Here is a 54,616-nt window from a genome sequence, read left to right as displayed (position 1 = left end):
CACAAATACTGACCCCAGGTGTTCAACTGAAAAGCTTCCCACCACCAGAAAGGCAATCAACAATCCGGAATAAGCGGCGACCACGGAAAGATCGTTGGATTTTGCCACCTCACCCTTTTGGCGGGCCTTCTGCAGCTTCTGCGGGGTCGGCTCAAATGACTTGTCGCTGTCATCATCCTGTCCGCTCATCAGTTCCCACCCAGCGGGTTATGGAGAAAAGCGAACAGCGCATCGGACCAAACTGATAGAATGAGGGGAGTGCCGGCAAAAAGAAGGAATAGGCCGGCAAAGGTAATGGCCGGGGCACCGACAAAAGCAACCATGAGCTGCGGCATGGCCCGGTTGATCACGCCCAGCGCCAGATTGTAGATCAGCGAGGCGATGACAAATGGCGTTGCCAGAGCGAAGGCCAGAACAAAACTCCGCGCGACCTGCAAGACGCCCCAATGCGATAGATCAGGTGCAGCAGGAACTGCGCCGACCGGGAAGAGGATGTAGCTGTTGACCAAGAACTGGGCTGCACGGATGTGCAGGCCCAACAGTGCGGCCAAGGCTAGCCCCGCCAGCGTCAGCAGATACCCCATTGCAGGAACAGGATCTGCTGCTGCCCCGCCCAGAAGCTGAGACAGAGATGTAGCTTGTGCCGCAATAGAACCCGCTGTCCGAAGCGCAAGAACGAACAGGCGCAGCCCCATTCCCAAGGCCAGGCCGATCAGAACTTCGGTGCCGACTAAACCGGCCATCGCGACAAGGTCCGGAGCGGCGGGCGGCGAGGGCGCAGCGGGGGTCACGATCAGGGTGAAGGCCACCGCGATGCCAAGTTTCACCCTTACCGGGATGCTGCGCTCACCAAAGGCGGGTAAGACTGAAACCAACACGGAAACCCGTAGGAAAACGGCGAAGACATGCCAAAGACTGGCCGCTAGCTGATCCAATAGTTCAGGCGGCAGAACAATCATGCAGGCACCGTTCCGACCAGCGCAGGCCTCGCCTCGAGCCCGATTTCCTCGAAAGACAGCACCGGATTAGACACTCCGCGCGCGTGCATGATCGTGCGCAGCAACCTGCGCCGTCGGGTTGAGGTCACAACAGCCGGGAACAAGCCGTGATTGGCTGATTGCGCGACGCTGTTGACGACGCCATCGGCCAGTTTGTTGAACAGGTTCGGCGGTAATGCGACATCGAGGCCGGCGTTGGGCGTGTCAATCTGGTAGGTGGAAAAGGTGTCCTCCCATTCCGGGGCCAGTTGGATCAATGGGATCGACCCGTCTTCGCGCTTCATTTCAGAAACCAGTTGAAAGCCCAACCTCTGACGTACCAGTTCACAGATACCTTCGGGCTGGGTCGTGGTCAGGCGCGCTTCGGCCACACCATCAAGGATCAGAGCCATGTTGCGGATCGAGACCCTCTCATCCAGCAGCAAGCGCAGCACGGCGTGCAACGTGTCGATTGGAACCTTGTCTGGGATCAATTCATCCAGCAACTTACGATTTGCCTCGGCCCGGACCGGATCGCTGAGGCGCGTCATCTCGGACAACAGACGCCGTAAGGATTTCAGCGTCAGCAGACGTGAGAAATTCTGCTTGATAATTTCCAGCAAATGCGTCGCCAGGATTTCGGGCGGTGTGACGATGGTGGCTCCGTTCAATGCGGCGGCCTCCTGATCCTTGGGCAGAATCCAGCGGGCGGGGGCGCCGTAAACGGGTTCGGTCACATCGTTGCCGTCGGGCAGCAAGTCATTACTGTCCTGCACCAGTGCAAGAACCAGATCGGCGCTTAGAACGCCGCGTGCCTGTTCGACGCCCTGAACCTTGATCACGTATGTGCCAGTGGGAAGGTCGGCGCGATCGGTCAGGCGAATCTCTGGCAGGATTAATCCAAAGCTCGACGCGACATAGGTGCGCATATTAGTGATCCGCGCGTCCAGACCTGTCCCGGGGTCCAGCACCATGCTGACCAGATCGGGGGAAAATTCCAGATGCACATCGTCCAGATCCAGAATGTCACCGATGGCCTGCGATACCGGTCCATCGGTTTCGTTTGCCGGAGCTTGTTCGGCCAGTTCTTGCGCCTTTTGGGTGCGGTAAACGCTGTAAGAGGCGTACCCCAAAACGGTCGCACCCAGAATGAAGGGCAAAAAGGGCAGGCCGGGTACCAAAGCGAACAGCACCATCAAAACAGCAACGGTGCCCAACGCCGCGGGATGTCGCCCAAGTTGCGAAAATATGGCGCTGTCCGTCGCGCCTTGCGTGCCTCCGCGTGCCAACAACAAGGCCGACGCAATCGAGATTATCACTGCGGGAATCTGCGAAACCAGTCCATCGCCTACAGTCAGAATCGCGTAGGTTTCAAATGCCGATGTGACAGGCATGCCGTGGACGATCACGCCCATGACAAGCCCCATAACAAGATTCAGCAAGGTGATTAGCAGCCCGGCAATGGCATCGCCTTTGACGAATTTTGACGTCCCGTCGAGTGAACCGAAAAAAGTGGTCTCCTGCTGCTCGCGCTCTCGGCGTTCCTTGGCTTGCTGGTGATCGATAGCCCCGGCGGACATGTCGCTGTCGATGGCCAGCTGTTTGCCGGGCATCCCATCCAGTGCAAATCGTGCGCCAACCTCGGCCATACGGGCCGCGCCTTTGGTGATTACCATGAAATTCACGATCAACAGCACGCCAAATACGACGAGACCCAGGAAAATGCTGCCCCCCATGACGAACTGGGCAAAACCTTCGATAACGTCGCCTGCTGCGTTGGTGCCCGTGTGCCCCTGGCCAATGATCAGCTTGGTCGAAGATACGTTCAGCGACAGGCGCAACATCAGCGAGGCCAGCAGGATCGTCGGGAACGAGGAAAAATCTAATGGCCTTTCAATGAACAAGGTCAACGTGAAGATCAGGATCGCCAGTGCGAACGAGGCCGCCAAGCCCACGTCCAGAACCCATGCGGGCATCGGCAGGATCATCATCACGATGACCGTCATAAGCGCGATGGCAAGCAGGACAGTCGGTGAGAAAAGGGTGCGGATGTCGATCCGGGGCACTGGCGGCTCCTAATTGAAGGCGATGAAAGCAGAACCAGATCCCGTCGCGGGAACCAGCGAGCCGAGCGAGCTTGGACGTGTTTCGGCGTGCCACAAGGGGATCAGGGGTGCCGCAGACCATTTGAATGGATCGTGCGCAACCTGAGCGGTTTGAGCCTGGGGCGCATCGTTCAACTGCGCCAGAACCGTTTGAAAACGTCCGGAATAAGCATTCGCCAGGTTTGGCGATCGGGAATGATAAGCTCCGGCTGCGGCGGCCCATGTGCCAAGTTCTGAGTGAAGCTGCTTTAGAAACCGGGCGGCATAACCTGCGTTCTCATCTGGATCGAACATGGAGTCGATCGAGCGGAACGCCTTGCCGTGCCAGCGGTAATTGATCTGGAAACAGCCCACATCGAAACTGCGCGTTCCGGATCTGAAAACGTCAAACACATGCGCCTTGGCCTCAGCCTCGGATTCGAACCAATACCCTTGGCCTGCGACATTGACAGCCCACGGCCAAGGTTCCAATTGACCCTTTTGCACGCGCCCGGTTTCCACGCGCGTGATTGCCCGGAGCACGTCCAACGGCACTTCTTCGGATTGTGCAGCGCGTCTGGCGGCCTGATCGCAGATGCTGACTGAATTGGGGGCAGGTTTGGCCAATACCTGCGGTAGCGCAATAAACTGCGCCAGCATAAGAAGCATCAAGGTCTTTGGGTTGGGCATTCTGCCGGTCCGGGATTTTGATCAATCCGGGACAAGCTAGCCAATCATCGGTTTACAGAGGGTTATCGTCGGCTCAGTTTCGGTCAATGCGGCGACCAAAGACCACGCTTGTGTTGGTGCGTAAAACGCCGGGTATCCGGGCAAGGTCATCCACCAGAATGTCCAAATCCTCGATGCGGGGCGCTTCGGCGGATAGCAGAAGGTCAAATTCACCGTTGATCGACAGGCACAGCTTGACCTCGGGGTAAGCCTCGAGCCGTTTGATTATGCGGGTGGTTTCCTTTTGCTGTACTTCCAGCAGAACAACGACCTGAACTCGGGGCGTGTCCTCGGTTTCGCCCAGCACGACGGAATACCCGGCGATCACCCCCCGTTCTTCCATCCGGCTGATACGTTCGTGAACGGTTGTGCGCGCGACGCCCAGCGTGGCGGCGATATGCGTGGTTGACGCTCGTGCGTTGTGTTGCAGGGCGACAATGATGCGGCGGTCAAGCGAGTCCATGAAGGCTCCGTTCCGGGCAGGATTTGCTACCGGTTAGAGCAGTTTGGTGAACCAGGCTCAAGGCTTGTGCGGGAACCGCGGGTGCAGATCGTCGATGACGATCGGGTGAGAGTGCGATCCGTCGCCCGCGATGTGCGGGTGATCACGTGGAAGTTCAGGGTGTTCATGTGCCACCGGGCCATGATCATTGCGCGGCCAGATGACAAGGGCCACAACCAGCCCCATGATCGAACATGTCGTCATCCATGCCAGCGCTGCTGTACTGCCGAGGCCGGTCATCAGCCCCCCGGCCAGAGGGTACAATACCAACCAGCATCCGTGAGACAAGGTGAACTGGGCGGCGAAGAGAGCGGGTCGGTCTTCGGGTTGCGACGATCGCGTCAGCAACCGGCCTGAAGGGGTCAGCGTCGCTGAATATCCGAACCCGGTACAGGCCCAGAACACTGTCAGAAGGCCAAGCGACAGCGGCGCAATAGCCGTCGATAATGCTGCGCTGGCCATTGTGGCCGTGCCCAACGCGGCTCCGGCGATCATGACTTTGCGATCCTCGAACCGGTCCAGCAGGGGCGGTAGCGCGAAGGCGGCGAGCATTGAACCCCCTCCAAACCCGGCCAGCGCGATGGCTACGGCGCTTTCGGACAGGCCCAGATCGCTGCGGACGATGACCACCGTGTTGACGATGACCATCGCACTGAGCGCGGCCGCACTCCAGCTAAGCGCAAGAAGTCCGCGCAGCCGGGGCGTTTTCAGGTAGATGCGTATGCCTCTTGTCGTCCGGTCGTAAATACCGCGACGCTTGCCCGGTTTGGGTGAAGGCAGCGCGACTGAAACGACAAGAACTGCCGAAGCAACAAACCCGAAGCTGGTGCCCCAGAACAAACTGTCGAAACTGACCAGCAACAGCAAAGCCGCCGCCAGCATCGGGCTAAGCAGGCTTTCCAGATCATAGGCCAGACGCGACAGGGACAGGGCTTTGGTATAATCCCGTTCGTCCGTCAGGACGTCGGGGATGGTGGCCTGAAAGGTGGGTGTGAATCCCGCTGATGCCGATTGCAGTACGAAAATCAGCACGTAAACCTGCCAGACCTCGGTGACGAAGGGCAGGCACAGGGCCACCGCGGCACGCACCAGATCCAGAGCCACCAACATCCTGCGGCGATCCAACTGTTCGGCAAAGGCAGCGGCGAGCGGAGCGATGGTAACATAAGCCACCATTTTGATGGTCAGCGCTGTGCCCAGCACCAGACCGGCGGCATCCCCTGCCAGATCATAGGCGAGTAGGCCGAGCGCGACAGTTGCCAGTCCGGTTCCGGTCAGCGCTACAACCTGCGCGGCCAGAAGGTGTCGATACACCCGGTTTTTGAGAACGCGGAACATTGGTCAGAGGTACTTTGTAATGGATTTGAAGTTCTCAATGCCTTCGCCCACGGAATCCGAGGTCAGGCAATGGTCAATGTGATCGTGAATCAGGACGCGTTTTGCATTGGTGATGGCTTTTTCCACCGCAAAAAGTTGCTGTGCGATATCTGCGCAGGGCGCGTGATCTTCCAGCATCGCGAGAACCTTGGCCAGGTGCCCGTGAGCCCGTTTCAGTCGTGCGGTGACCTGCGGGTGGGATTGATGAGTGTATTCAGCCATATATATCCCTATCCCCCCCTAGGGGTTATTGTCAAGATTACGGTACCTGCCTCTGTTCCTTGGCCGGACGGCGTTGAGTTTGATCGACAAACCTCCTATCTCGGGGGCGACAGTGCACAAAGGAAATTTCCGTGGCGAACCATTTGTACAAGAACGACCTGCCCGACGGGCTGGATCTGGGCCCAGTTGTGGCCATTGATTGTGAAACCATGGGGCTCAACCCGCACCGGGACCGCCTGTGCGTCATTCAGATGTCGGGCGGCGACGGCAACAGCCATATCGTTCAGGTGGAAAAGGGGCAGGCAGCGGCGCCCAACCTGTGTGCCATGCTGGAAAATCCCAACGTGCTGAAACTGTTCCACTTTGGCCGTTTCGACATCGCCGCCATGTACCATGCTTTCGGCGCTCTGGCGGCACCGGTTTATTGCACCAAGATCGCCAGCCGCCTAGTGCGCACCTACACCGACAGGCATGGGTTGAAGAACCTGTGTCAGGAACTGCTGGGCATCGATATCTCGAAGCAGCAGCAGATGAGCGATTGGGGGGCTGAAGCTCTGACTGAGGCGCAGCTGGACTATGCTGCGTCCGACGTCCTTTACCTGCACCGTCTGCGCGACGGGCTGAATGCCCGTCTCGACCGCGAAGGCCGTACCGAGATGGCACAGGCCTGTTTTGATTTCCTGCCGATGCGTGCGAAGCTTGACCTCGCCGGATGGCCAGAAACGGATATTTTTGCGCACTCATGACTGATACCGAAGCATTCCTGACGACCGCAAAGCAGGTCGTTACCGACGAAGCTCGAGCATTGGACGTTCTGGCCGAGAGTCTCGATGAGAATTTTGCCGAAGCTGTTCAATTGATCTTGCAGGCAACTGGCCGCATCATCATCAGCGGCATCGGCAAGTCCGGTCACATTGGGCACAAGATTGCAGCTACGCTGGCCAGTACGGGAACCCCGGCCTATTTCGTGCACCCGGCCGAAGCCAGCCATGGCGATTTGGGCATGGTCTCAAATGGCGATGTGGTGCTGGCCATCTCGAACTCGGGCGAGGCGCCGGAACTGGCCAATCTGCTGGCATTCACTCGTCGCTTCGGCATTCCATTGATCGGCCTGTCCAGCAAGCCCGAAAGTACGCTGATGAAGCAAGCAGATGTGCATCTGCTGATCCCTTCGATGGGCGAAGCTTGCGGTTTCGGCATGGTGCCTTCGATCTCGACCACACTGACATTGGCGATGGGCGACGCGTTGGCGATTGCGCTGATGAAATACCGCGGTTTCCAGCCTGAGGATTTTCGTGCCTTCCATCCCGGCGGCAAGCTGGGAGCGCGGTTGAGCACGGTGCGAGACCTGATGCACTCTGGTGCCGCACTGCCCCTGGTGGCAGCACATACGCCCATGAGCGATGCCCTGATCGAGATCAGCCAAAAAGGATTTGGCGTGGCGGGGGTCACGGATGCGCAGGGGAATTTGGTCGGAATCATCACCGATGGTGACTTGCGGCGTCACATGGATGGTTTGCTGGAAAAGACCACAGAACAGGTCATGACCGAGAATCCAACCACCATCCCCCCGGGTGCGCTGGCCGAAGAGGCTGTGGCGATCATGAATGATCGTAAGATCACGTCACTGTTCGTCGCCGATGCAGATGAATTGGGACGGGCGCAAGGCTTGTTGCACATTCACGACTGCTTGCGCGTCGGGTTGGGCTGAGGGGGCTGCCGTGGATCGCCATTCCAGATGGGTGCAATTCCTCAAGGTGGTGCTGCCGCTGACGGCGATCATTCTGCTGTCGACAGTTTTTCTTCTGTCGCGCAGCATCGAAACCAATGTATCGGTACCGTTTTCCCGCGAGGCGATCGACGAGAGGCTAGCCAATCAGGCGGTCACACGTCCCAATTACAAAGGGGTAACCAGCAAAGGCGAAGAGGTGCAGGTCGAGGCCCGCCGCGCCACACAAGGCAGTGAAGGTTCCGCGCCGACCGCTTCGGAATTTCGGGGGCGTTTCGGGTTGAGCAATGGTGGCGTCATCACACTGGACTCCAACTCGGGATTGATCCGCCCGGACAAAGGAACGGCGACATTCGTCGGAGATGTGGTGATAACCACAACCGATGGTATCCGCGTAACGACGGATTTGCTAAACACCTCGCTGGAGGAAATCCGTGGCGACACGCCCGGGCAGGTCGATGGAACCGGTCCGATCGGTGATTTCACTGCCGGGCGTATGGTTTTCGGAACACAAAAAGAAGGCGGGTCGGTCCATATTCTTTTTACAGACGGTGTGAAGCTGATATACGAGCCGCAGAAAGCTGAAAGATAACCTGTGTTTGATTTACGTGTAGCCTCAATTTGCATCGCTTTGGCAAGTGCAGCCGTTCCCGCATCGGCGCAGGAAGCGCAAGTAGCCTTCGGGGCGGTGAAGGCGGACCCCACATTACCCGTCGAGGTCACCTCCGAAACTCTGAACGTGAATCAAGAGGACGGAACGGCCGAGTTTCTGGGCAGCGTCATCGTTATTCAGGGAGAGATGCGTCTGACAGCCGAGCGGGTTATGGTCATCTACAATGAGGAACGCTCGGCCATCCAGCGGCTCGAGGCGACTGAGAATGTGGTTCTGGTCAACCCCCCTGACGCGGCAGAAGGCGACCGGGCGGAATATACTATTGATTCCGGTGTGATCAGGATGAATGGCAACGTTTTGCTGACGCAGGGCCCCAGCATTATCAGCGGCGATCAGATGGTTGCGAATCTGACCGACGGCACGGCTACAATGACGGGTCGGGTCAAAACTATTTTGCAACCGAGTGGCAATTGATGAATCGGCCGAACCTGTCCATTGCCGAGGGCTCTTCCGGTCTCAAGATCGAAAAGCTGCGCAAGTCCTATAAGAAAAAAACGGTCATTCGGGACGTATCCATGACGTTGGATCGATCCGAAGTCGTGGCTTTGCTGGGGCCGAACGGTTCGGGCAAAACGACGACTTTCTACTCGGTTGCGGGACTGGTCTTTCCTGAGGCGGGAACTGTCACGATTGACGGTCAGAATGTCACGACGCTGCCGATGTATCGCCGGGCTCGCCTTGGGATCGGGTATCTTCCGCAGGAAATGTCGATCTTCCGCGGCATGAGCGTAGAAGACAACATTGCAGCCGTTCTGGACATTACCGTCAAGCATGCTCATCGCCGCAAGGAACGGCTGGAAGAACTGTTGTCGGATTTCTCGATCGAGCATCTGCGCCGCGCGCCGGCACTCGCGTTGTCGGGAGGGGAACGCCGTCGGGTGGAAATTGCCCGCTGTCTGGCCGCTGACCCGAAATATCTGCTGCTGGACGAGCCATTTGCGGGCGTTGATCCAATCAGCGTGGGTGACATCCGTCATTTGGTTGCCGATTTGAAGAAGCGTGGAATCGGTGTACTGATCACGGACCATAACGTACGGGAAACGCTGGAAATTGTGGATCGCGCCTATATCCTGCACGATGGGCAGGTTCTGATGTCAGGTACCCCCGATGAAGTGGTCGAAAACGAAAACGTGCGGCGTGTTTATCTGGGCGAAAATTTCCGTATTTCATAGGCTTGCGCAGAATTGCGCCGAGCGCATGCCGGAAATCGCGTATATACACACCTGTTTTGATTGACTCTTCCCTCGGCTCTTGGCTCAATTGGTTTATGGCATTTCTTCGGTTCCAGTCTGGATCTCGATGTCCCTTCTTCGAAGGGCCGATTCGGAGACTACCGCAAATAATGTCGCTACCCCCCACCCGATAAAAAGAAGTCAGTCGCGTATCGCGGCGTCAGAATGGGTGTGAATTGTGAAGGAGATCACATGCGTTACCAAATCAGCGGAAAACAGATCGACATCGGCGCGGCGCTGCAGACTCACGTGCAGACCGAGTTGGGCGAAGCCGTTGGCAAATATGCCCAGCGACCAACGGATGCCAACGTCGTCTTTTCCCGTTCGGCGCATGAATATGTATGCGAAACCACCGTACATCTGTCGACAGGCCTAACCGCCCAGGCCAAAGCCCACGCAACCGAAATTTACGCGGCGTTTGAGGCATGCTGCGACAAAATGGAAACACAGTTGCGCCGTTACAAGCGTCGCTTGAAGGACCACCACAAGGATCGGTCCGAGCCTGTTGAACTCTTTGGCGCGTCCTCATATATCCTCGCCTCGGACGAATCTGAGACGGCAGCCGAACCCGACTCATTGCAGCCCATGATTGTGGCTGAGATGGAAACCAAGATCCCATCGCTGAGTGTTGGCGAAGCTGTTATGCAGATGGAGCTTGCGGGCGCCCCAGTGCTGGTGTTCCGGAATGAGAACAAGGATGGGTTGAATGTCGTATACCGTCGCGATGACGGCAATATCGGCTGGATCGATCCGTAACAGGCAAGGATAAGTGGCATGCCCTCGCCAATTGCGGGGGCTTAGCCCAGGAGCGTGACCATGGAGCTTTCGAGCATACTTAAGCCCGAAGCAGTGCGTGTATTGTCTGCTGCTTCTAGCAAGAAGCGACTGTTTCAGGAAATCGGCGACGTTGGCGCGGCGACCCTCGGGTTAAATGCGCAGACTATTGTTGACAGCCTGCTGGAACGCGAAAGCCTGGGCCCAACGGGTGTTGGCCATGGCGTGGCTCTGCCGCATGCGCGACTTTCTGAGTTGGAATCAGTTGCTGGTGTTTTTGTGCTTTTGGAGAAGCCGCTGGACTTCGGATCGGTAGACCGACAGCCGGTGGATCTGGCATTTTCGCTGTTTGCGCCAGAAGAGGCCGGTGTCGATCACCTCAAGGCGCTTGCGCTGGTGTCACGAACGCTCCGCGAACCTACGGTCTGCGCTAAGTTGAGGGCCAACCCTGACCCAGTCAAACTGTACGCGATTCTGACAGAAGCCCAATCCATGCAAGCGGCCTGACCGCCGAAGGAAAGGGTCCGAAAACAAAAAAGCCCCCGAGTTTCGGGGGCTTTGTCGTTCAACTGATCAGAATGATCAGCCGCCGGTGCCCATTTCGAGCGTCCACCAGATCTTGCCGCCACCTTCCTGATGCCAGGAAAACCCCATCTGTGTTGCCTTGGGGTCCAAAATGACAGCCCGAGGGCCTGGCTCCTGCATCCATGCCGCCAGCGTTTCGGTTTCCGTCTCATAGGTTTCCGAAATCGCTTCGCCCAGGAACGTCCCGAAATACCCCACACGGGTCGCCCGGTCCAACGGGGACGATCCGTCCGAGCCAAAGTGCCATGGGCGATTTTGCCGGGCCATGTCCTTTGAGTGCGTGGCAGCCGCCGCGTTCAACTGGGCATTCAACTGAACGGGCTGCAATCCCTGCGCTTGACGCAGTGCATTGACCGAATCAAGCATACGGAATTGGAGTTTTTCGGGGTTCCCGCGAATCTTGTAGACCGTAGGCAGAGGCCGACCGTCGGAGCCAAGGGAGGGCGCGCGCGAATCGGTACAGGCGGCCAAAGCGGCAAAACAAATCAAGAGTAAGGTAAAAATACGCGTCATGGTTGGCCTAATTTTTGTGTCGATACCGGGAATAGCCCGCCTGAGCGCTCGGAGCAAACGTGCAATGGGGCAACCTTGCATGATTCTGCCGGTTTGATTTGCGACTGAAGCATTCTGGCCATAAAATGACCCGGATTTAGTATCTGAACATAACAAAGGACCGTCCGTCATGGTCAAAAAGCGCATATTTTCACCAACGCGCCGCGGATTTATCGCGGCTGCTGCGGCTGGTCTGGCTTCGCCGGCTTTGGCGCAATACATTCCGGGTGATCCCTTGCGCCCTGCTCCGGAACCTGAGCCAGAGGTGCGCCGTAATGTCTCAGGATTCCGGGCGCTGAACTGGGAACCGTACTTTTCGAACACCAGAAACGGCGCGATTCTGGTCGATACGGTCTCAAGAGCGCTGCATTATTGGTCAGATGATCAGTCCGTCTACAAGCTGTACCCATCATCGGTACCGCTGACCGAGGAATTGACGCGTCGCGGACGGACCAGCGTAATCCGCAAAGTCGAGGGGCCAAGCTGGTCGCCGACTCCTTCGATGAAGAAAAGAAACCCGGAATGGCCGGACTACATTCCACCGGGACCGGATAACCCATTGGGAACGCACGCCTTATATCTGAGCTGGAAGTATTACCGCATCCACGGCACGCACGATACACGCAAAATCGGTCGCCGGTCGTCCAATGGCTGCATCGGGCTTTTCAACGATGATATCGCCGAGCTGTTCTCAATGACGAAGGTGGGCACGCAAGTGTTGCTTATTTGACGACACTTTCGCGCACGAAGCCGCCTGCGGCGCAAGTTGCAATTGCAATCCATGGGGATAGCTGATTAGAAAAACTCACGAGGTAAGTCTTAGATGTGCGGTTTCGCTATTGGGAATCGCGCAAATTCTGGAGGTTAATATGAAGAAACTCGTTCTCGCTGCTGCTCTGACAGCTGCTGCTTCGACCGCATATGCTGGCAACCTGGAAGAGCCGGTTGTTGAAGCACCTGTTGTTGTCGAAGAAACTCAGGGTTCGTCGCAGGGCATCGTCCTGCCGCTGATCCTGTTGGTCGTTGTTGCCGCAGCTGTTGCAGCAAGCTAAGTCGACGAGACTCATCGACAAAAAGGCGGTGGAGAAATCCACCGCCTTCTTTTATGTCTGATCGGAGAATAGGTTCAATCCATCCAACCTTTTAGGTTATCTTCGATCACTTTGCATAGTGCTGCGATATGCGCATCTTCGTCGTTCAGACATGGGATGTAGGTGAATGTTTCACCTCCGGCTTCTTCAAAGCTTTCTTTGATCTCTTCATTGATCTCTTCCAGCGTCTCGATGCAATCGGCTGAAAAGGCCGGGGCGATAACGGCAATGTTCTTCTTTCCTTGTCGCGCCAGTTCAGCCACGTGGTCTACCGTGTAAGGCTTCAGCCACTCTTCGGGGCCAAACCGCGATTGGAAAGTCGAGACAAGGTGATCATCCGTCCATCCAAGGCGTTCCTTCAACAAACGAGAGGTCTTCACGCATTGGCAATGATAGGGATCGCCTTGTTGCAAATAGCGCTCGGGCATCCCGTGGTAAGAACAGACCAGAATATCCGGTTTAGTGTCCATAGTAGCGTAAGCGTGCTCGACAGACTGCGCCAATGCGTCGATATAGGCTGGTTCGTCGAAATAGGCGGGCACTGTGCGGCTTGCGGGTTGCCAGGTCTCTTCCATCAGGGCGCGAAAGAACTGATCGTTGGCAGTGGCCGTCGTGGCGCCAGCGTACTGCGGATAAAGCGGGAAAAATAGGATACGGTCGCAGCCTTCGGCCACCATTTTCCGGACTTTGGATTTCGTCGATGGATTGCCATAGCGCATACAGAAATCCACCAAGACCCTATCTCCGTATCGTGTTTTCATACCTTGGCGCAGCTTGGCCGACTGATCCTTGGTGATGGTCATTAGCGGGCTTTCGCCCTTGTCATGGTTCCAGATCGATTTGTACGCCTCGCCCGAGCTGAAAGGCCGTTTGGTCAGGATGATGCCCTGCAGAATTGGTTGCCATTTCCACGCCGGGTAGTCGATCACACGGCGATCTGACAGAAATTCGTTCAGGTAGCGCCGCATTGGCCAATAGGAATAGTCATCCGGAGTCCCCAGATTGGCCAACAGAACGCCCACACGTCCCATTTTAACCTTGGGGTGTTCGGCGTGCGCGTTCGCGGGGCGGGTGGCGTCAGACATGTCGGGCTTCCTGGCTTTTCTGTTTCGGCCTGAGATAACGGGAATCGGCGGGTCGTCAATCGGGCAGTTTGCCCTCGTCTGTGCGCAAGGCATCAGCAAGGCGCATCTTGGCTGATCCCGGGCGTAACGGTTTGGGTTGGCTGGCATCGGGTGACCAACCGGTCAGGCAGATCAACTCGAACGTGGCCGTCAGACGGCCCGAAGGGGCTGTGAAATGCGACTCGTAAATCTGTTGTGCCGTTTCGAATACCGAATGCGCCGTAAATCGTTTTAGGCGCGCAGACAGAGTATTGGTTTCACCCATCGCGCGTAAGTCCCGCATCAAATGCCAAAGGTCACGGTATTCGGCTGTTAGTGGCACAGAATCCGCCACTGGCAAGGCCAGCCCGGCCCGTTGCAGCAGACCGCCCATATCGCGAAGTTCAGCCATGGGCGCGACGCGGGGGCTGAGACCGCCAGAAACCTCAATCTCGGCCTGCCCCAGAGCTGCGCGCAGTTCATGCAGGGTCTCGCCGCCCAGACAGACCACCAGCAGCAACCCGTCAGGCCGCAGGGCGCGGTGACACTGGATCAGCTGTCCAACGGGATCATTGGCGCAATGCAGAGCCATAGCATGGATCACCAGATCATGTGCCGCTGATGTCAGAGCCAGCACGTCGTCATCCGCAACAATTTTGGCGCCCGGCAGGACGTTGCTCCAAGCCTGCGGAAAGGGAGATACGATCGCAGGCTCTGTAAAGGTTTTGTTAACCAAGGAGAGTCGATCCTGCACTTCGTCCACGGCGGCGCGATGCAGGAACAGCGCGTTGTCCGTCGCTCGAGCGCGGTGCTGGACAAGGGCCCTGCGGTCAAACAGAGAGAGTGTATTGGAGACAGGCAATTTCATAGGCCGCAACTATCGCATGTGGCATCGGATTCAAACCGTTGTTCAGCTGATCTATCCGCCACGCTGTCTGGGATGCGAGGAACTGACAGAGTCGGATTTCGGGCTATGCGGCATGTGTTGGCGCGAAACTCCGTTTGTCGGTGGCGTTGTCTGCGAAAGCTGCGGGGTGCCATTGCCGGGTTTGGCTGATGGTCATCGGATCGAATGTGATGACTGCATGAGATCGCCGCGCCCATGGCAGAGCGGGCGTGCAGCGCTTCTTTATAGCGGGCGCGCACGGTCCTTGATCCTGGCTTTGAAGCACGGCGACCGACCGGAGCTGGCGCGCCCTGCCGCCCGTTGGATGGCGCAGGCCGGGCGGGATTTGTTCCGGGATGATATGTTGGTCGTTCCAGTTCCCTTGCATTGGTCTCGGTTGGTAAAGCGCCGATACAACCAATCCGCATTGCTGGCACAACGTCTGGGGCGCGAAACCGGAATCGAAACCTGCCCTGATCTTTTGATTCGCCGTGTTAAAACGCCTGTTCTGGACGGTAAAACCGCAATACAGCGTGCCGAAGTCCTGAAAGGCGCGATCGCGGTTCACCCAAAGCGGCAGGGCAGGCTTCAGGGGCGTGATGTGCTGCTGGTGGATGATGTGATGACGTCTGGCGCAACGCTGGCGGCCTGTGCGCGTGCCTGTCAGGCAGCGGGGGCAAATCATATTTTCGTGTTGGCACTGGCGCGCGTTGCCAAGGATGCCTAATTCGCGGAAGATTGCGCGAAACCCGAAGGGACGGAAAATGAAGTCGGTTGAAATCTATACCTCGCCGCTATGCGGCTTTTGCCACGCGGCCAAACGCTTGCTGAAACAGAAGGGTGTCGAGTTTTCGGAAGTCGACGTGCTGATGCATCCCAAACGCAAGCCGGAAATGATCCAACGCGCCGGAGGCAAACGCACCGTGCCGCAGATATTTATCGGCACAACGCATGTGGGCGGTTGTGACGATCTTTATGAGTTGGAGCGCCAAGGCAAGCTGGACAACCTGTTGGCGGCCTGATGAAAAGCGCGCTGCTGCAGATCACCTCGTCGGACGATCCGACCCGGAACCTGGAAATGGTGCGCGCCATGATGGCCGAGGCAGCCGGGCTGGGCGCACGCTTTATCCTGACGCCTGAGGTCACGAACTGCGTTTCGACCAGCACGACACGGCAGCGCGAAGTGTTACAGCATGAAGAGGATGATCTTACGCTGGCTGGCCTGCGCGAACAGGCGGCAGAGCTTGGTGTCTGGTTGGCGATCGGCTCGCTTGCGATCAAAACCCATGACGCGGACGGTCGCTTTGCCAACCGATCCTTCATGATCGACCGTCAGGGGCAGATCGTGGCCCGGTATGACAAGATCCACATGTTCGACGTTCAGGTCACCGAGGCCGAGTCGTTCCGCGAATCGAAAAACTACCGACCCGGTAGCAGGGCAGTCGTAGCTGAGACAGAATTCGGTAGGGTTGGACTGTCCATCTGCTATGATATTCGTTTTCCGCACCTTTATGCGGCTTTGGCGCAGGCTGGTGCGCGAATCCTGACAGTTCCGTCTGCGTTTTCGCCGGTCACGGGCGCGGCGCATTGGGAATCGCTGTTGCGGGCGCGGGCTATCGAAAATGGATGTTGGGTAATTGCCCCGGCCCAGACCGGGGAACACCCCAAGACCCGCGGAAAGACGCGTTATACCTATGGTCACGGCATGGTCGTGGCCCCGTGGGGAGAGGTGCTGATCGACGCAGGGACCGATCCGGGCATTCACATTTTCGATTTGGATGATAGTTCTGTGACAGAGGCGCGTCGGCGTATACCTTCGCTGACGCATACCCGTTCCTTTGACGGACCCTGATCCAGAACCGGACCATGACAGACGATACCAATGCCATTGCGGTCACGCTGTTCAGCGAGATCCTGACCGCCGATCAGTTATTGCGCAACCGGCTAAGCCGCGTGCTGCCCAAAGGTATGGAAATCTCGCATTTTTCAGTGCTGAATCATCTAGCCTTTGTGGGCAACGAACGTAGTCCGGCGCAATTGGCCAGCACGTTTCATGTCACCCGTGGTGCGATGACCAACACTTTGGCCAAGCTGGAATGGGCCGGATACATCCATATCCGCCCCGACTGGGACGACGCCCGCCGCAAGATGGTCGCGATCAGCCCCGCCGGTCGCCGCGCGCGGGATCAGGCGATCTCCTCCATCGCGCCGCTGATCAATCAGGTGGTCGGAGAGCTGGGGCTGGAGCGGGTCCGCAGCACCCTGCCCGTGCTGCGGGATTTGCGGTTGCAGCTTGAGGGGGAGTAGAGTTTCTTCCATTTGATTGATTTGATCAAGCTGGGGATCAACCATGGCGGGAAGAAGCTAATTGAGATTTTACATAGTCATATTCGCCGTCATGGCCGTTCTGTTGACAGGTTGCGCTAAAAGAGCGGACTGGCATCAGAAAATGGTGCTGTACTTTGATACGCCTGACGGTCCCGTGACCGCGTCGAGTGTTACCAGGGTAGATGTTAGAGCCCCGATTGATTGGCTTGGTGGCATGGATTTTGGCGATATTGGTATCACTGGTGAGGCCGTCGTGGCTGATCTGGGCGGGCGATATCTGTTCGCATTGCTTGACGAGGGAGCCGGTCGGTTGATTTGGCTGACCATGCGGAGCGAATCCAAGAACGTTCCCGGGTTCAAAGATGCCATTCGTGAAGTGGAGGGGCAGACTAAACCCCTCGATGTTCCTCCGAACTTATGGCCGCGAATGGTTACGTTCGAGAACATCGAAGACCCAACTTCTATTCAACTGGTAAACCCTGACGAACTTGCTGACAGATTTGATGCCGGCTATGAACTACGCAGGTTGACGATCCAAGCCACGAAGGAACCGTTGACGGGGGGGATAGAATCGGTTTTGCGATGGCTACCGACTTACAATGAGTGGCTTAAACCAATAGACGCTGATCTTGATCAACAATTGATCAGCCCGTTTGATTTCAAAACGGAACTACGAAAGTGAGTAAGCGTTGGACGGGTGCTTGCACCCATAGCGTCCGGCTTGTCGTCGTAATGATGGGTTAAAAACCCATCCTACCCCGGCTTCACACTCGCCGTCACATAATTCACGCTTAAATCCCGGTCCGAGATCGACCAGCTCCACAGGATCGGGTTGAACACAAATCCCTTGCGGTCTACCGGCTCCAGCCCGGCCTGGCGCAGCAGGTCGAATAGCTCATCTGGAGTGATGAACTTGTTCCATTCATGCGTGCCGCGCGGCAGCCAGCGCATGACGACCTCGGCCCCGAAGATGGCCATCGCATAGGATTTCGGGTTGCGGTTGATGGTGGAACAGATCAGCAAGCCGCCCGGTTTCAGCAATTGCTGCGACGCTGTCAGAAAACCCAACGGGTCGGCAACATGCTCGACCACTTCCATGTTCAGCACCACGTCGAATTGCTCGCCTGCGGCTGCCATGTCCTCGGCAGTGGTGTGACGGTAGTTGATGTCCAGACCGGACTGTTCCGCATGGATACGTGCCACTGGTAGGTTACCTTCGGCGGCGTCTGCCCCCACGACCTTAGCTCCCAGCCGGGCCATGGGTTCGCTCAGCAACCCGCCGCCGCAGCCGATATCCAGTAAACGCAGCCCTTCGAACGGTTTCGGAGCCTTCAAATCACGGTCAAATTCACCGGCGATTTGCTGTGTGATATAATCCAGGCGACAGGGATTCATCATGTGCAGGGGCTTGAATTTCCCATGCGGATCCCACCATTCGGCGGCCATCGCTTCGAATTTTGCGATCTCGGACGGGTCGACCGTGTTCGGATGCGCTTGCATTCCTGTCTCCGTGTGCTCTTTTACGCTTAAGGACTATATAGGCCCATAATGGACAAGTACCCGGACCAAAAGCGCGCAGTTCAATATCTTTACCCGCCGACCGACCCGTTCGATCAGCGAATGGTCGATATGGGCGACGGGCACCGTATCTATGTGGAACAATGCGGAAATCCTGATGGTATTCCTGTTGTCGTTCTGCACGGCGGCCCTGGTGGTGGATGCAGCCCGGCCATGCGGCGGTATTTCGACCCGCGTGTGTATCGGGTGATTCTGTTTGATCAGCGCGGGTGCGGAAGGTCACAACCGACCGCGTCGATTCAGGACAATACGACCTGGCACCTGGTTGCGGATATCGAACGGCTGCGCAACTTGTTCGATATTGAAGAATGGATTGCTTTTGGCGGTAGCTGGGGTGCAACGCTGGCCCTGATCTATGCTCAGACGCATCCGGACCGCGTCAGCCGTCTGGTGCTGCGCGGTGTGTTTCTGATGACGCAGGCCGAGCTGAATTGGTTCTACGGCGGCGGAGCAGGCAGGTTCTGGCCCGAGCAATGGGCGAAATTCACCTCGTTGCTGCCTGAGGCCGAATTGTCCGACACGATATCCGCCTATAACAAACGTCTGTTTTCCGGAGACCGCGCGACCGAGATTCTCTATGCCCGCGCGTGGTCGCATTGGGAAAACTCATTGGCTTCGATTCATACCAACGGGGCGATTGGGGAAAGTCCGGGCGAATACGCGCGCACTTTTGCGCGGCTTGAAAACCATTATTTCATCAATGGTGGATTTCTCGAACAGGATGGTCAGATTCTGGACCAAATGGACCGAATCGCGCATATCCCCGGGCATATCGTGCAGGGACGATATGACATGATCTGCCCACCGCAGGCCGCATGGAACTTGTCGGATCGCTGGCCGAATGCCGAGTTGAAATTGGTGCGCCATGCGGGGCACGCGTTGTCCGAACCGGGTATCAGTTCCGAATTGGTGCGTATCATGGATCGTGTGGCGGAGGGCGTAGCATGAACCGGATCGATCGTCGTGCCTTGTTCGCCTCGGGTGCCGCTGCCGCGTTGCTGGCGGCGACGGGCGCGTCCCTGGCCGATACGCCAAAACCGGGTGGTACGCTGCGTTTGGCCGTGCCACGGGATGATAGTCTGGAGCAGGTCGCACGGGGCGCGGTGTACGATACGCTGACCGAGATTGCGGCCGACGGAACTCTGCGTGGGGAACTGGCGACGAGCTGGGAAACTGACTCGGTGGCGCGCGTATGGAAATTTGGCCTACGGGACGACGTACTGTTTCACGATGGGGCGGCCTTGGATATCCGCGACGTTCTGGCTGTTCTGTCCGAGGTCGGGAAAGCCGAAGCCCTGTCATCCAATAGCGTGCGTCTGGAACTTGCCGAGGCGAATCCGGGTCTTCCGTTCCTGCTGGCTGACAACCGATTTGTTATCACCCGTACGGGGCAAGGCGTATCGCCTTTGTCCGAGGCGAATGGAACCGGCTGTTATCGGGTCGAACGGGCCGAGGACACGCGCCATTTCCTGGGGCGCAGGGTTGCGGGTCATTACAAGGATGGCCAGGCAGGATGGGTTGATGCGATCGAGGTAATCGTGATCCCAGATGCTCATGTTCGGGCCGAGGCGTTGCGGGACGGTTATGTGGACCTTGCCGCCTTTCCTGACGCAAGCGATCTGCGCGGAACGCGGGGGTTGCGGTATCACCCGTCCGAGGCGAATTTGGCGCTGGCCGTCGCATCCAATGTCGGCATGCCCCGCCAAATCGCAAAAGGCGCCGCGTTGGACGACGGACGCCTGGCCGAAAGATGGTGGCTTGTCTGAGGCAGGTGTTTGAAATTTGACAAGCAGGTGCGCTTCTCTACGCTGACCCTTTGAGGGGAGAATGTTCACATGTCCGATACAACTACGATCGAAGAACGTGAAAACGGCCCACTGATTGTCAAACACCTTCACTCGATGCGCGATGCCGCCGGAAGGGAAATCGAAGTCAAACAGGTTATGGCGCTGTGCCGCTGCGGGCATTCTGCAAACAAACCGTTTTGCGACGGAACACATGCGAAGGTTGACTTCGAAAGCCGCGGTGGGACTCCGGCGGGGCCAGATCGGATAATCGGGTATCGTGGCGACTCCGTAACCGTAAGTTTCAATCCATTGTTGTGCTCGCATGCGGCGGAATGCGGGCGGCTGGCCGCCAACATTTTTAACCCATCGCAAAAGCCCTGGGTTCAACCTGATCAAGGAACCATCGACGAGGTGCGCGAGGTCGTATCGGCCTGCCCGTCGGGTGCGTTGGCCTTGGGGGATGATGAATCCCGGGAACATCTGCATGCGGACCGTGCACAGATCGAGGTGCAGAAAGATGGCCCTTATTGGGTCCTGGGTGTCGAACCGCCCGCCGAACTGAAGGCGAAAGGGGCGTGTCAAAGTAAGTATGTCCTGTGTCGATGCGGCAAGTCGGGAAACAAGCCTTTCTGTGATGGGACGCATCGTGATGAAGGTTGGTCAGACGCAGAATAAGTGTCAGCGGCAACAATATCGGACATTCGTCTTGCAGATTCGGATCATCCTGCGTATATGCAGTTTCAACAGCGGCGTGTCGGGCTAAGGTCCGGGGCTCCACCGGAAAAGATCGACGGGCCGCGCGCCCGTTTTTTTGTGCCCGTTTGAAGGGTAGAGCACCAGATGACAAACGACCTGATAGCCAAAGCAGCCATCGACCGGAGACTGGCCGAGATCATCACCCCCGTGATTGAGGATCTGGGGTTTGAATTGGTCCGTATCCGCCTGATGAGCGGCAAGCAGACCACCATGCAGATCATGGCCGATAAGCCCGATGGCGGAATCGAAGTGGATGATTGCGCCGAAATCTCGAATGCGGTCAGCGCCACGCTGGATGTCGAGGACCCGATCCTCGACGCCTATACGCTGGAAGTGTCCAGCCCGGGTATCGACCGCCCTCTGACCCGTCTCAAGGATTTCGAGATGTTCGAAGGGTATGAGGCCAAGCTGGAAACCTCGGAACTGATCGACGGCCGCCGCCGCTTCAAGGGTGAGCTGGCGGGCATCGAAGGGGACGAGGTTCTGATCAACCTCCAAGAAGGGGACGAGACGATAACCATCGGTTTGCAATTCGACTGGCTGAGCGACGCCAAGCTGGTCCTGACCGATGATCTGATCAAAGAAATGCTGCGCCAGCGAAAAGATGCCGGTGCCTTGAACGAAAACGCTTTCGACGAGATTGAGACCGAAGGGTCCGAAGAGGAGACGAACTGATGGCAATCACCTCAGCCAACCAGCTGGAGCTGCTGCAGACCGCCGAGGCCGTGGCCCGCGAAAAGATGATCGACCCCGGTCTGGTTGTCGAAGCGATGGAAGAATCGCTCGCCCGTGCCGCCAAGAGCCGTTACGGAGCCGAGATGGACATCCGCGTGTCGATCGACCGCAAGACCGGCAAGGCGACGTTCACTCGCGTTCGTACCGTGGTCGAGGATGAAGAGCTTGAGAACTATCAGGCCGAGATGACCGTCGAGCAGGCCAAGCAGTATATGGAAACGCCCGAAGTCGGCGACGTTTTCGTTGAAGAAGTGCCGCCGGTCGAAATGGGCCGCATCGCCGCTCAGTCCGCCAAGCAGGTGATTCTGCAAAAGGTCCGTGAGGCCGAGCGCGATCGTCAGTACGAAGAATTCAAGGATCGTGCGGGCACCATCATCAACGGTGCAGTCAAACGCGAGGAATTCGGCAACGTCATCGTTGACCTGGGCGGTGCCGAGGCCGTTCTGCGCCGCAACGACAAGATCGGCCGCGAAAGCTATCGCCCCAATGACCGTGTGCGCGCGTATATCAAGGAAGTCCGCCGTGAGGTTCGCGGCCACCAGATCTTCCTGTCGCGTACCGCGCCGGAATTCATGGCCGAACTGTTCAAGATGGAAGTGCCGGAAATCTATGACGGCATCATCGAAGTCAAGGCCGTCGCCCGTGACCCCGGTTCGCGCGCCAAGATCGCCGTGATCTCTTACGATGGTTCGATTGACCCCGTCGGTGCCTGCGTTGGTATGCGCGGCAGCCGCGTGCAGGCCGTTGTGAATGAGCTGCAGGGTGAGAAAATCGACATCATCCCGTGGAACGAAGATCAGCCGACTTTCCTGGTGAACGCGCTGCAGCCCGCCGAGGTTTCCAAGGTTGTTCTGGACGAGGAAGCCGGCAAGATCGAAGTTGTGGTTCCCGAAGAGCAACTGAGCCTCGCCATCGGTCGCCGTGGTCAGAACGTGCGTCTCGCCAGCCAGCTGACCAATCTGGACATCGATATCATGACCGAAGCCGAAGAATCGGCTCGCCGTCAGAAAGAATTCGAAGCCCGCACCCAGCTGTTCATGGAGAGCCTTGATCTGGACGAATTCTTTGCCCAGCTGCTGGTTTCCGAAGGTTTCACCAACCTCGAAGAGGTTGCCTATGTGGAAATCGATGAACTGCTGGTGATTGACGGCGTCGACGAAGGCACCGCGCAAGAGCTACAGACCCGGGCGCGTGAATTCCTGGAAGCGCAAGCCAAAGCGGCGCTGGATGCCGCTCGTGCGCTGGGTGCCGAAGACAGTCTTATTGAATTCGAAGGCCTGACACCCCAAATGGTTGAGGCACTGGCCAAGGACGATGTGAAGACGCTGGAAGACTTCGCAACCTGCGCCGACTGGGAACTGGCAGGGGGCTGGACCACGGTCGATGGTGAGCGCATCAAGGATGATGGTGTTCTGGAACCTTTCGGTGTGACACTGGAAGAGGCTCAGGACATGGTGATGACCGCGCGGATCATGCTGGGTTGGGTTGATCCGGCCGAGTTGGAACAGGCCGAGGAAGAAACCGAAGGCGAAGCCGCTGAAGAGGAAGCCGAGGCCTGATCTCAGGTCTCGGGTGGCGCGAATGGGTCGCGGTGGCGTCCATAAGGATCGGTCCGAAGGACCTGAGCGGAAATGCATCGCCACGGGCGAAGTTCAGCCTAAATATGGGTTGATACGCTTTGTGACGGGGCCGGACGGTCAGGTCTACCCGGATGTCGCGGCGAAATTGCCGGGACGCGGGGTCTATGTGGCGGCGGATCGCGCTGCGCTGGATCTGGCCGTGGGCAAGAAACTGTTCGCGCGCGGGTTCAAGGCACAGGTCACTGTGCCCAAGGATCTGGCTGATGAGGTCGAGCGGCAGATCTCGCGCCGCGTGATCGAACTTCTGAGCCTGGCACGCAAGTCGGGCGATGCGGTTGCCGGCTACGAAAAGGTCAAGGCGTGGCTGGACCGGGAAGAGGCTCAGGTACTGATTCAGGCTACCGACGGATCGGGGCGCGGTAAGTCCAAACTGAGCACGCCGCACTTCGGCAAATACATCGGTTGGCTGACTTCGGACGAGTTAGGACAGGCATTTGGGCGCCAAACCGTGATTCATGCGGCGCTGGCCTCTGGCGGACTCGCCAAACGTGTTGTAGAGGAAGCGCAGCGCCTGCATGGCTTGCGCGAAACGGATGACGGCGGCAAGGGCCGCGCGGAAGGGTAAGAAGCTTTATGAGCGATAATGACGGCAAAAAGACATTGGGTCTTCGTGGCGGGGCACGCCCCGGAAATGTGAAACAGAGTTTCAGCCACGGACGTACCAAGAATGTCGTGGTGGAAACCAAACGCAAGCGCGTGGTGGTTCCCAAGCCGGGCGCCAGCAAGCCGGGAGGCGGTGCTGCGCCATCGGGTGATCCTTCGCGTCGTCCCGCAGGTATCTCTGATGCCGAAATGGCGCGCCGGATGAAGGCGCTTCAGGCTGCCAAGGCGCGCGAGGCTGAAGAGGCCGCAGCCCGTGAGGCACAGGAAAAGGCGCGCGAAGAAGAGCGCGCCCGCCGACGTGCCGAGCAAGAGGCCAAGGAACGCGAACAGCGCGAAGCTGAAGAACGTGCACGCCAGAAGGCCGAAGAGGAAGAACGCAAGCGCAAAGAGGCTGAAGAAGCGGCCAAACGCGCCGCAACCGCCCCGGCACCGGAAGAACCCAAGCCCGCCCGCAGCCCTGCCAGCAAACCGGCCCCGGCGGCCACTCCGCGTAAGCAGGATCGCGAACGCGATCAGCGGGGCTCGCGCAAGGGTCGCGATGACAACCGCCGGTCGGGTAAGCTGACACTTGGTCAGGCCACTGGTGGCGAAGGCAATCGCCAACGCTCGATGGCCGCGATGAAGCGTAAGCAGGAGCGTGCGCGTCAGAAGGCGATGGGCGGTACGGTCGAGCGGGAAAAGGTGATCCGCGACGTTCAGCTGCCCGAAGCGATCACGGTTTCGGAACTGGCCAACCGTATGGCCGAGCGCGTGGCCGATGTTGTCAAATCGCTGATGAACATGGGCATGATGGTCACACAGAACCAGACCATCGACGCCGATACTGCCGAACTGATCATCGAAGAATTCGGCCACAAGGTGACCCGCGTCTCTGATTCGGACGTCGAGGATGTCATCAAAGAGGTTGAAGACGACGACAAAGACTTGCAGCCGCGGCCGCCGGTCATCACCATCATGGGTCACGTTGACCACGGCAAAACCTCGCTGCTGGACGCGATTCGCGACGCGCGTGTTGTCGCGGGTGAGGCCGGTGGCATCACTCAGCATATCGGCGCCTATCAGGTTCAGACTGATGGCGGCGCAACGCTGACGTTCCTGGATACGCCTGGCCACGCGGCCTTTACCTCGATGCGCTCGCGTGGTGCTCAGGTGACGGATATCGTGGTTCTGGTTGTCGCCGCCGATGACGCGGTGATGCCGCAGACGATTGAGGCGATCAACCACGCCAAGGCCGCCGAAGTGCCGATGATCGTGGCGATCAACAAGATCGACAAACCCGATGCGAACCCGGACAAGGTACGCACCGACCTGCTGCAGCACGAAGTGATCGTCGAGAAGATGTCCGGTGAAGTTCAGGACGTCGAGGTTTCGGCCGTAACTGGCCAGGGCCTGGACGAGCTGCTGGAAGCCATTGCGCTGCAATCCGAGATTCTGGAGCTGAAAGCCAACCCGAATCGCGCTGCACAAGGTGCTGTGATCGAGGCGCAGCTGGATGTGGGCCGCGGTCCAGTGGCCACTGTTCTGGTTCAGAACGGGACCCTGCACCAGGGCGACATCTTCGTTGTGGGTGAGCAGTACGGTAAGGTCCGTGCGCTGATCAACGACAAGGGCGAGCGCGTTAAAGAAGCTGGCCCGTCGGTTCCTGTCGAGGTTCTGGGTCTCAACGGTACGCCCGAAGCGGGTGACGTTCTAAACGTGACCGAGACCGAAGCGCAGGCCCGCGAAATCGCCGCCTACCGTGAGCAAGCTGCCAAGGACAAACGCGCCGCCGCCGGTGCCGCGACAACCCTTGAGCAGTTGATGCAGAAAGCCAAGGAAGACGAAAACGTCACCGAGCTGCCGATTCTGATGAAAGCGGATGTGCAGGGTTCGGCCGAAGCCATCGTTCAGGCGATGGAGAAGATCGGCAACGACGAAGTACGCGTTCGCGTGCTGCACTCGGGCGTTGGTGCGATCACCGAGACAGACGTCGGTCTTGCCGAAGCCTCCGGTGCGCCGATCTTTGGCTTCAACGTTCGTGCCAATGCTTCGGCACGGAATACCGCGAACCAGAAGGGTGTCGAGATTCGCTACTACTCGGTGATTTACGATCTTGTGGACGACGTCAAAGCGGCCGCATCCGGCCTTCTGAGCGCCGAGATCCGCGAAAAGTTCATCGGTTACGCCGAAATTCGCGAAGTCTTCAAGGTCACTGGCGTTGGCAAGGTTGCTGGCTGTCTGGTTACCGAAGGCGTTGCCCGTCGTTCCGCAGGCGTCCGCCTGCTGCGCGACAACGTGGTGATCCACGAAGGCACGCTGAAGACGCTGAAGCGCTTCAAGGACGAAGTGGCTGAGGTCCAGTCGGGTCAGGAATGCGGTATGGCCTTCGAGAACTACGACGATATCCGTCAGGGCGACGTGATCGAGATATTCGAGCGTGAAGAAGTCACTCGCACGCTGGATTGATCCGGAAACGAATGAAGAAAACAGCGGTTCCTTGGAGCCGCTGTTTTCATATTGAGACCACGTGTTTACGCAGGCACAGTGGGCAGAAATGTACCGGGGTGCATGATGATGTCGAAATGATGCATCCCCTTTTGCAAGTCAAAACTGACTGAATGCCCGGCCTTGCGCAGCTGTTCTGCATAATCCCGACTTTGACGAATAAACTCTGGCGTGTCCCGTTCTGCCACTGTCACCCGGTATCGCGGACCGGGCGCAGGTAAATGCAGACTGGGTGAGAGATCATGCACCTCGACCGGGGTCAGTTGCAGCGGGTCGTTCACCGGGGTCTGGCTGATCGGTTCCAGATCGAATACACCGCTGATCAGGGTCACATCGCGAACACGAATCCCGGCGCGGGCCAGTGTGTCCGACGCGGTTGCCATGACCATGGCGGCCAGATGCCCGCCCGCGCTGTGTCCTGAAAGGCTGATCCGTGACGGATCGAATCCGAGCTCCTCGGCTTGCGAAGCCAGCCACAGCAACGCGTCGCGGCATTCCCCGATCATCTGGTCCAAACGCGCCTCGGGGGCGAGCGTATAGTTTAATGTTGCAAAGGCCTGTCCGCTTTCGACGAGGGCCGGGGCCATCATCGCAGATTCTCGCTGGCTGAGAGCCTGCCAATACCCGCCGTGAATGAAGACATGCAGCGGCGCATTGTCTGTGAGCGCAGGAAAGAAATCGAGCACATGCGCGGGGTTATCGCCATATGACAGGTACTCTTTAACCTCCATCTGCGCGCGGTACTGGGCGCTGAGCGCTGCGTAGCTGGCGATGTATGGGGTCAGATCACCGCCCACCATGGAACTGGGCGCGTATTCCTGATCCAGCTCTTCTTTGGTGAATCCCCGGTACAGCATGGTTCAATCCTGCTTCGTGTACATCAATTCGGTCCTCATGTCGTAGAGGTCGTGGAAGAACCGCAACTCCAGCGCTTTTCGCAGGAACGCGACCCCGCTGGAGCCACCTGTTCCGGGTTGCATGCCGATCACACGCTCCACTGCTGTGGCATGATCGAACCGCCAGCGTTGAAACAGAGATTCCACATCCATCAATTTTTCGGCCAAGGCATACAGATCCCAGTGTTCTTCCGTGTTGCGGAACACTTTGACCCAGATTTTCACCACACGCGGGTCGCCGGAGTAGGGCTGTGCAAAGTCCCGGTCCAGCAAATCGCGTGGCACGTCAAAGCCTTGCCGGGACAACATGCGCAACACTTCATCGTAGAGCGAAGGCTTGGTCAGCGCCGCATTCAGCATCTCCATGACTTCAGGGTCATGTTCATGCACTTTCAGGGTCGAGGCGTCCTTGTTGCCCAGAATGAACTCGATCTGACGATAGCCATAACTTTGAAAGCCCGAGGAATTGCCGAGGGCGTGCCGGAACGTCATATAGTCGGCGGGTGTCATGGTCAGTAACGTTTCCCAGGCGGCGATCAGCTGCCGCTGGATCGCTTTGATCCGGTCAAGGTTCTTCATTGCCGGACCGAAATCATCCTCTTGCAGGAAACGCCGGACTTCGACCAACTGATGATGCATCAGCTTCAGCCACAGCTCGCTGACCTGATGGATGATGATAAACAGCATCTCATCCGGTTGCGCCGGGTCTTGAAACGTCTTTTGCAGGTTCAGCAAGGTCTTGAGCTGCAAAAAATCGCCATAGCTTTTGCGATGTGTTTTAGCGAAATCGGTGACCAGAGTGTCCTCGATCCCCCGTTCCAGAATGCGATCATCCTTGTTGCTGTCGCCCATGTCACCCCTCCCGAATGCCGTTTTGCACCTGTGTAGGGACTAATTTTGCAACTTTCCAGCGCCTTAGGTCCAGTCCAGAACAACCTTACCGGAGAGTCCGGATTTCATGGCCTTAAAGCCCTTGGCAAAGTCATCGACTGAAAAGCGATGAGTGATGACCCGGCTGACATCCAGCCCGTTCTGCAGCATGGCGATCATCTTGTACCAGGTTTCGAACATCTCGCGGCCATAAACGCCCTTGATGGTGATGGCTTTGAACACGATACGGCTCCAATCGACCGGAGATTTGCCGGGTGGAATCCCTAGCAGGGCGATTTTGCCTCCCATGACCAAGGCCTCGACCATCTGATCCAGCGCGGCTTGCGAGCCGGACATTTCCAGACCCACGTCGAAACCTTCTCTCATCCCCAGCTCGGCGATCACGTCCTGCAACTCTTCGTCGGTTACATCTACTGCGCGCAGATTGGGGACAACGTGTTCCGCCAGTTTGAGGCGGTCCCGGTTGATGTCTGTGATAACGACGTGCCGTGCCCCCGCGTGGCGGGCAACTGCCGCGGCCATGATGCCAATAGGCCCGGCGCCGGTGATCAACACATCCTCACCCAGCAGATCAAAGCTGAGCGCGGTGTGGACGGCATTTCCCAGCGGATCAAGAATGGCGCCGATTTCATCTGGCACATCATCGGGCAGGGGAACCACGTTGAATGCGGGCAGTTTCAGGTATTGTGCAAAAGCACCCTGTTCGTTCACCCCGATGCCGCGCGTGCCGGGATCAAGGTGAAACTTTCCCGCCCGGCTCTGTCGACTGTCGGTGGTGATCAGATGTCCCTCACCTGAGCAACGCTGACCGATTTCCAGCCCGGCGACATTGCGCCCGATCTCGACAATTTCACCGGCAAATTCATGGCCGGTGATCATCGGAACCGGAACTGTCGCCGAAGCCCAGTCGTCCCAATTCCAGATATGGATGTCAGTGCCGCAAATGCCGGTTTTGTTTATGCGGATCAAAACCTCATCCGGATTGATCTCGGGGACTGGGGCCTGCACCATCCACAACCCTTCTTCGGGTTTGGATTTTTCAAGCGCCTTCATCGTGTTCGGTCGCATCAGATCACTCCCAACTCCTTGCCGACTTTGCCAAAGGCCGCTAGCGCACGGTCAAGTTCGCCCTTGGTCAGAGCCGCATTCATCTGTGTTCTGATTCGCGCCTGCCCGCGCGGGACGACCGGAAAGAAGAAGCCCGAGACATAGACGCCTTCATCAAACAACCGTGACGCCATTTCTTGCGCCAGTGTGGCTTCGCCCAGCATGACCGGGATGATCGGATGCTCGCCGGGCAGCAGGTCAAAGCCCAGCTTCTCCAAACTTGCGCGCCAGTATTTGGCGTTACCGAACAATTGCGCGCGCAGCATGTCGCCTTCTTCGACCAGTCGGATCGCCTCAAGTCCGGCGGCGACAATGGAGGGCGGCAGCGAATTTGAGAACAGATAGGGCCGCGCCCGCTGCCGCAGCAGGTCGATCACTGGCTGCGGCCCGGCGATATAGCCGCCGATTGCCCCCCCAAGTGCCTTGCCCAAGGTTCCCGTCAGAATATCCACGTCGATGCCGAAGTGATCCGGCGTACCCGCGCCGTTCGGTCCCATGAAACCGGTCGCGTGACAATCATCGACCATCACGATGGCGTCGTATTTGTCAGCCAACTCCCGGATCCTTGGCAGGTTGGCCAGATAGCCGTCCATCGAAAACACGCCATCAGTGGCGATCATGATATGACGCGCCCCGTCCTCGCGCGCCTGTTTCAGCCAGGCTTCGAGGTCGTTCATGTCGTTGTTCAGATAACGATAGCGTTTGGCCTTGCACAGCCGCACCCCGTCGATGATCGAGGCGTGGTTCAGACTGTCCGAAATAATGGCGTCATCAGGCCCTAACAAGGGCTCAAACAACCCGCCATTGGCATCGAAACAGGCGGCGAAAAGGATCGAATCATCCTTGTTCAGGAATTTGGCCAGTCGCTGTTCCAGCTCACGGTGAATGTCCTGCGTTCCACAGATGAAACGAACCGAGGCCATGCCGAACCCTTTGGGCTCCATCGCACCTTTGGCCGCGTCAATCAGCGCTGGGTGATCTGCAAGGCCCAGATAGTTGTTGGCGCACAGGTTGATCACCTGTTTGTCGCCCACAGTAATCTCACCGCCCTGAGGCGAGGTGATCATTCGTTCGCGTTTATAAAGCCCTTCAGCTTCGATCTGCGCGAGAGTGTCCGTGATGTGGGACAGGAATGCATCTGCCATGGCGATCTCCTTGCTTTGAGTCGCTTATCTAACATAACGGATACATTTCCCAAATAGGGGACATGCAAAATTACGGAAAAATTTCCGTGAAGGCGGAAATTCGCCGAAATCAGGCGTTTTTGACGATCAGGAAAACGCGGGCCGGGCCATCTTCTGAGGAAATCGAATGCAACACATCAGCTGCATAACGGGCCGTATCTCCTTGGTTCAGGTCCATGGCTGCTGATCCGGATGTCACCCGAACCGAACCCTCCAAGACTGTAAGCTGCTCCTGCGCGCCCCTTGTATGGGGTTGGCTGTTCAACGCGCCGTTCTGATCAAAACGAATGTCATAGACTTCGTGTCCGCCAGCTTCTTCCGGAGGGGATAGGATTCGAATTCGACAGTTCTGGCCCATATTGTCGATGCTGGGCACTTCGGATGTCCTGAGAACCTCAATCCGGTCGGTGCCGCTGCCTTCTTCCAAAAGGCCCGCAAAATCCACCTGCAATGCTCGGGTCAGGTTCCACAAGGTCGAGATTGTCGGGCTGCTTTCGCCGCGCTCGATCTGGCTGACCATGGACCGGGACACGCCGCTCAGATTGGCCACGGCTTCAAGAGACAGCCCCTTGGCGCGACGCGCCTCTTTCAGGCGGGCGGGCAGAAGTGTCAGGATATCGTCTGTGCTTTCCGTCATGACGGAATTTCATGCGCCTTTGGCGGTGCTTTGTCAATTCCGGTCGTGACGGAACGTCCTGCGCGACAGGCGGATGCTGCGGATGCATACTGTCACCAAATCCAAGAGGAGTGAGACATGACCGACATCGTAATACTGGACGGAGCCCGCACAGCGATTGGAACGTTTGGCGGCGCGCTTGCCTCGACTGCACCGATTGATTTGGCAACCGTCGTTACCAAGGCGGCGTTGGAGCGCTCGGGCGTCGAAGGTAGCCAAATCGGTCACGTGGTGTTCGGAAACGTGATCAGTACCGAGCCTCGGGATATGTATCTGTCACGTGTCGCGGCAATGCAGGCGGGCATACCGAACGAGACCCCAGCGATGAATGTGAACCGGTTGTGCGGCTCTGGCGCGCAAGCGGTTGTATCGGCGGTTCAGTCTCTAATGATGGGTGATGCGGATTTCGCCGTCGCTGGTGGTGCGGAAAGCATGTCGCGCAGTCCCTATATCGTGCCGCAGGCACGCTGGGGTGCCAAGATGGGGGATGTCGCCTCGTTGGACATGATGCTGGGCGCGCTGAACTGTCCGTTCGGCACAGGGCATATGGGGGTCACGGCGGAAAATGTGGCGGATGAGCATCAAATCAGCCGTGAGCAAATGGACGAGTTTGCTTTGACGAGCCAGTCCCGCGCGGCGGCAGCCATAGATGCCGGATATTTCGAAAGCCAGATCACTCCGGTGCAGGTGAAGGTCAAACGCGATATGGTGGACTTCGCTGTAGACGAGCATCCCAAGGCGACGACGGTTGAAGCATTGTCAGGGTTGCGTGCTGTTTTCAAAAAGGACGGACGTGTCACGGCAGGCAACGCATCGGGCATCAACGATGGTGCTGCGGCGATGGTATTGGCAACTACAGACGCAGCAGAGAAAGCCGGTTTAAAGCCCAAAGCGCGCATTCTGGGTTACGCACACGCTGGCGTTCGTCCCGAGGTGATGGGCATCGGCCCGGTACCGGCAGTTCAAAACCTGATGAAGAAAACCGGCTTGTCGGTAGAGGATTTCGACGTCATCGAAAGCAACGAAGCCTTTGCGTCGCAAGCTTTGGCCGTCAATCAGGAGCTGGGGCTTGATGCAGCCCGAGTGAACCCGAATGGTGGTGCTATTGCTTTGGGTCATCCGGTAGGAGCCACTGGGGCAATTATCACTTTGAAGGCTCTGTATGAATTGGAGCGCATCGGGGGTGCAAAGGGATTGGTCACCATGTGCATCGGTGGCGGGCAGGGCATTGCCATTGCAATCGAGCGGCTCTGACAAGTGAACGGGTAGGGGGCAGTCACCCCCCCCAACCTGACAGGCCGCAATTCAGCTAAAGGGCATTTGCCGCCTGCGGAAGCAGGCGGATCAAAACTAGCCGAGCGCCATTATTACCAAGACAATCGCTGCGCCTGCAACAGCGCCCAGCGCTGCGGGTAGAATCGCAGTTGCGAGGCCGGGTTTTGGTGGCTCGTCTTTATGTGTCTGCGCGATAAGGGCGTTTTCGACCAGCACAGGCAGGCGTGGGCCGAAACGGGCAAGGACCATTGCAGTCTTGCCAATATCCCGAAGGGCTGCGCGGGGGCCGATGGATTGCTTGATATAATCTTCGACCACGGGGCGGGCTACTTCCCAAATATTGGTATGCGGATCCAAAGACCGGGCAACACCTTCGACCACGACCATCGTTCGTTGCAACAGGATCAGTTCGGTCCGCGTTTCCATACCGAAGCGTTCGGTGACTTCGAACAGGTAGTTTAGTAGACGGCCCATCGAGATGTGCGTGGCGTCCATTCCAAAGATAGGCTCACCTACGGCACGCAGGGCGCGGGCGAATTCATCGACATCCTGATTGGCGGGCACATAACCGGCTTCGAAATGCACTTCGGCTACACGTTTGTAGTCGCGGCGAATGAAACCGAACAGGATCTCGGCATAGACCCGTCGGGTGTATTCATCGATATGGCCCATGATTCCGTAATCATAGGCAATGATATCGCCATTGGCCGCGACCTTCAGGTTACCCTGATGCATGTCGGCGTGGAAATAGCCGTCCCTCAGGGCATGAAGCAGGAACATCCGCAGGACACGCTCTGCCAGATCGCGGCGGTCATGATTTGCCGCATCCAGCGCGTCATTGTCCCCGAGTGCAATGCCGTCCGCCCAGCTGAGCGTCATAACGCGACGCGCAGACAGGGACCAAACAACAGGCGGCAGCCAAAACCCGGCATCGTCTTTGGTGTTGGCGGCGTATTCCGAAGCCGCAGAACTTTCCAGCCGCAGATCCAGCTCGCCGCGTACAACGCCGTCGAAATGCTCGATGACTTCCATCGGGCGTAACCGGCGCGCACCGGGGGCAAAAAGCTGAACGATACGGGCGGCAAAATAAAACGCGTCCACGTCCTTGCGAAACGCGCGTTCGATATTGGGGCGCAGAACTTTGACGGCGACGTCCTCGCCAGTGCTTGCCAGTTTGGCTTTGTGGACCTGCGCGATAGAAGCGGCGGCGATCGGTTCGCTGAACTCGCTGAACATCTCTGCGACGGGTTGCCCAAGCTCCTTTTCAACCTCTGCCATGGCCTCGGTTCGAGAGAACGGGGGCAATTTGTCCTGAAGAACGCGCAGCTGTTCCGCCAATTCCTCACCAACGACGTCCGGGCGGGTCGACAGAACCTGGCCGAACTTGATGTAAGCGGGGCCCAGTGCAGTTAGCGCGCGGGTGGCAGGCGGCATCTCGGGGTCGCCCTTGTAGCCCAGCCACTGAAACGGTTTACCCAAAGTATGGGCAAGGATGCGCACTGCGCGCGGGGCTTCGAACGCGTCCAGGACGACGTTCATAGCGCCTGTGCGCTCTAGCGTGGCGCCTGTGCGTATCAGGCGAATGATGTTGTGGGGTCCACGCATGTATCAGATCTTCCAACCGGAATGCAGCGCGGCGATACCCATGCTGAGATTGCGGAACTTGGCGTTTTCGAAACCGGCGGTGCGAATCATACCCAGGAACGTCTCTTGATCCGGAAACTTGCGGATGGATTCCACCAGATACTGATAGCTGTCGTAATCGTTGGCGATCAGCTTGCCCATGCGCGGGATGACATTGAAACTGTAGAGGTCATAGAGCTTTTGCAGCCCGTCGTTGGGCAACTGGCTGAATTCCAACACCATCAAACGACCACCGGGTTTGAGGACGCGGAACGCTTCGTTCAGGGCCTCTTGCGGGCGGGTCACGTTCCGAATGCCGAAGGAAATCGTGTAGACGTCGAAGGTGTTGTCCTCGAACGGCAGGGCCATCGCGTCGCCAACTACCCAATTCAGGCTGTCCACCATCTGCTCGGCTTCAGCGCGCTTGCGACCTTCGACCAGCATCGGTTCGGTCAGGTCCAGAACGGTCGCGTGGCCGTACCCCGCGCGTTTCAAGAACCGGAATGAGATGTCGCCGGTACCCCCTGCAACATCAATGAGGCGCTGGCCGGGCCGGGGCGCAAGCCAGTCCATCATCGCGTCTTTCCAGACGCGGTGGATACCCATCGACATGACATCGTTCATCACGTCGTATTTCGAGGCGACCGAGTTGAACACGCCCTGTACGCGTCCGGCCTTGTCAGCCTCGCGGACGGTTTCGAACCCGAAATGAGTGGTCTTGTCGCTGTTGTCGGACATTTGCCTTGCCGTTTGTCGAATTTCGCCTCTGTTATAGGGCTCTGGAACAGGGGCACAATGCGGCCCTTTGATTTAGGAGCCCCAAATGCCCGAATTGCCTGAGGTCGAGACAGTAAGACGCGGCCTGACCCCCGCGATGGAGGGGGTGGTAATCGTAAAGGCGGATGTGAATCGTCCTGATCTGCGCTGGCCGTTTCCCGAACGCATGGCTGAGCGGCTGACCGGGCAGCGAGTAGACCGTCTGCGGCGGCGATCGAAATACATCCTGGCCGACCTCGGCAGTGGCGAGACTTTGTTGATCCATCTGGGCATGTCGGGGCGTATGACAGTGTCCGGTGATCCGCTTGGGCAGTTTGCGCATAACCATCCCGCTCCGGAAAAGCACGACCATGTGGTCTTTCACATGGCCAATGGCGCGCGCGTCACGTTCAATGACCCGCGCCGGTTCGGGGCAATGGACTTGATGCCAACGTCAACCGCTGAAGATCACAAGCTGCTGTCGGTTCTGGGGCCGGAACCACTGGGCAACGACTTTCACGAGCAACACTTGGTTGAAGCGTTTCGAGGGAAGAACAGTCCGGTCAAATCCGCATTGCTGGATCAGGGAATCGTTGCCGGATTGGGCAATATCTACGTCTGTGAGGCTCTTTATCGCGCCGGTGTGTCGCCACGTCGCAAAGCCGGACAAATTTCCGCACTGCGTGTGGCGGCGCTGGTTCCGATCATCCGGCAGGTGTTGCAGGACGCCATTGAGGCAGGCGGGTCTTCTCTACGGGATTTCCGCCAAGCCGATGGAGAACTTGGATATTTCCAGCACAGCTTTGATGTTTATGGCCGTGAGGGAAAGCCCTGCCGGACCGAAGGTTGCGGTGCCGCGATCAAGAGAATCACTCAGTCCGGTCGCTCATCCTTCTATTGCGCGCAATGCCAAAGATAACTTGATCCAGCGAAATCGCGTGATAAGGAATCGTACCTGAACGGAACAACCGGAACTTTGACCTCATGGCATTTGAGACGATCATCGTCGAAATCGAAGACCACGTCGCCCTTATCAAGCTCAACCGACCAGACGCGATGAATGCGCTGAACACCCAGTTACTGGGTGAACTGTGCGACGCGCTGGAAGACGCAGACAGCAACGACAAAGTGCGCTGCATCGTCGTTACGGGTTCGGACAAGGCTTTCGCCGCCGGCGCGGACATCAAGGAAATGTCGGAGATGAGCTTTGTTGATGTGTTCAACATCAACCTTTTTGCCGACGCCAATGATCGTGTCACGGCCATTCGCAAGCCTATCATTGCAGCTGTTGGCGGCTATGCGCTGGGCGGCGGGTGCGAATTGGCGATGCTGTGCGATTTCATTATCGCTGCTGATACGGCCAAGTTCGGGCAACCCGAAATCAATCTGGGCGTTATTGCCGGTCTGGGCGGCAGCCAGCGCCTGACGCGGTTCGTGGGCAAATCCAAATCGATGGACATGAACCTGACCGGCCGTTTCATGGATGCCGAAGAGGCCGAGCGTGCCGGATTGGTCAGCCGTGTTGTTCCAGCCAAAAAGCTGATCGACGAGGCGATGGGCGCAGCCCAGAAGATTGCCGAAAAATCTCAGCTGACCGCGATTGCGGCCAAAGAGGCTGTGAACCGCAGCTATGAGGTTCCGCTGAGCGAAGGGATGCTGTTCGAACGCCGCGTGTTCCATTCGATGTTCGCCACCGAGGATCAGAAGGAAGGCATGGCGGCTTTCCTTGAAAAGCGTGCAGCGCAATTCCGCGACAAGTAAGCCGCGTTAATTGTCCTGAGAACAGGCGGGCAAGCCCCGCCTTTTTCGTGGACGGTTTGCAAGTCACAAGAATCAGCTTGGCAAACCCTGCAAACTTGGATAGAGACCGCCGCTATACATGCGCGTGCGGCCCGCTCTGGCCCGACTCACACTCGTGATCGATGACCCGGTGCGGAGATATCCGTGGCGCGCAAACCCAGATAACCGTACCGAACAAAGGTCAAAGACACATGGCAAATTCGCCCCAGGCAAAGAAGCGCGCACGTCAGAACGAAAAGCGTTTCGCAATCAACAAAGCACGTCGTTCGCGCATCCGTACCTATCTGCGCAAAGTAGAAGAAGCGATCGCATCCGGTGACAAGGAAGTGGCAACCGCAGCTCTGCGTGAGGCTCAGCCTGAACTGATGCGCGGCGTCACCAAAGGTGTCTTCCACAAGAACACTGCTTCTCGCAAAATGTCGCGTCTGTCGGCGCGCGTTAAAGCGCTGGGTTGATTCTCGGAAAAGCACGTCAAGTGTTAATTCTTGAAAGAGGCGTCGCACCATGTGGCGCCTTTTTCATTGTTGCCGGAATGCCGCGTCTTCCCGAGCCCGAGAGATTCTTTCGCTCTCAGACCCGAGTCAATATCAGAGTTTCGTTGCCGCAACCCGTGCCCTCTTGTTACCACTAAGTCAGCGATTCACTCGCTTGGGGGGACAGGCTGTTCCAAAGATCGAACTGACGGGCATCAGGATGATCTAGGGACGAATGTTCGAAAACCGGCAATTGCCGGACGGACGATCTGCTGTGGGTCTCGGGTTTCCGACGATTCTCGCCCTGTCGAAAAACTGGATTGTGACGCGTGCCTTTGATGGCCGATATGTTCTGCTGTGGGACAGGCTTTGGCGCGCTGACTTTCAAAAAATACCCGCCGGATCGGGCGATCCGGCGCAAGGGTATCCTTGTGTGTGAACGCAAAATATTAGGGAACCTGGCCGTTTTGATAAGGCTGACAGGTCAATAATTAATGGGATGCGTGAGGCGCTGAATGACACAAGAGAAATGGGGACAACTGCGTAGCAAGTTGCTGAAAGCCGTCGGTAAGAATAATTTCACCACCTGGATTGAACCTCTGGAATTTAAAGAGTTGCAGGATGGTGTGGCTGTATTCTCAGTGCCGACCAACTTTATGGGCAACTACGTCAGTCAAAATTTCGCGGACCTTATTCTCTATGAGCTGAACACCTCGGGTGAGACAGTGCAGCGTCTGGCCTTCCGCACGGCAGCCAACTCGCCAGTGCGTCCTGCACCATCCGCAGACGAACCCCAGAAGATCGCCCGACCGGAACAATCTGTATCTGCGACAGACTTGGCGAACGGAGCGCTCGAAGCTCTGCAGGCCGCGCCGCTGGACGCACGGTTCACCTTTGACAGTTTTGTCGTTGGCAAGCCCAACGAGCTTGCCCATGCCGCCGCGCGCCGCGTGTCCGAGGGCGGGCCGGTCACCTTCAATCCGCTGGTTCTTTATGGTGGCGTGGGTTTGGGTAAAACCCACCTGATGCATGCCATCGCTTGGGAACTGAAGACCAAGCATCCAGAGCTGAACGTACTCTATCTGTCTGCCGAACAGTTCATGTACCGCTTCGTTCAGGCACTGCGTGAGCGTCGGATGATGGATTTCAAACATCTGTTCCGTTCGGTGGACGTGCTGATGGTCGATGACGTGCAGTTCATCGCTGGCAAGGATTCCACACAGGAGGAATTCTTCCACACGTTCAATGCCCTGGTGGATCAGAACAAGCAGATTATCATCTCGGCTGACCGCGCTCCGGGTGAGATCAAGGATCTTGAGGACCGGGTGAAGTCGCGTTTGCAATGCGGTCTGGTCGTTGATCTGCATCCGACCGATTATGAACTGCGTCTGGGTATCCTGCAAAACAAGGTGCAGCAATACAGCAGCACCTATCCCGACCTGACGATCGCCGACGGTGTTTTGGAATTCCTCGCTCATCGTATCTCGACCAACGTTCGCGTGCTGGAAGGCGCCCTGACACGTTTGTTCGCCTTTGCCTCTCTGGTGGGGCGTGAGATCGATATGGAGCTGACACAGGATTGTTTGGCTGACGTGCTGCGCGCCTCGGAACGCAAGATCACTGTCGAAGAGATCCAGCGCAAAGTGTCGGATTACTATAATATCCGCCTGTCCGACATCATCGGGCCGAAACGCCTCCGCTCGTATGCGCGTCCTCGTCAGGTTGCGATGTATCTGTGCAAACAGCTGACCAGCCGGTCACTGCCCGAGATTGGCCGCCGCTTTGGCGGGCGGGACCACACCACGGTCATGCACGGCGTCAAGCGCATTGAAGAGCTGAAGCTGACCGATGGCCAGATCGCCGAAGACGTGGAAATGCTGCGCCGCTCGCTGGAGGCCTGACTTAAATCATCCACGCTCACGAAATACCCCGGCCACAGGTCCGGGGTTTTTTCTTGTGCGCTATTGTCCACGGTCGAAGATGAACTGTGCCCGTACAGCCACGTGCCTCTTGACGGTAGGGGCAATCCGACCCAGAAAACCATAAAAAATCCTTGTGCCTCAGGGTGGAACCGCTAACGTGCCAGTCCCGCCCATTTTCGGCACGCAAGTCAGAGGAATAGAGGGTATGAAGATCAGCATCGAACGCGGCACCCTTCTCAAGGCCGTCTCTCAGGCCCAGTCCGTTGTGGAACGCCGCAACACAATTCCGATCCTGGCCAATGTGCTGATTGAGGCGGAAGGCGATCAGGTCCTGTTTCGGGCAACCGATCTGGACATCGAGGTAGTCGACAAAGCCCCCGCACAGGTCGAAAAGGCTGGCGCAACAACGGTTGCCGCAACCACGTTGCATGAGATTGTGCGCAAACTGCCCGACGGAGCCTTGGTAACTCTGACCGCCGACAGCGCCGCAGGTCGTCTGACGGTCGAGGCGGGGCGCTCGAATTTCTCGTTGGCGACACTGCCGAAAGAAGATTTCCCGGTGATGGCGTCGTCGGAATACCAATCAAACTTCACGGCCTCGGCCGCATTGCTGCGCCGTCTGTTCGACAAATCGAAATTTGCGATCTCGACGGAAGAGACACGGTACTACCTGAATGGTGTCTACATGCACGTGACCGATGGCCCCGAAGGCGGCAAGGTGTTGCGCTGTGTGGCAACGGATGGTCACCGTCTTGCCCGCATCGACGCGGATTGTCCCGATGGCGCGGCGGACATGCCGGGCGTAATCGTACCGCGCAAGACCGTCGGTGAGCTGCGCAAGCTGCTGGACGATGACGAGATGGATATCGCTGTTTCGGTCAGCGAAACCAAAGTGCGTTTCGCTACACCGGATATCACTCTGACGTCGAAGGTGATCGACGGAACCTTCCCCGACTACACGCGCGTCATTCCGCAGGGCAACACCCGCAAGATGGAGGTGGATGCCGCCGAATTCGCACAGGCCGTGGACCGGGTTGCAACTGTGTCGTCAGAACGCTCGCGCGCCGTGAAGCTGCAACTGGACGGTGACAAGCTGGTGCTGTCGGTAAACGCCCCTGACAGCGGTGCGGCAGAGGAAGAATTGGCCGTCGCTTATGGCGACGAGCGGTTGGAAATCGGCTTCAATGCCAAATACCTGCTGGAGATTGCGTCTCAGGTGGATCGCGAAAATGCGGTGTTCCTGTTCAATTCCGCAGGTGATCCGACATTGATGCGTGAAGGCAATGACCAGAGCGCGGTTTACGTGGTCATGCCGATGCGCGTCTGATTGCGCTGACGGTCGATGCCTCCGACGGAGGTTTATCAAAACAGAAGAAGGGAGGGGTCATGACTTTGGCCCTGACCGAGCTTACGGTCTCGCACTTTCGGTCCCACAAGATGACGCGGTTGTCGTTGGATGGGCGGCCGGTGGCCATTCATGGTCCAAACGGGGCCGGTAAAACCAACATCCTTGAAGCGGTGTCTTTGTTCTCGCCCGGTCGCGGGATGCGACGGGCAAGTGCGGCCGAGATGACGAGGCGACCCGAGGCGCTGGGCTGGAAATTGTCCGGGCTGTTGCAGGCGCAGGGTCAACAATGTGAGATTGAGACCTGGTCTGAAAGCGGCGCGGCGCGTCAGGTTCGGGTTGATGAAAAGGCTGCGACGCAGATCGATCTGGGAAAGCTGGCGCGCGTCGTCTGGTTGATTCCGTCAATGGACCGTTTGTGGATCGAAGGAGCCGAGGGTCGGCGGCGGTTTCTGGACCGGCTCGCCCTGAGTTTTGATCCCACCCATGCCGAAGCTTCCCTGACCTATGAAAAGGCAATGCGGGAACGTAACCGCCTGCTGAAAGAACAAGTACGGGACGCGCACTGGTATGCCGCGCTTGAGGGGCAGATGGCTGAGATGGGCCATCGCATCCACGCGGCACGACTGGCCGCTTTGGATTATTTGCGCGCGGCGCAGGCTCAAGCCGAAACGGCTTTTCCATCTGCGGAGCTGGAACTGGTGCAGACCGAGGGCGCCATGCCTGAGACATCGGACGATCTGCGCGAGGCGCTGACCGAAAGCCGCTTTCGCGATTTGGCGGCAGGCCGGACATTGGTGGGCCCGCATCGGTCGGATTTATGGGGCGTGTATGCTGCCAAGGGCGTTCCCGCCAAGGATTGCTCGACCGGAGAGCAGAAGGCGCTTTTGGTCTCACTGATCCTGTCCAACGCGCGGGCGCTGGCCGGCCTGGTTGGGGCGCCGCCGATTGTTTTGCTGGATGAGGTGGCGGCACATCTGGACGCCGGGCGCCGGGCCGCGCTGTATGATGAGATCTGCGCTCTTGGCGCTCAGGCCTGGATGACGGGCACCGGGCCTGAGCTGTTTGCGGATCTGGGCGATCGCGCCCAGACGCTGGTTGTGACCGAAGGTGATGAAGGTTCGGTCGTGACCCCTTAAGCGGGTTCGCTGACTTTGCGTTTCCAAAGTAGGGGATGGAAGACCTTGTCTACCGGCGTTTGAGCCATGTGGTTGACGTAGTTCGACATGGTTTTCTGTGCCAGCCCCAGAACCACGTCCAATACCGCGCGGTGCGAATAGCCGGCATCAAAGAACGCCTGCATCTGCTCGTCAGTGACGTTGCCACGCTGGTGCATCATCTGCAGGGTGAAAGTACGCAGCGCCTCGAGCTTGGCGCTGGGCAGCGGAGTTTCGTCGCGCAGGGCGTTGGTGATCTCGTCCGGCACCTTCATCATCTTTGCGATGCCGGTATGGGCCGGGACACAGTAGTGGCATTCGTTTTCTACATTGATGGTCTGCCAGACAACGGTTTTCTCATCGTTGTCGAAATCGGTCTGCAGGAACAGGTTGTGCAGAACCTGATAGCCTTCCAGATGCTGGGGGCTCTCAGACATAACCTTGTGCAGGCCGGGCAAGCGACCAAAAGCTGCCTGAGATTTTTCCAGCAGGGGTTTGGATCCTTCAGGGGCGGTGGTCAGATCGTGGGATGGAAAGTTTGCCATGTCGAAACTCCATTTTTTGGCGCGATGACTCCGAAATAGGGTTTATTGAGCAATCACTCAAGTATATATTTGAATGATCATTCAAGAAATGGTGAGGCCGATGCCCCGAAAACCCTCGTATGACCGTGATGCGCTGATTGACCAGGCCAGGGATATTTTCTGGCGTCAGGGCTGGGCGGGGACGTCGCTGAAAGATCTGGAGCGCGAGTTGAAGCTGAAGCCAGGCAGCTTTTACGCGGCTTTCGGGTCCAAGGATGCGCTCTATGCTCTTGCGTTAGAGCGTTATACGCGCGCTGGTGTAGCCCGCCTGTCGGCCTTGGCGGAACAACTGGGTCCCAAGCGGGCGCTGCAGGCGCAGCCGCAGCTGGTGATCGAGGCGACAGAGATGCCCGTGAAGGCATGCATGCTTGCAAAAACCTATGCCGAGTTGCATGCAAAAGACCATGAGTTGGCCGAAAAAGCTGCCATACACATGGCCGAGATGAAAGCTTGCTTCGCCGACCTCTTTCGTCGCGCGCAGGAGCTGGGCGAACTCAGTTCCGATCACGATCCGGAGAAACTGGCGATGCGCTATCAATCCGACCTTCTGGGGTTGCGTTTATCGGCAGATCGCAGGGATGTAGATGCGCGGGCAATCGCGGCGGATATTGCGGCGGATATCGATCGTCTTTGACCGAATGGCGGCAGTTCGCCGAGTAATCCTGATTCACCCGATTCCACCACAAAATATTGGGGGATCGCGTGACAATCCCCACCAGAGAACGTATAAGTTACCAAAATAATATAGGTACTCACGGAATGTCCGAAGACGCACAGGCACCTCAGGAATACGGCGCTGATTCCATAAAAGTTCTCAAAGGGTTAGAGGCGGTTCGCAAGCGCCCTGGCATGTATATCGGGGACACGGATGATGGCTCGGGGCTGCACCATATGGTGTATGAGGTGGTCGATAACGGAATTGATGAGGCTCTGGCCGATCATGCCGATCATGTGACCGTGAAAATTCACGCGGATTCCAGTGTTTCCGTCAGCGATAACGGCCGCGGAATTCCGGTTGATATCCACGCGGAAGAGGGTGTCTCTGCCGCCGAGGTCATCATGACCCAGCTGCACGCGGGCGGTAAGTTCGACAGCAACTCGTACAAGGTGTCGGGCGGCTTGCATGGCGTGGGCGTTTCGGTTGTGAACGCCCTGTCGAAATGGCTGGAACTGCGCATCTGGCGCAACGGCAAGGAACACTTGGCCCGCTTCGAAAGCGGAGAGACTGTGGAGCATCTGAAAGTGGTCGGCGAATGCGGCGATCGTACCGGAACCGAAGTGCGGTTCCTCGCCTCAACGGACACATTCTCGAATCTGGAATATTCCTTCGAGACGCTTGAAAAGCGCCTGCGCGAGCTGGCGTTCCTGAACTCAGGTGTGCGGATCATCCTGATCGACGAACGCCCGGCGGAACGGCTTGAGACCGAGTTGTTCTACGAGGGTGGCGTGAAGGAGTTCGTCAAGTATCTGGACCGTTCCAAATCCGCCGCGATGCCTGAACCGATTTATATCAAGGGCGAACGGGACGATATCGGCGTTGAAATCGCGATGTGGTGGAATGACAGCTATCACGAGACGGTTCTGCCATTTACAAATAACATCCCGCAACGCGATGGCGGCACGCACGTGGCGGGTTTCCGCGGTGCGCTGACCCGAACGATCAACAACTACGCGCAGTCCAGTGGCATCGCGAAAAAGGAAAAGGTCAGCTTTACCGGCGACGATGCGCGCGAAGGCCTGACCTGCGTGCTATCGGTGAAAGTGCCCGACCCCAAGTTCTCGTCTCAGACCAAGGACAAACTGGTTTCGTCCGAGGTCCGACCTGCGGTCGAAAGTCTGATGAACGAAAAACTGTCCGAGTGGTTCGAAGAGAACCCGAATGAAGCCAAAATCATTGTCGGCAAAATCATTGAGGCCGCATTGGCCCGCGAAGCTGCCCGCAAAGCCCGCGAACTGACCCGCCGCAAGACAGCGATGGATGTGAACTTTCTGGCTGGTAAGCTAAAGGATTGTTCGGAAAAAGATCCGACAAAAACCGAAGTCTTTCTGGTCGAGGGGGACTCTGCGGGCGGATCTGCACAAACTGGTCGCGACCGGCAAACGCAAGCGATCTTGCCGCTCAAGGGTAAAATTCTGAACGTTGAGCGCGCGCGGTTCGATCGGATGTTGGGCAGTCAGGAAATCGGTAACCTCGTCATGGCGCTGGGCACCGGTATCGGGCGCGATGAATTCAACATCGAAAAGCTGCGTTACCACAAAATCGTCATCATGACCGACGCGGACGTGGATGGTGCCCATATTCGGACCCTATTGCTGACTTTTTTCTACCGGCAGATGCCTGAACTGATCGAAGGCGGTTACCTCTACATCGCGCAGCCGCCGCTTTACAAAGTATCGCGCGGCAAGTCCGAGGTGTATCTAAAGGATCAGGCGGCGATGGATGAATACCTGGTCAATCAGGGCGTCGAAGGGGCAGTTCTGAAACTCGGTACGGGCGAGGAAATCATTGGTCAGGACCTCACCCGCGTGGTGGACGAAGCACGTCAGCTCAAACGTGTTCTTGACGCCTTCCCGACCCACTACCCCCGCCATATTCTGGAGCAAGCCGCCGTTGCCGGCGCCTTTGTACCGGGCGCAGTGGATGCCGATCTGCAAGGCGTGGCCAATAAAGTTGCAGCCCGGCTGGACCTGATCGCGCTGGAATACGAGCGCGGCTGGCAAGGTCGGATTACACAAGATCACGGCATCCGTCTGGCCCGTATCCTGCGCGGAGTCGAGGAGGTCCGCACGCTGGACGGCCCGATGCTACGCTCGGGCGAGGCAAGAAAGACCGGAAGCTTTACTCAAAGTCTGCAAGAGATTTATAACACTCCGGCAACGCTGGTCCGCCGCGATCGCAGCCAGGTAATCCACGGGCCTCTGGACCTGTTGCGTGCGATTCTGGAAGAGGGTGAGAAGGGCCTGTCCCTGCAACGCTACAAAGGTCTGGGCGAAATGAACCCCGATCAGCTGTGGGAAACCACGCTTGACCCCGATGCGCGAACGCTGTTGCAAGTGCGTGTAGATGACATGGTCGAAGCGGATGATCTGTTCACGAAGCTGATGGGCGATGTCGTCGAACCGCGTCGCGAGTTTATCCAGCAAAACGCGCTGAGCGTTGAAAACCTGGATTTCTAGACAATTTGTAGGATCACCCATAATCGTTCGCGACGCCCATAATCGTTCGCGCTGGTGCGTCTGGACGACCTCTGGGTTAGGACAAAATCGGCCCCAAATTTCATCGAATTTTGAGGGTATGAAGAAAACGGTTGTCGGCTTTGCCGGCACCGTTGATTTTCATCTTGTTGCTGTGAATTTTCTAACGACGATCTCGGGTCGCGAGATTGCTCAAATCAGCACCAGATTTCGCGACAAAACACCCCTGGTGGCCGCAGGTGGAAGCAGTGCGCATCTGGAGATTCTTGCGCTATGACAGAGATGATCGAAAAGTATGACGGGCGCCAAATTGGTATCGATGGGGTTCAGCATGAAGTCATCGGTCGAGTTGTCGGGCGGTCTGCAGTGCAGCTCAAATCGCCTGAGGGCGTGGTTCACGAGATATCCGACATAGAATTCCGGCTTCAAGTATCGCGTGGCAATGTTGCGCATGATGAACAGGCATCAGCTTCTGGTCGATACATAAGTAGCGAAGAGCGATTGAACGCTCAGTTTCGATATGAAGCCCTCAAAATGGCCGAGAGATTGAGGCAAGATGGCTTCAATTGGGAAGAGCGGATCATATTGATGCGTAAGCACTTTCTTGCGGATTTGCGTTTCGCAAAGCATGCAGAAAGGTTTCCTGGCGTCCGGGCAATTCAGAAATGGATAAAGGCACATCGTGAGCAAGGTGACGTTGGCTCGAAGATGGACGTTACCGATCCGGGAATAGAACTACTCGCAACGATGCGCTTTTCGAAGAAATTGTCCTCGATATTCTGGAAGAGCAATATCTGAAAACGGACCGCAAAACAGCGAAGGCAGTCTGGAGAGATGCCCGGGCTGTTTATCTTGAGCGCTGTGCCAATTATGACATCGAACCTCAACCGCATGGCCAAAAGGTTGTTGATCGGATCATCCGCAGCCTGCCGCACGCCGACGTTGTGAAAACACGCGTCGGCGGTCACGAGGCCAAAATGCGGCTCGTGCAAGCGGGTCACTTTGCGCGAGTAGAAAGGCCATTCGAACGCGTGGAGATGGACAGCACTCAAGTCGATCTGTTTGTCGTTGTCGATGACGAAGGAACAGTGAGCCGACCATGGGATTGCGCGGCCATTGATTGCGCGACAGGAATGTGCGTCGGCATGCAACTCAGCCTGAAAGAACCGGCGTCCGTTCTGACTGTCCAGACACTGAAGGAAATGATGCTGCCCAATGGCGGTCCGGCTCTATGGTTTGTCCGGCGGTCGCGTCGGGCAAGTGCTCCGTATTTTGAAGGGCGCCTCGGCCGTCATGAAGGACAATGTGATGACGTTTCAAGACGTTGTTCGAGCCGCGAGGCAACTGGTTCAGGTTCAGGCTGTGCCGGAATGGTTCCTCCAACCAGAACTCCCAACTGACACCTAATTGGCCAGTTCCTACGTAGCAGTCATGCACGAAGCGGGACTTAAGTTTCACAAGCTGGACAGCAAAGCGCGATTTGGACGCGGCTACGAGCAGCCGCTGGAGGAGATTCCGTCAAGGGTATTTTCCGAAATCCTGCGCCATTGTGATTTATTCACGTCTGTGCCCTCGATCAGTCTGGACCCAGAATGGGAGGATCGTGGACGTGATGCCGAGCACCCGAGCCAATGGCGCCGGGACGCAGACATTTATTGGGCTACCAGCCACACTCGGCGGCTGGAAGGGTCCGCCAAAACGCGTCGCGAGATGCTTGAAATTCTGTTGCCGCGCCTGAAGAAAGCCAAATATTTCAGCCTGGATGATATGCATCTGAAAGTGCAGGGCAAAAAACACGCATATCTGATTCACCTGGGTTCTGCGGCCGTTCATCTTGAAGCAAACCGAAGACATGTTTGCATTGTTCCAGATGCGAAACCCAAAAAGATCGCACTGCCATTCGAAGGTGATGCAACTCTCTCTACGATTCTTAGCAAAGCGTTCCTGTTGGTCGATGACGACAAAATCACCGATCCGGTCATTTTGAACCAGATTTAGCGGTTGGTAGACAGAAATGCTCCTCAAGCCTTCATTGGAGTTCAGGAGCTTGAGTTGGGACTTGAAAAAAGTTTTTCAAACTCAGGACAAACCAATCAACCAGGCTTTGGCCCAAGCAATCGAGCCGCGGGTCTCATTACGTGCATGCGATTACAGCTATGCAGCTCGTGTCATTCTCGGCTTCAACAAGCCTACGCCCATACCGCTAATGAGCCCCGGCGTAGCTGGCGCTGAGGCTCATTTATGTTCCACCACACGGAATGCGTCAGACGCCTGTGGAGGCCCTATATGCAGATCTGATGGTAACCGATGATGTCTGACGTGACATTGCTTTCGAGCGGTGGTCACGCCCAAGACAATTCGGCCAACCAGGATTTGACAGTGGTTACCGACAAACGCGCTTCATCTGAATGCGATAGCAGCCACACATCCCGTGCCATGCCTGATTTCGACGGCTCTGTGCCGATACAACGAAACCTTTTGTCTGCGCCGCAGACCAGCTTCGGCAGGACAGCTTTCCCATATCCTCTCGCCGTTGCCTCCAGAGCGGTGTCGATATCCGAAACCCGGAAACCGCATGGGCGCTGTTTGAGGTGCTTTCGAAGCTCCTCTGTCCATCGCGCCTGCGGAAGGGATGCTGAGGCATCATCGTAGCAAATCCAGTCAGCGCTATCCTGCTGTTCTTTTGTCAGCTGCGATCCGCAATACGCATCGAACCCCAATTCGCCGAGTTTTTGGGCGTTTGTCGTCAAACCGCCCTGTTCGGGGCGGGAGAAGCGGATGGCCAGATCGGCCTCGCGTTTTGTCAGGTCGATGTTTCGTGCTTCAGGAACCAGCTCGACGGTCAGGTGTGGATGCTTGTCGCCCAGCTTTCCGAGGTGAGGCAGAATGACCTGATTGATGATCACGGGAACGGCGCTGATCCTGATCGTGCCTGCAACCTGGCCGGAGGACTGATCCAGATGCTCTCTTAGCACCGTGTTTTCGCGTTCCATGGTTTCAGCGTGCTCTAGTATTTGATGAGCTGATTCAACCAATTGATGCCGACCCGCTTCGTTTCGGACAAAGAGGGTCATGCCCAGCGTCTGTTGCAACCGTTTCAAACGTCGCGCGACCGTCGTTTCGTTCACACCGCACCGCCGTGCCGCATCCGACAGCGTGCCTGTTCTGTGCAGCGCGAGCAGATATTTGAAGTCATCCCAATCATGATCCTGCATTTTTGCAGATTAGACTGGCAAAATTACTTTGCCAAACAGCAAATTTGCTCTGCCATAGTCGCTTTGGCACAGCAAAATGAGGATCCTAAATGAAATTCATCGTCCTGTTTGAAGATGTAGCTGATGCCGATCCTGGTATTCGGGCGGCTCACATGAAAGAGCATATCGCTTTCCTCGAAGATAACGCCGAGGCAGTCGAAGCCGCCGGACCCCTGACAGACGGCGAGAACAGAGGGCGCGATGGTCTTTGGATCGTTGAGGCTGAGGATCAAAGTGAGGTCGTGAAGCTGATCCACGCCGATCCGTTCTGGCCGACGGGTCTCAGGGCCTCCTTTTCCATTCTGCCCTGGAAGCAGGTTTACCGGGACGGAAGGGGGCTGATCTCTTCCTGAGGTTTGCGAGGGACCGCCTACTATTCAGTTCCGATCGCCAGCATGAGCAGCAGAGCACACGGCGATTGTTGATTTCGTTCAGATCACCTTTTCGCATGAGACATCAACGGGCGGTATCTGCAATTTTCAGCCGCCGCCTGACTCCGTCAGCTTCTGGCGAAGTCCTTACCAAACATGGCTCTGGGCCTCGTTTTGGATTATGGTCTCAGAATGGACAGCAAGCTCCAATCTCTCAGCCGCGCCGACCTGATTGCACTTCTGCGCAAGTTTGTTCCTGTAGACGAATTGGAGCGCTGTCTGGACGATTTGCTGAAACAGAAAATCAAAAGATCAAATGTTTGGTGTCGTGACAGCGCAGAAGCAGTGGCTGAAGAAGCTGTTGCCGCTTCAGCAGCGGGTGCCATTCTTGAAAGGATTGAGGGTGGCCGCCACACAAATTTCGACGTTCCAGGCGAGCTGAAACCCAAAAGGGATGCTCTGACGGAGGCAATCGAGACAGATACCGATGCAACGACCGAGGGCGAGGAGGATGCTTGATTGCTGGTGACCAAGGGCAAGCAACTGACGGAGCTTCTATCATTGCCACCGCATTGCCGATCTCAATAGTGCAGCTTGTGCTTGTGGTGAGCGACAAGACTACTGAAACTGGACAATTGGAAGCTGAAGAAGGAGCCTAAGCATCCGCTGTTAAGAACCGCGCGCCGATACCAGCCTTCTCAAGATCTGCCTGCAGTGCTCCTCGGTCTTCCACAGTCGGCAGGTGAATGGCGGCCTGACCATCTTTTAAGAAACCCTCCAGGCAACGCTTCGCCTTGAGCATGGAGGCACCCCGACGCGCCAAGGCTATCGCGGCCGATGGCACTTGCGCTTCACTGCCCCGCTTTCGGATCAGGGCAGTGTTTTCTGACGAACCGGACCGCACCTGGTCGATTTCCCTGACAGGCCCAATCGTTCGAACCGTTGTTTCATAGATGGTTTGCTCACGACCGTTGCCGTCCATCACCATGTTCATTCAGTATGCCCGGCGGGTTCAGGTGCCCGTTCGTTTTGCAAGTATCGCGGTCGGATTAGAAACCCAGGTATTGCGCAGGGACGAAATCCGTCAACCAAACCGCATTGTCCGCCCGATAGAACGCATAACCGTCCCGATGCATACTGCCAGTTTCTATCCGAAGGACGGCCGGTTTTCCGCGCCGTTGCCCTACCTTTTCAGCGGTCTCAGGATCAGGAGAAAGGTGGACCTGTTGCCGCCTGCCTGGTTTCAGACCTTCGCTGAAAATGCTGTCGAGATTTGATCTGGCAGTGCCATGATACAGGGTTTCCGGCGGCGCTACGGCTTCGAGACCCAAGTCAACATCGACCGAGTGTCCCTGAGCCGCGCGAATGAGTGTCCCATCGTCCGAGATTGTGAACCGCCTTTTATCGTTTTCCTCGACGATTTTGCGCAGCTCTGCGACATTCAGCGGCTGACCGAAGCGTTTCATCCCCCGCAAAAGATCGTCAATACGCGCCCAGCCGCCCGGCATAAGGGTCAGCCCGACGAGTTCAGGCTCGTGACGCAGGATCCTTGAAAGAGTCTTGCTTTGTTTCGACATGATCGGCGTTTCCGAATTTTTGCTGCATTTGGACGGTTCCGGCCCGGATGTGTCAACATGCGATTGGCGGGATTGACCGGCTTTACGCGTATCCCTTGTCTGCCAGGTTTGGCGATGACGCTGCAAAGGGTGCCCGGACAGGCAATTTTTTGGTAGCATGGCATCGATTTGGAGGGGTTGGTTGGGAAAGGAAGCAGTATGAGCGTCGAAGAACTGAAGCAAGCGATCCTGGAGGAGAGGCCAGAGCTCAAAGAGTTTCTCGCGCAAAATCAGGAGAAGACGGACCTTGCCCTGGAGCTCTTGAAACTGAGAAAGCTGGCGGGGCTCACGAAAGACGCGCTGGCGGATGTCTCGGGACGCTCCGTCGAACAGATCGATCGGCTTGAGGCACCGTCCGGTGATCTGCCGTCCGAGAGTGAGGTAGAGCGCTATAAAACGTCTTGCCGGCGGTATTCCAGGCGTTGATCATGACGGGCCGCCGAATGGAAGTTGTCGGTGCAGATATCACTGCCGGTCTCGGGCTCAACGCAAGGGAATAGAAGCGCGTGAACGCGCGTCATTGGCGGTTCGGCGAGTTGTCGCTGGTCGAAGGCTTGACCCGCGCGGACGTTGAGAACATCATCGCCTCGGTGAGAGAATTGGAACAAGACAACGGGATGAGCTGAGCGGTGCTTTTGGACAATCGCAGATGGATCGGGCTGATGCTCGTCGCGGCAGGCGTGTTCGCCGCTGCTCTGCTTTTGTCCGGCGGTGTCGCTGAGGCCCATGGAAAACATGAGCCCTCCGTGGTTTCCGACGAGGTTCAAACGCACGCTGAACATTCCGCAAAGGACCATCAGGGCCAGTGTCACGGTGGGGCGTTCTGCAGCGGCCCTGCGATCATCCAACAATCAGTTTTGACGGCGGAATTATTGGGATGCAGCGAACGGTATGTGCTGCCGCGCGCGACGAAGGGCATCCCGGTGGTTTCAAATTTTGATCCACCGCCACCCAAAAACCTTATCTGATCCGTATCCGCACACACCGTCTGGTGTGAAGAGGTAACTCAGACAGGGAAGTCCAATGAATACTGAAAAACTGTTGCTGGGCGCCGTGGTTGCGTCCGTTCTGGCTGTGACAAGCCAATCGGTGTTTGCGCATGGCGGAGCCACCGGCATTGTCAAGGAACGCATGGATGGCATGGGTGTGATGAAAGAAGCGATGAAAGTACTGACCCCGATGATGCGGGGGCAGGTCGATTATGATGCCGCTGTGGTACGCGAACGGTCTGAGGATATCAGCAGCCATGCAGGCGAGGCGCTGACCAAATTGTTCCCCGAAGGTAGCCTTGATACACCATCCGAGGCGAAGCCAGAGATCTGGCAGGACTGGGACGCGTTTTCAGCCCTGGCCGAAAAGCTGCGTGTGACGGCGGACGGATTGGGGGAAGCTTCCGAAAACGGGTTGGTGATGTCGGGCGAAATGCCTGCTGTCGGCGGTATGATGGGCGGTCAGGGCGACACCATGATGGGGGGCGGAATGATGGGCATCGGTGCAGGCTCCGATATGATGGACCTATCACAGATGCCGGCTGACGGGGTTTTCACCATGATGGGACAGGTCTGCTCGGCCTGCCATACACGCTTTCGGGTCGAGAAATAGGTCTGAGTGATGCGTAAGCCCTATCGTTTGGGGCTGGCTGGGTTGGTTATCGCCATGGTCAGCCTTGCCGGCCTGATGGCGTGGCCGATTGGTCAGCCACTCGCGCCCATCACGCTGGAGGGGGATGTTGATCGCGGCGCCTATCTGGCTCGCGCGTCCGGCTGCATCGCATGCCATACCAATTTCGCGAAAGGAGGAGCGCCCTTGGCGGGTGGCGTGGCGTTGGAAACCCCGTTTGGCACGCTGTATTCGCCGAACCTCACCACCGACCCGGGCCACGGAATCGGAGGTTGGAGCCAGACACAATTCGCCCGCGCCGTCCGCGAAGGGGTCTCGCCCGAAGGGCACGCCTATTACCCGGCGTTCCCGTATCCTTTCTATGCCAATTTCTCGGATCAGGAGATTGCCGATCTCTGGGCCGCCTTCCAAACCGTGCCGCCGGTCGCCGAACCTTCGCGGACGCCCCAGATGAGCTTTCCGTTCAACCAACGCTGGGGGCTGAAACTCTGGCGCGCCGCCTATCTGGAGCCTCCACGGACAGGGCCGGTGGTGGGGAAGGACGCGGTATGGAACCGGGGTCGCGAACTCGCCGAAGGGGCCACCCATTGCGCGGCCTGCCATACGGGACGCAACTTCGCTGGCGCGCGCAAATCCGACACGGAGCACTTCCGGGGCAGCGATGCGCTGCCAGGCGGTGAGAAAGCACCAGCCATCGATCATCTGACTTTGGCCGGCAGGGGGTGGGACGTCGCCAGCCTGGCCTACGCCCTGCGCACCGGCATCACTCCCAAAGGGGATACCTTTGGCGGCTCCATGGGCGAGGTCGTGCTTTACGGCACAAGTTTCCTGACAGAGGCCGACCGGACGGCTATCGCGACCTATCTGATGGACGAACATGAAGGGGGATGAGGCAATGAAAACCGGAACCATCTTTGCATTTGTCCTGGCCGGGATTGTCGTTACCGGTGCTGCGGTCGTATGGTTCGCGCCGTCGAGCACGCAGGCGGGACCGCCAGAGAAACTGAAAACGACTGATGTTGAGGAAGGTGCGGTGCTCTATGCCGAGTTTTGCGCCTCCTGCCATGGCGCTGAACTGGAGGGGCAACCCAATTGGCGCACCCCAAATGAGGATGGCACCCTGCCTGCTCCGCCACATGATGCGACCGGCCATACCTGGCATCACGGGGATGCGCTGCTGTTTGACTACACCAAACAGGGTGGTGAAGCGGCGCTGCAAGCCCGCGGCGTGTCCGGTTACGCCAGCGGCATGCCGGGATTCGGCGACAGCCTGAGCGACCAGCAGATCTGGAACATCCTGGCCTATATCAAATCTACCTGGCCCGAGCGCATCCGCGACATGCAGGCGGTGCGCACCGAAAGCGAACAGATGCAGGGCGGCTCCTGACCGCCCGCTTGACACATATCATGACACTTGCCCGCGGTTTCGGTCACAAGAACCATCGTCACACCGCAGGCGCGAAAACGGAAAGGAAATGACATGACCACCCCGACACTCGACCGCCGCCTCTTCCTGGCTGGCCTTGGTGCCTCCGCCATCACTCTGGCCCCGCCGGCTCTGGCAACCGTCAAACCGCGGGTAGAGGTCCTCAAGGACCCGAACTGCGGGTGTTGCAGTGCCTGGATCGACATCATGCAGAGCGACGGGTTCGAGATGGAGGTGCAGAACGCCTCCTGGGAGACCTTGTCTCAATATAAAGCCACCAAGGGTGTCCCGGAGGAGATGGCCTCCTGTCACACCGGCCTGGTCGAGGGATACGTCATCGAAGGCCATGTGCCGCCAACTGATATCCGGCGTCTTCTGGCCGAACGTCCCGATGCGGTGGGGCTGTCCGTTCCCGGTATGCCCTTTGGCTCACCCGGCATGGGGCCGGAGAGTGAGCGGGAAGCCTATTCGGTCTTCCTGATCCGCAAGGATGGCACCACAGAAGTGTTCAATCACTACGCGGCGGCCTGATCCACCGCTTCCGATTGGCGTAGGCCAGGGGTGGGTCTTTCGACCCACCCTTCATGCATCGTCGCGGGCAGTGCACGAAAGGTGTCTTCGCCACCCGTCTCTTGTGCCCCTGCCCCGAAATCCGACATGCTCACGTGTCAGGGGAAACGGACTACACCTCAATCCCGGTGAGGCAGTTTGACTAAAGTGTCGTGAGCAGATTGTCCAAATCCTCACGGCTTGGGCTGAACTAGCCGACTATGCAAATAGCGGTACAAGGTTAACACTCACCAAACGAGCGGGTCGCAGAGAACGGCAACTTTGGAGCCCTAAAAGCACATCCCACGTTGATAGTTGGGTGCGGGGTGCGCACCATTTATTGCTCTATCGAAGACTTTAGCGATTCGACTTCGCGCGGATATCTAATGACGTGGATTCTCGTCACTTTCGGCGGTATTCTTGTGGCGTTAGGAGAGTTTTCTTGGAACGCCGCCTTGCCGCTATTCTT

General features: G+C 57.5%; 65 protein-coding genes (2 of these 65 running past the window's edge). 43 read left to right on the top strand and 22 right to left on the bottom strand.

The window, feature by feature from the left end; all coding sequences use genetic code 11:
* From flhB to AC2TDA_RS06040, 7 genes are all read right to left on the bottom strand, one after another.
* Window positions 1–189, bottom strand: partial view of a flagellar type III secretion system protein FlhB gene (gene flhB / locus AC2TDA_RS06070; RefSeq protein WP_480877918.1) — the 5' portion only. 900 nt of this gene lie to the left of the window's left edge; the window shows 189 of its 1,089 coding nt (coding positions 1–189); its start codon is at window positions 187–189; its stop codon lies off the left edge, out of view.
* Window positions 189–959: a flagellar biosynthetic protein FliR gene (locus tag AC2TDA_RS06065; RefSeq protein ID WP_480877920.1), complete on the bottom strand. Its 771-nt coding sequence runs from the start codon at window positions 957–959 to the stop codon at window positions 189–191. The genes flhB and AC2TDA_RS06065 overlap by 1 nt, the downstream gene beginning before the upstream one ends.
* Window positions 956–3,043 (bottom strand): flagellar biosynthesis protein FlhA, encoded by a 2,088-nt coding sequence (gene flhA / locus AC2TDA_RS06060; protein ID WP_480877922.1) that lies wholly within the window; start codon window positions 3,041–3,043, stop codon window positions 956–958. The genes AC2TDA_RS06065 and flhA overlap by 4 nt, the downstream gene beginning before the upstream one ends.
* 9 nt (window positions 3,044–3,052) lie before the next feature.
* Entirely contained in the window at window positions 3,053–3,751 is a 699-nt protein-coding gene (locus tag AC2TDA_RS06055; protein WP_480877924.1) for a transglycosylase SLT domain-containing protein, read from the bottom strand.
* 73 nt (window positions 3,752–3,824) lie between these two features.
* Complete coding sequence (locus AC2TDA_RS06050) at window positions 3,825–4,253, bottom strand: Lrp/AsnC family transcriptional regulator (RefSeq protein ID WP_480877926.1); 429 nt, start codon at window positions 4,251–4,253, stop codon at window positions 3,825–3,827.
* A gap of 57 nt (window positions 4,254–4,310) precedes the next feature.
* On the bottom strand, window positions 4,311–5,630 hold the full coding sequence (locus AC2TDA_RS06045) for an MFS transporter (protein WP_480877927.1): 1,320 nt from the start codon (window positions 5,628–5,630) through the stop codon (window positions 4,311–4,313).
* A gap of 3 nt (window positions 5,631–5,633) precedes the next feature.
* On the bottom strand, window positions 5,634–5,891 hold the full coding sequence (locus AC2TDA_RS06040; protein WP_480844796.1) for a metal-sensing transcriptional repressor: 258 nt from the start codon (window positions 5,889–5,891) through the stop codon (window positions 5,634–5,636).
* A 131-nt stretch (window positions 5,892–6,022) separates the two neighbouring features.
* Between AC2TDA_RS06040 and AC2TDA_RS06035 the strand changes: the two genes are divergently transcribed.
* The 7 genes from AC2TDA_RS06035 (at window position 6,023) to AC2TDA_RS06005 (ending at window position 10,806) form a co-directional block, all read left to right on the top strand.
* Window positions 6,023–6,637 carry a ribonuclease D gene (locus AC2TDA_RS06035; RefSeq protein ID WP_480877929.1) on the top strand — a complete coding sequence of 205 codons (615 nt, stop codon included), beginning with the start codon at window positions 6,023–6,025 and terminating at the stop codon, window positions 6,635–6,637.
* Window positions 6,634–7,602, top strand: a complete 969-nt coding sequence (locus AC2TDA_RS06030) for a KpsF/GutQ family sugar-phosphate isomerase (protein ID WP_480877931.1) — start codon at window positions 6,634–6,636, stop codon at window positions 7,600–7,602. The genes AC2TDA_RS06035 and AC2TDA_RS06030 overlap by 4 nt, the downstream gene beginning before the upstream one ends.
* A 10-nt stretch (window positions 7,603–7,612) precedes the next feature.
* Window positions 7,613–8,212 (top strand): LPS export ABC transporter periplasmic protein LptC, encoded by a 600-nt coding sequence (locus AC2TDA_RS06025; RefSeq protein ID WP_480844791.1) that lies wholly within the window; start codon window positions 7,613–7,615, stop codon window positions 8,210–8,212.
* 3 nt (window positions 8,213–8,215) lie between these two features.
* Window positions 8,216–8,707, top strand: coding sequence for an LptA/OstA family protein (locus AC2TDA_RS06020; protein ID WP_480844789.1), 492 nt, complete (start codon window positions 8,216–8,218; stop codon window positions 8,705–8,707).
* Window positions 8,707–9,465 (top strand): LPS export ABC transporter ATP-binding protein, encoded by a 759-nt coding sequence (gene lptB / locus AC2TDA_RS06015; RefSeq protein ID WP_480844787.1) that lies wholly within the window; start codon window positions 8,707–8,709, stop codon window positions 9,463–9,465. The genes AC2TDA_RS06020 and lptB overlap by 1 nt, the downstream gene beginning before the upstream one ends.
* 252 nt (window positions 9,466–9,717) lie before the next feature.
* The gene (gene hpf, locus AC2TDA_RS06010) at window positions 9,718–10,281 is read left to right on the top strand and encodes a ribosome hibernation-promoting factor, HPF/YfiA family (protein ID WP_480844786.1); all 564 of its coding nucleotides are present in this window, start codon (window positions 9,718–9,720) and stop codon (window positions 10,279–10,281) included.
* Window positions 10,282–10,341: 60 nt separating this feature from the next.
* Window positions 10,342–10,806, top strand: a complete 465-nt coding sequence (locus tag AC2TDA_RS06005; protein WP_480844784.1) for a PTS sugar transporter subunit IIA — start codon at window positions 10,342–10,344, stop codon at window positions 10,804–10,806.
* Window positions 10,807–10,881: 75 nt separating this feature from the next.
* Here AC2TDA_RS06005 and dalA read toward each other — a convergent pair whose 3' ends face one another.
* On the bottom strand, window positions 10,882–11,397 hold the full coding sequence (dalA, locus tag AC2TDA_RS06000; RefSeq protein WP_480844782.1) for a divisome-associated lipoprotein DalA: 516 nt from the start codon (window positions 11,395–11,397) through the stop codon (window positions 10,882–10,884).
* 169 nt (window positions 11,398–11,566) lie between these two features.
* On the opposite strand from dalA, the gene AC2TDA_RS05995 reads away from it, so the two are divergent.
* Both AC2TDA_RS05995 and AC2TDA_RS05990 read left to right on the top strand, forming a co-directional pair.
* Complete coding sequence (locus tag AC2TDA_RS05995; RefSeq protein WP_480844780.1) at window positions 11,567–12,166, top strand: L,D-transpeptidase; 600 nt, start codon at window positions 11,567–11,569, stop codon at window positions 12,164–12,166.
* 139 nt (window positions 12,167–12,305) lie between these two features.
* Entirely contained in the window at window positions 12,306–12,488 is a 183-nt protein-coding gene (locus tag AC2TDA_RS05990; RefSeq protein WP_480844778.1) for a hypothetical protein, read from the top strand.
* 74 nt (window positions 12,489–12,562) lie between these two features.
* On the opposite strand, the gene hemH is transcribed toward AC2TDA_RS05990, so the two are convergent.
* Together hemH and AC2TDA_RS05980 are read right to left on the bottom strand one after the other, a co-directional pair.
* Window positions 12,563–13,612: a ferrochelatase gene (hemH, locus tag AC2TDA_RS05985; RefSeq protein WP_480877933.1), complete on the bottom strand. Its 1,050-nt coding sequence runs from the start codon at window positions 13,610–13,612 to the stop codon at window positions 12,563–12,565.
* Window positions 13,613–13,667: 55 nt separating this feature from the next.
* A complete protein-coding gene (locus AC2TDA_RS05980) occupies window positions 13,668–14,498 on the bottom strand; it encodes a class I SAM-dependent methyltransferase (protein ID WP_480877935.1) in 831 nt (276 codons plus the stop codon).
* A gap of 16 nt (window positions 14,499–14,514) precedes the next feature.
* Between AC2TDA_RS05980 and AC2TDA_RS05975 the strand changes: the two genes are divergently transcribed.
* From AC2TDA_RS05975 to AC2TDA_RS05955, 5 genes are all read left to right on the top strand, one after another.
* A complete protein-coding gene (locus AC2TDA_RS05975) occupies window positions 14,515–15,243 on the top strand; it encodes a double zinc ribbon domain-containing protein (RefSeq protein WP_480878112.1) in 729 nt (242 codons plus the stop codon).
* A 37-nt stretch (window positions 15,244–15,280) separates the two neighbouring features.
* On the top strand, window positions 15,281–15,538 hold the full coding sequence (gene grxC, locus AC2TDA_RS05970) for a glutaredoxin 3 (protein ID WP_480877936.1): 258 nt from the start codon (window positions 15,281–15,283) through the stop codon (window positions 15,536–15,538).
* Window positions 15,538–16,368 carry a carbon-nitrogen hydrolase family protein gene (locus tag AC2TDA_RS05965; RefSeq protein WP_480877938.1) on the top strand — a complete coding sequence of 277 codons (831 nt, stop codon included), beginning with the start codon at window positions 15,538–15,540 and terminating at the stop codon, window positions 16,366–16,368. Before grxC ends, AC2TDA_RS05965 begins: the two co-directional genes overlap by 1 nt.
* Before the next feature lie 14 nt (window positions 16,369–16,382).
* Window positions 16,383–16,823, top strand: coding sequence for a MarR family winged helix-turn-helix transcriptional regulator (locus AC2TDA_RS05960; protein WP_480844772.1), 441 nt, complete (start codon window positions 16,383–16,385; stop codon window positions 16,821–16,823).
* 91 nt (window positions 16,824–16,914) lie between these two features.
* On the top strand, window positions 16,915–17,526 hold the full coding sequence (locus tag AC2TDA_RS05955; RefSeq protein WP_480877940.1) for a hypothetical protein: 612 nt from the start codon (window positions 16,915–16,917) through the stop codon (window positions 17,524–17,526).
* A gap of 71 nt (window positions 17,527–17,597) precedes the next feature.
* Here the strand turns inward: AC2TDA_RS05955 and ubiG are convergent, their stop codons facing one another.
* Complete coding sequence (gene ubiG / locus AC2TDA_RS05950) at window positions 17,598–18,344, bottom strand: bifunctional 2-polyprenyl-6-hydroxyphenol methylase/3-demethylubiquinol 3-O-methyltransferase UbiG (RefSeq protein ID WP_480877942.1); 747 nt, start codon at window positions 18,342–18,344, stop codon at window positions 17,598–17,600.
* A gap of 48 nt (window positions 18,345–18,392) precedes the next feature.
* On the opposite strand from ubiG, the gene pip reads away from it, so the two are divergent.
* The 7 genes from pip to infB all read left to right on the top strand — a co-directional run bounded on the left by pip (window position 18,393) and on the right by infB (window position 26,388).
* Entirely contained in the window at window positions 18,393–19,370 is a 978-nt protein-coding gene (gene pip / locus AC2TDA_RS05945; protein ID WP_480844769.1) for a prolyl aminopeptidase, read from the top strand.
* On the top strand, window positions 19,367–20,188 hold the full coding sequence (locus AC2TDA_RS05940) for an ABC transporter substrate-binding protein (RefSeq protein WP_480844768.1): 822 nt from the start codon (window positions 19,367–19,369) through the stop codon (window positions 20,186–20,188). Before pip ends, AC2TDA_RS05940 begins: the two co-directional genes overlap by 4 nt.
* Window positions 20,189–20,257: 69 nt before the next feature.
* On the top strand, window positions 20,258–20,884 hold the full coding sequence (locus AC2TDA_RS05935; protein ID WP_480844767.1) for a CDGSH iron-sulfur domain-containing protein: 627 nt from the start codon (window positions 20,258–20,260) through the stop codon (window positions 20,882–20,884).
* Window positions 20,885–21,049: 165 nt separating this feature from the next.
* A complete protein-coding gene (rimP, locus tag AC2TDA_RS05930) occupies window positions 21,050–21,640 on the top strand; it encodes a ribosome maturation factor RimP (protein ID WP_480877944.1) in 591 nt (196 codons plus the stop codon).
* A complete protein-coding gene (nusA, locus tag AC2TDA_RS05925; protein WP_480877947.1) occupies window positions 21,640–23,259 on the top strand; it encodes a transcription termination factor NusA in 1,620 nt (539 codons plus the stop codon). The genes rimP and nusA overlap by 1 nt, the downstream gene beginning before the upstream one ends.
* 22 nt (window positions 23,260–23,281) lie before the next feature.
* Window positions 23,282–23,905, top strand: a complete 624-nt coding sequence (locus tag AC2TDA_RS05920; RefSeq protein ID WP_480877949.1) for an RNA-binding protein — start codon at window positions 23,282–23,284, stop codon at window positions 23,903–23,905.
* Between the two features lie 8 nt (window positions 23,906–23,913).
* The gene (infB, locus tag AC2TDA_RS05915) at window positions 23,914–26,388 is read left to right on the top strand and encodes a translation initiation factor IF-2 (protein WP_480877951.1); all 2,475 of its coding nucleotides are present in this window, start codon (window positions 23,914–23,916) and stop codon (window positions 26,386–26,388) included.
* Window positions 26,389–26,453: 65 nt separating this feature from the next.
* On the opposite strand, the gene AC2TDA_RS05910 is transcribed toward infB, so the two are convergent.
* The 5 genes from AC2TDA_RS05910 to AC2TDA_RS05890 form a co-directional block, all read right to left on the bottom strand.
* A complete protein-coding gene (locus AC2TDA_RS05910) occupies window positions 26,454–27,284 on the bottom strand; it encodes an alpha/beta hydrolase (protein ID WP_480877954.1) in 831 nt (276 codons plus the stop codon).
* Between the two features lie 3 nt (window positions 27,285–27,287).
* Complete coding sequence (locus AC2TDA_RS05905) at window positions 27,288–28,175, bottom strand: tryptophan 2,3-dioxygenase (protein WP_480877956.1); 888 nt, start codon at window positions 28,173–28,175, stop codon at window positions 27,288–27,290.
* A gap of 63 nt (window positions 28,176–28,238) precedes the next feature.
* Window positions 28,239–29,267, bottom strand: coding sequence for an L-threonine 3-dehydrogenase (tdh, locus tag AC2TDA_RS05900; protein ID WP_480878114.1), 1,029 nt, complete (start codon window positions 29,265–29,267; stop codon window positions 28,239–28,241).
* A 14-nt stretch (window positions 29,268–29,281) separates the two neighbouring features.
* Window positions 29,282–30,466 (bottom strand): glycine C-acetyltransferase, encoded by a 1,185-nt coding sequence (locus tag AC2TDA_RS05895; protein WP_480877958.1) that lies wholly within the window; start codon window positions 30,464–30,466, stop codon window positions 29,282–29,284.
* Window positions 30,467–30,575: 109 nt separating this feature from the next.
* Complete coding sequence (locus AC2TDA_RS05890) at window positions 30,576–31,142, bottom strand: helix-turn-helix domain-containing protein (protein ID WP_480877960.1); 567 nt, start codon at window positions 31,140–31,142, stop codon at window positions 30,576–30,578.
* A gap of 117 nt (window positions 31,143–31,259) precedes the next feature.
* Between AC2TDA_RS05890 and AC2TDA_RS05885 the strand changes: the two genes are divergently transcribed.
* Complete coding sequence (locus AC2TDA_RS05885) at window positions 31,260–32,435, top strand: acetyl-CoA C-acyltransferase family protein (protein WP_480877962.1); 1,176 nt, start codon at window positions 31,260–31,262, stop codon at window positions 32,433–32,435.
* Between the two features lie 96 nt (window positions 32,436–32,531).
* Here the strand turns inward: AC2TDA_RS05885 and ubiB are convergent, their stop codons facing one another.
* Window positions 32,532–34,061: a 2-polyprenylphenol 6-hydroxylase gene (gene ubiB, locus AC2TDA_RS05880; RefSeq protein ID WP_480877964.1), complete on the bottom strand. Its 1,530-nt coding sequence runs from the start codon at window positions 34,059–34,061 to the stop codon at window positions 32,532–32,534.
* A gap of 3 nt (window positions 34,062–34,064) precedes the next feature.
* Entirely contained in the window at window positions 34,065–34,817 is a 753-nt protein-coding gene (gene ubiE, locus AC2TDA_RS05875; RefSeq protein ID WP_480844756.1) for a bifunctional demethylmenaquinone methyltransferase/2-methoxy-6-polyprenyl-1,4-benzoquinol methylase UbiE, read from the bottom strand.
* A gap of 85 nt (window positions 34,818–34,902) precedes the next feature.
* Here ubiE and mutM point away from each other — a divergent pair, with 85 nt between their 5' ends.
* The 7 genes from mutM to recF all read left to right on the top strand — a co-directional run bounded on the left by mutM (window position 34,903) and on the right by recF (window position 41,514).
* Window positions 34,903–35,754 (top strand): bifunctional DNA-formamidopyrimidine glycosylase/DNA-(apurinic or apyrimidinic site) lyase, encoded by an 852-nt coding sequence (gene mutM / locus AC2TDA_RS05870; protein ID WP_480844755.1) that lies wholly within the window; start codon window positions 34,903–34,905, stop codon window positions 35,752–35,754.
* 65 nt (window positions 35,755–35,819) lie between these two features.
* On the top strand, window positions 35,820–36,596 hold the full coding sequence (locus tag AC2TDA_RS05865) for an enoyl-CoA hydratase (protein ID WP_480877966.1): 777 nt from the start codon (window positions 35,820–35,822) through the stop codon (window positions 36,594–36,596).
* A 230-nt stretch (window positions 36,597–36,826) separates the two neighbouring features.
* Window positions 36,827–37,090, top strand: coding sequence for a 30S ribosomal protein S20 (gene rpsT, locus AC2TDA_RS05860; RefSeq protein WP_480844753.1), 264 nt, complete (start codon window positions 36,827–36,829; stop codon window positions 37,088–37,090).
* Between the two features lie 253 nt (window positions 37,091–37,343).
* Complete coding sequence (locus AC2TDA_RS05855; protein ID WP_480877968.1) at window positions 37,344–37,547, top strand: hypothetical protein; 204 nt, start codon at window positions 37,344–37,346, stop codon at window positions 37,545–37,547.
* Between the two features lie 76 nt (window positions 37,548–37,623).
* Window positions 37,624–39,009 (top strand): chromosomal replication initiator protein DnaA, encoded by a 1,386-nt coding sequence (gene dnaA / locus AC2TDA_RS05850; RefSeq protein WP_480844752.1) that lies wholly within the window; start codon window positions 37,624–37,626, stop codon window positions 39,007–39,009.
* Between the two features lie 226 nt (window positions 39,010–39,235).
* On the top strand, window positions 39,236–40,357 hold the full coding sequence (dnaN, locus tag AC2TDA_RS05845) for a DNA polymerase III subunit beta (RefSeq protein ID WP_480844751.1): 1,122 nt from the start codon (window positions 39,236–39,238) through the stop codon (window positions 40,355–40,357).
* 59 nt (window positions 40,358–40,416) lie between these two features.
* Window positions 40,417–41,514, top strand: a complete 1,098-nt coding sequence (gene recF, locus AC2TDA_RS05840) for a DNA replication/repair protein RecF (RefSeq protein WP_480877970.1) — start codon at window positions 40,417–40,419, stop codon at window positions 41,512–41,514.
* Here the strand turns inward: recF and AC2TDA_RS05835 are convergent.
* The gene (locus tag AC2TDA_RS05835) at window positions 41,511–42,077 is read right to left on the bottom strand and encodes a carboxymuconolactone decarboxylase family protein (protein WP_480877972.1); all 567 of its coding nucleotides are present in this window, start codon (window positions 42,075–42,077) and stop codon (window positions 41,511–41,513) included. The genes recF and AC2TDA_RS05835 overlap by 4 nt on opposite strands.
* Window positions 42,078–42,177: 100 nt before the next feature.
* On the opposite strand from AC2TDA_RS05835, the gene AC2TDA_RS05830 reads away from it, so the two are divergent.
* The 5 genes from AC2TDA_RS05830 (at window position 42,178) to AC2TDA_RS05810 (ending at window position 47,309) form a co-directional block, all read left to right on the top strand.
* Entirely contained in the window at window positions 42,178–42,750 is a 573-nt protein-coding gene (locus AC2TDA_RS05830; protein ID WP_480844748.1) for a TetR/AcrR family transcriptional regulator, read from the top strand.
* A gap of 125 nt (window positions 42,751–42,875) precedes the next feature.
* Window positions 42,876–45,293 (top strand): DNA topoisomerase (ATP-hydrolyzing) subunit B, encoded by a 2,418-nt coding sequence (gene gyrB / locus AC2TDA_RS05825; protein ID WP_480877974.1) that lies wholly within the window; start codon window positions 42,876–42,878, stop codon window positions 45,291–45,293.
* A gap of 118 nt (window positions 45,294–45,411) precedes the next feature.
* The gene (locus AC2TDA_RS05820) at window positions 45,412–45,588 is read left to right on the top strand and encodes a hypothetical protein (protein ID WP_480877975.1); all 177 of its coding nucleotides are present in this window, start codon (window positions 45,412–45,414) and stop codon (window positions 45,586–45,588) included.
* A 5-nt stretch (window positions 45,589–45,593) separates the two neighbouring features.
* A complete protein-coding gene (locus AC2TDA_RS05815) occupies window positions 45,594–46,109 on the top strand; it encodes a hypothetical protein (RefSeq protein ID WP_480896850.1) in 516 nt (171 codons plus the stop codon).
* A 609-nt stretch (window positions 46,110–46,718) separates the two neighbouring features.
* Complete coding sequence (locus tag AC2TDA_RS05810; protein ID WP_480877978.1) at window positions 46,719–47,309, top strand: DUF7737 domain-containing protein; 591 nt, start codon at window positions 46,719–46,721, stop codon at window positions 47,307–47,309.
* A gap of 344 nt (window positions 47,310–47,653) precedes the next feature.
* Here the strand turns inward: AC2TDA_RS05810 and AC2TDA_RS05805 are convergent, their stop codons facing one another.
* A complete protein-coding gene (locus AC2TDA_RS05805; RefSeq protein WP_480877980.1) occupies window positions 47,654–48,526 on the bottom strand; it encodes a LysR family transcriptional regulator in 873 nt (290 codons plus the stop codon).
* Between the two features lie 89 nt (window positions 48,527–48,615).
* Here AC2TDA_RS05805 and AC2TDA_RS05800 point away from each other — a divergent pair, with 89 nt between their 5' ends.
* Together AC2TDA_RS05800 and AC2TDA_RS05795 are read left to right on the top strand one after the other, a co-directional pair.
* Window positions 48,616–48,918 carry a YciI family protein gene (locus AC2TDA_RS05800; protein WP_480877983.1) on the top strand — a complete coding sequence of 101 codons (303 nt, stop codon included), beginning with the start codon at window positions 48,616–48,618 and terminating at the stop codon, window positions 48,916–48,918.
* Window positions 48,919–49,128: 210 nt separating this feature from the next.
* A complete protein-coding gene (locus tag AC2TDA_RS05795; protein WP_480877985.1) occupies window positions 49,129–49,455 on the top strand; it encodes a hypothetical protein in 327 nt (108 codons plus the stop codon).
* A gap of 136 nt (window positions 49,456–49,591) precedes the next feature.
* Here the strand turns inward: AC2TDA_RS05795 and AC2TDA_RS05790 are convergent, their stop codons facing one another.
* The gene (locus AC2TDA_RS05790) at window positions 49,592–49,930 is read right to left on the bottom strand and encodes a hypothetical protein (RefSeq protein ID WP_480844739.1); all 339 of its coding nucleotides are present in this window, start codon (window positions 49,928–49,930) and stop codon (window positions 49,592–49,594) included.
* A 55-nt stretch (window positions 49,931–49,985) separates the two neighbouring features.
* Entirely contained in the window at window positions 49,986–50,513 is a 528-nt protein-coding gene (locus AC2TDA_RS05785; protein ID WP_480877986.1) for an RNA 2'-phosphotransferase, read from the bottom strand.
* Between the two features lie 198 nt (window positions 50,514–50,711).
* Between AC2TDA_RS05785 and AC2TDA_RS05780 the strand changes: the two genes are divergently transcribed.
* From AC2TDA_RS05780 to AC2TDA_RS05750, 7 genes are all read left to right on the top strand, one after another.
* Window positions 50,712–50,978: a helix-turn-helix domain-containing protein gene (locus tag AC2TDA_RS05780; protein WP_480877988.1), complete on the top strand. Its 267-nt coding sequence runs from the start codon at window positions 50,712–50,714 to the stop codon at window positions 50,976–50,978.
* 203 nt (window positions 50,979–51,181) lie between these two features.
* Window positions 51,182–51,520, top strand: a complete 339-nt coding sequence (locus AC2TDA_RS05775) for a hypothetical protein (protein ID WP_480877990.1) — start codon at window positions 51,182–51,184, stop codon at window positions 51,518–51,520.
* Window positions 51,521–51,575: 55 nt separating this feature from the next.
* Window positions 51,576–52,154 carry a c-type cytochrome gene (locus AC2TDA_RS05770; protein ID WP_480877992.1) on the top strand — a complete coding sequence of 193 codons (579 nt, stop codon included), beginning with the start codon at window positions 51,576–51,578 and terminating at the stop codon, window positions 52,152–52,154.
* Window positions 52,155–52,163: 9 nt separating this feature from the next.
* On the top strand, window positions 52,164–53,063 hold the full coding sequence (locus tag AC2TDA_RS05765) for a c-type cytochrome (protein ID WP_480877994.1): 900 nt from the start codon (window positions 52,164–52,166) through the stop codon (window positions 53,061–53,063).
* Window positions 53,064–53,067: 4 nt separating this feature from the next.
* Window positions 53,068–53,559, top strand: coding sequence for a c-type cytochrome (locus AC2TDA_RS05760; RefSeq protein WP_480877996.1), 492 nt, complete (start codon window positions 53,068–53,070; stop codon window positions 53,557–53,559).
* Between the two features lie 93 nt (window positions 53,560–53,652).
* Window positions 53,653–54,129 carry a DUF411 domain-containing protein gene (locus tag AC2TDA_RS05755; RefSeq protein ID WP_480877998.1) on the top strand — a complete coding sequence of 159 codons (477 nt, stop codon included), beginning with the start codon at window positions 53,653–53,655 and terminating at the stop codon, window positions 54,127–54,129.
* Window positions 54,130–54,589: 460 nt separating this feature from the next.
* On the top strand, window positions 54,590–54,616 hold the 5' end (the start) of the coding sequence (locus AC2TDA_RS05750) for an adenylate/guanylate cyclase domain-containing protein (protein ID WP_480878000.1). Its footprint extends 1,725 nt past the window's final position; only the first 27 of its 1,752 coding nucleotides appear in the window; its start codon is at window positions 54,590–54,592; the stop codon falls past the right edge of the window.

It is taken from the genome of Ruegeria sp. HKCCD6426 (assembly GCF_057221115.1).
Note: the sequence above shows the minus strand (reverse complement) of the source record. Positions and strands in the feature narration are given on the sequence as shown.

Coding starts and splice junctions, on each gene's coding strand:
- AC2TDA_RS06065 (WP_480877920.1), bottom strand. CDS start 959: ATGATTGTTCTGCCGCCTGAACTATTGGATCAGCTAGCGGCCAGTCTT.
- AC2TDA_RS06055 (WP_480877924.1), bottom strand. CDS start 3,751: ATGCCCAACCCAAAGACCTTGATGCTTCTTATGCTGGCGCAGTTTATT.
- AC2TDA_RS06050 (WP_480877926.1), bottom strand. CDS start 4,253: ATGGACTCGCTTGACCGCCGCATCATTGTCGCCCTGCAACACAACGCA.
- AC2TDA_RS06045 (WP_480877927.1), bottom strand. CDS start 5,630: ATGTTCCGCGTTCTCAAAAACCGGGTGTATCGACACCTTCTGGCCGCG.
- AC2TDA_RS06040 (WP_480844796.1), bottom strand. CDS start 5,891: ATGGCTGAATACACTCATCAATCCCACCCGCAGGTCACCGCACGACTG.
- AC2TDA_RS06030 (WP_480877931.1), top strand. CDS start 6,634: ATGACTGATACCGAAGCATTCCTGACGACCGCAAAGCAGGTCGTTACC.
- lptB (WP_480844787.1), top strand. CDS start 8,707: ATGAATCGGCCGAACCTGTCCATTGCCGAGGGCTCTTCCGGTCTCAAG.
- hpf (WP_480844786.1), top strand. CDS start 9,718: ATGCGTTACCAAATCAGCGGAAAACAGATCGACATCGGCGCGGCGCTG.
- AC2TDA_RS06005 (WP_480844784.1), top strand. CDS start 10,342: ATGGAGCTTTCGAGCATACTTAAGCCCGAAGCAGTGCGTGTATTGTCT.
- dalA (WP_480844782.1), bottom strand. CDS start 11,397: ATGACGCGTATTTTTACCTTACTCTTGATTTGTTTTGCCGCTTTGGCC.
- AC2TDA_RS05995 (WP_480844780.1), top strand. CDS start 11,567: ATGGTCAAAAAGCGCATATTTTCACCAACGCGCCGCGGATTTATCGCG.
- AC2TDA_RS05990 (WP_480844778.1), top strand. CDS start 12,306: ATGAAGAAACTCGTTCTCGCTGCTGCTCTGACAGCTGCTGCTTCGACC.
- hemH (WP_480877933.1), bottom strand. CDS start 13,612: ATGTCTGACGCCACCCGCCCCGCGAACGCGCACGCCGAACACCCCAAG.
- AC2TDA_RS05980 (WP_480877935.1), bottom strand. CDS start 14,498: ATGAAATTGCCTGTCTCCAATACACTCTCTCTGTTTGACCGCAGGGCC.
- AC2TDA_RS05975 (WP_480878112.1), top strand. CDS start 14,515: ATGTGGCATCGGATTCAAACCGTTGTTCAGCTGATCTATCCGCCACGC.
- grxC (WP_480877936.1), top strand. CDS start 15,281: ATGAAGTCGGTTGAAATCTATACCTCGCCGCTATGCGGCTTTTGCCAC.
- AC2TDA_RS05965 (WP_480877938.1), top strand. CDS start 15,538: ATGAAAAGCGCGCTGCTGCAGATCACCTCGTCGGACGATCCGACCCGG.
- AC2TDA_RS05960 (WP_480844772.1), top strand. CDS start 16,383: ATGACAGACGATACCAATGCCATTGCGGTCACGCTGTTCAGCGAGATC.
- AC2TDA_RS05955 (WP_480877940.1), top strand. CDS start 16,915: ATGGCCGTTCTGTTGACAGGTTGCGCTAAAAGAGCGGACTGGCATCAG.
- ubiG (WP_480877942.1), bottom strand. CDS start 18,344: ATGCAAGCGCATCCGAACACGGTCGACCCGTCCGAGATCGCAAAATTC.
- pip (WP_480844769.1), top strand. CDS start 18,393: ATGGACAAGTACCCGGACCAAAAGCGCGCAGTTCAATATCTTTACCCG.
- AC2TDA_RS05940 (WP_480844768.1), top strand. CDS start 19,367: ATGAACCGGATCGATCGTCGTGCCTTGTTCGCCTCGGGTGCCGCTGCC.
- AC2TDA_RS05935 (WP_480844767.1), top strand. CDS start 20,258: ATGTCCGATACAACTACGATCGAAGAACGTGAAAACGGCCCACTGATT.
- rimP (WP_480877944.1), top strand. CDS start 21,050: ATGACAAACGACCTGATAGCCAAAGCAGCCATCGACCGGAGACTGGCC.
- nusA (WP_480877947.1), top strand. CDS start 21,640: ATGGCAATCACCTCAGCCAACCAGCTGGAGCTGCTGCAGACCGCCGAG.
- AC2TDA_RS05920 (WP_480877949.1), top strand. CDS start 23,282: ATGGGTCGCGGTGGCGTCCATAAGGATCGGTCCGAAGGACCTGAGCGG.
- infB (WP_480877951.1), top strand. CDS start 23,914: ATGAGCGATAATGACGGCAAAAAGACATTGGGTCTTCGTGGCGGGGCA.
- AC2TDA_RS05910 (WP_480877954.1), bottom strand. CDS start 27,284: ATGCTGTACCGGGGATTCACCAAAGAAGAGCTGGATCAGGAATACGCG.
- AC2TDA_RS05905 (WP_480877956.1), bottom strand. CDS start 28,175: ATGGGCGACAGCAACAAGGATGATCGCATTCTGGAACGGGGGATCGAG.
- tdh (WP_480878114.1), bottom strand. CDS start 29,267: ATGAAGGCGCTTGAAAAATCCAAACCCGAAGAAGGGTTGTGGATGGTG.
- AC2TDA_RS05895 (WP_480877958.1), bottom strand. CDS start 30,466: ATGGCAGATGCATTCCTGTCCCACATCACGGACACTCTCGCGCAGATC.
- AC2TDA_RS05890 (WP_480877960.1), bottom strand. CDS start 31,142: ATGACGGAAAGCACAGACGATATCCTGACACTTCTGCCCGCCCGCCTG.
- AC2TDA_RS05885 (WP_480877962.1), top strand. CDS start 31,260: ATGACCGACATCGTAATACTGGACGGAGCCCGCACAGCGATTGGAACG.
- ubiB (WP_480877964.1), bottom strand. CDS start 34,061: ATGCGTGGACCCCACAACATCATTCGCCTGATACGCACAGGCGCCACG.
- ubiE (WP_480844756.1), bottom strand. CDS start 34,817: ATGTCCGACAACAGCGACAAGACCACTCATTTCGGGTTCGAAACCGTC.
- mutM (WP_480844755.1), top strand. CDS start 34,903: ATGCCCGAATTGCCTGAGGTCGAGACAGTAAGACGCGGCCTGACCCCC.
- AC2TDA_RS05865 (WP_480877966.1), top strand. CDS start 35,820: ATGGCATTTGAGACGATCATCGTCGAAATCGAAGACCACGTCGCCCTT.
- rpsT (WP_480844753.1), top strand. CDS start 36,827: ATGGCAAATTCGCCCCAGGCAAAGAAGCGCGCACGTCAGAACGAAAAG.
- AC2TDA_RS05855 (WP_480877968.1), top strand. CDS start 37,344: ATGTTCGAAAACCGGCAATTGCCGGACGGACGATCTGCTGTGGGTCTC.
- dnaA (WP_480844752.1), top strand. CDS start 37,624: ATGACACAAGAGAAATGGGGACAACTGCGTAGCAAGTTGCTGAAAGCC.
- dnaN (WP_480844751.1), top strand. CDS start 39,236: ATGAAGATCAGCATCGAACGCGGCACCCTTCTCAAGGCCGTCTCTCAG.
- recF (WP_480877970.1), top strand. CDS start 40,417: ATGACTTTGGCCCTGACCGAGCTTACGGTCTCGCACTTTCGGTCCCAC.
- AC2TDA_RS05835 (WP_480877972.1), bottom strand. CDS start 42,077: ATGGCAAACTTTCCATCCCACGATCTGACCACCGCCCCTGAAGGATCC.
- AC2TDA_RS05830 (WP_480844748.1), top strand. CDS start 42,178: ATGCCCCGAAAACCCTCGTATGACCGTGATGCGCTGATTGACCAGGCC.
- gyrB (WP_480877974.1), top strand. CDS start 42,876: ATGTCCGAAGACGCACAGGCACCTCAGGAATACGGCGCTGATTCCATA.
- AC2TDA_RS05820 (WP_480877975.1), top strand. CDS start 45,412: ATGAAGAAAACGGTTGTCGGCTTTGCCGGCACCGTTGATTTTCATCTT.
- AC2TDA_RS05815 (WP_480896850.1), top strand. CDS start 45,594: ATGATCGAAAAGTATGACGGGCGCCAAATTGGTATCGATGGGGTTCAG.
- AC2TDA_RS05805 (WP_480877980.1), bottom strand. CDS start 48,526: ATGCAGGATCATGATTGGGATGACTTCAAATATCTGCTCGCGCTGCAC.
- AC2TDA_RS05800 (WP_480877983.1), top strand. CDS start 48,616: ATGAAATTCATCGTCCTGTTTGAAGATGTAGCTGATGCCGATCCTGGT.
- AC2TDA_RS05795 (WP_480877985.1), top strand. CDS start 49,129: ATGGACAGCAAGCTCCAATCTCTCAGCCGCGCCGACCTGATTGCACTT.
- AC2TDA_RS05790 (WP_480844739.1), bottom strand. CDS start 49,930: ATGAACATGGTGATGGACGGCAACGGTCGTGAGCAAACCATCTATGAA.
- AC2TDA_RS05785 (WP_480877986.1), bottom strand. CDS start 50,513: ATGTCGAAACAAAGCAAGACTCTTTCAAGGATCCTGCGTCACGAGCCT.
- AC2TDA_RS05780 (WP_480877988.1), top strand. CDS start 50,712: ATGAGCGTCGAAGAACTGAAGCAAGCGATCCTGGAGGAGAGGCCAGAG.
- AC2TDA_RS05770 (WP_480877992.1), top strand. CDS start 51,576: ATGAATACTGAAAAACTGTTGCTGGGCGCCGTGGTTGCGTCCGTTCTG.
- AC2TDA_RS05765 (WP_480877994.1), top strand. CDS start 52,164: ATGCGTAAGCCCTATCGTTTGGGGCTGGCTGGGTTGGTTATCGCCATG.
- AC2TDA_RS05760 (WP_480877996.1), top strand. CDS start 53,068: ATGAAAACCGGAACCATCTTTGCATTTGTCCTGGCCGGGATTGTCGTT.
- AC2TDA_RS05755 (WP_480877998.1), top strand. CDS start 53,653: ATGACCACCCCGACACTCGACCGCCGCCTCTTCCTGGCTGGCCTTGGT.